The following is a 57,671-nucleotide window of genomic DNA, read 5'->3' as shown; positions in this document are numbered from 1 at the left end:
TGCCATTGGTAGCGGCGGCAAATATGTCCATAGCTGCCAGTTGGTTTACTCCGCTTCCCGAAGCTCCCAGGCTCCACTTCCATGATGCAACTTCAGCGCCCTCCACCATCAATGAGGCCTGGTCGGCGTTCAGGTCGACGATGTTGTCGATATGAATCCATGTGTTGTAGGGATAGCCAAAAGTGGCGTAACCTGCGGTGCCGTTGGCATTAATGCTGGCTGTCGCGTTAGGATTGAAATATACTTCCGATCCCCACACTGCTCCTGCGCCGCCTTCACCATAAACCTGCAGCAAATTGTAATAGCCAACAAATCCGGTGGGTACAAATACATCAAAACTTACGGCGTACTTACCGCTGGTTTTGTTGCCAAAGAGCATCACAAAGTCGTTGGTTCCTTCACATATTATTGAGTTTGCTCCGGAGGCCGCCTGATCAGTGGTTACCATTGGGTCTTCAGCGCCACCGGCGCCACCGTTGCCAGTCCAGCAGGTCCAGTGTTCGATTCCCTGAGCCAATGCTTGTTGAACAAGTTTTTCGTTAGCATTATAGGTTTCTAAATCATCAAAAATTTCAAAAGAGGTAGCTTGTGAAAATTTCATATTATCAAAATAGCATTTGGGTGAGCCATTGGTAGCTGCTGCAAAGATGTCCATAGCTGCCAGTTTGTTCACGCCGCTGCCCGAAGCTCCCAGGCTCCATTTCCATGTCGCTATTTCGGTACCTGCCACTATGAGTGAAGCCTGGTCGGCGTTCAGATCCACAATGTTTTCTACATGGAACCAGGTGTCGTAGGCGTAGCTGAAGGTTTTAAATCCTGCACTGCCGTTGGCATTCAAACTGCCGGTGCCATTGGGATTGAAATATACTTCGGAACCCCACACTGCACCTGCGCCGCCTTCGCCATAAACCTGCAGGAGGTTAAAATAGCCAACAAATCCTGTGGGCACATACACGTCGAAGGAGACGATGTGCTTGCCTTCTGTCTGGTCGCCAAAGAGCGCTACAAAATCGTTGGTTCCTGAGCATACCACTGCGTTGGGAGCTGAGAGCGCCTGGTCGGCAGTGATCATTGGATCTTCGGCACCGCCGGCGCCGCCATTGCCGGTCCAGCAGGTCCAGTGAGTAATTCCGCCAGCGAGTGCTTGCTGCACCAACTTTTGGCCGGAGTCATACGAATCGAAATTGTCGGCATACTGCGCGGTGGAAGCGAAAGAAAATGCCAACGTCAACATTAAAAAAGTAAATAGCTTTTTCATAGATGTAGATTTTGTGATGATTAAAAATGAATGATTTACTGATTATAAAGTCGAGCGAAATTAAAGTAATTTCAATGTTTTAGACTAAAAAACTGGGATTTTTTTATAAAATAAAATGTTGGTTTCAGCTTTTGGATATCCGTGATCGAACCTCATTTCCCCACTTTAAAAATTACGAAACCTGACAGTGGGCATCTCCGAAATAAATTTATTTAATTTTGGAGCGGCGTAACCGACTTATTGGTTCGGCGTCAAATAAATGTTTTATTGGTTTGAATGTATTTCAGCAGTGTCGAAAAGGCTGAAGTTTAACAACCGGTGAATAACATTTTTGAGTTTTTTAAAATATCATTTAAAAACTGAGTCCGATTTTTTTCGCTCATTTATTAATATCAAATAATTAATCAACAGATCTTATGAAAAATTCTCTTTTAACTTTTCTGGCTGCAGTACTGATGGGCATTACCACCTTTGCTGCTTCTCCACGCCCCGACGAAGGAATGTGGTTGCCAATGTTTGTCGATCGTCTCAACTGGACTGACATCCAGGAAATGGGTTTGCGGCTGACTGCTGAGGAGCTCTACAGCATCAACAACTCCAGTCTGAAAGATGCCATCGTTGGACTTGCCAGCGGCAGCGCTCCCAACGGATATTTCTGTTCCGGCGAGATGGTGTCGGATCAGGGGCTGCTTTTTACTAATCATCACTGTGGCTACGACATCATCCAAAATCACAGCACCATCGAGCACGATTATCTCACTGACGGCTTCTGGGCTATGAATTTCAATGAGGAGCTTTCCAATCCCAACCTTACTGCGTCGTTCCTTGTAAGGATGGAAGATCTCAACCCGCTGATATTGCCACAGCTCTCCGATACCATGACCGGTGCTCAGCGCGCTGCCAAAGTACGTGAGCTGACAAAGGATATCAAATCCGAGGCTTCAGAAGATGGTAAATACGACGTGGTGGTGAAAAGCTTCTTCGGCGGTAATGAATATTACATGTTTATCTACGAAACCTTCAAAGACGTTCGTTTGGTAGGCGCGCCTCCTTCGTCGATCGGGAAATTTGGCGGCGACACCGACAACTGGATGTGGCCCCGTCATACCGGCGACTTTAGCATCTTCCGTGTCTATTGCGCTCCCGATGGCTCACCCGCCGAATATGCCAAAGAAAATGTTCCTTTCCGTCCACGGCATCATCTGCCTATTTCTCTCAAAGGCTACAAAAATAATGACTACGCTATGATCTGGGGATACCCCGGTGGCACCGACCGTTACCTGACTTCTTACGGTATCGAATTTGCTCTGGAAGAAACCAATCCTGCCATCATCGAACTTTTTGGCGCCAGCCTCGCGGTGATGAAATCCTACATGGATTCCGATGATGCAATGCGTATTAAATATGCCAGCGACCATGCCGGTATAGCCAATAGCTGGAAATATACGATTGGTCAATCCCGCGGCCTCAAACGCCTCGACGTGAAATCGCAGAAACAGCTAATAGAAAAGGATTTCACCAAATGGGTGAACCAAAATCCGCAGCACAAAGAAAAATACGGACAGGTGCTCGAAAATATCGAGGGTGGTTACAAGCAGCTCAAAGGTGTGGTAAAACCTTTTTATTATGCCGCCATCGGTTCTGGTGATGTCGATTTGCTGAGCATGGCTGCTATGGCCGGACAAATGGAGCCTATGCTTAAGGATGCCAAAAAGAATAAGGCGGCCATCGCAGAAACAGCAAAAAGTTTGGAACCTGAAGTGCAGGAGATCTTTGAAGACTACAATCGCGACATGGACAAAGACATAATGAAGGCGCTGCTGAAATTGTATCAGAAAAATATCCCGGCCAGCCAGCAGCCGACTTTGTTTGCAACTATCAATAAAGATTTTGGTGGTAATATTGATGCCTACGTCGATGCGATGTTCGAAAAATCAGTGTTTGCCAACGAAGCATCTTTTATGAAATTCCTCGACAATCCCAAAAAGAAAACACTCGATAAAGATCTGGCCTATCAGGCATCTCAATCGTTGCAACAATCTATGATGGATAAGCGTGCCGCTTTTATAAGTGGCCAAAGTGCAGTGGATGAAGGCATGCGTCTTTTTATTGATGGCTTGCGCCAGATGAATCCGGACACCAAATATTATCCCGACGCCAACTCCAGCATGCGCTTCACGTACGGCACTATCAAGGATTACTATCCCGCCGATGCCATCCATTTCGATTACAAAACGCATCTGAGCGGCGTGATGGAAAAAGAAGACCCGTCGAATGACGAATTTGTTGTTCCCGCAAAACTGAAGCAGCTTTACGAAGCCAAAGACTTTGGACAGTATGCCGAAGATGGTAAATTGGTGGTTGGTTTCCTCTCTACCAACGACATCACCGGTGGCAACTCAGGCAGCCCTGTAATGAACGGCAACGGTGAGCTCATCGGTATTGCTTTCGATGGCAACTGGGAAGCCATGAGCGGCGACATCGCCTTCGAAACCGAGCTGCAGCGCACCATCAGCGTCGACATTCGCTACGTGCTTTTTGTAATTGATAAATATGCAGGCGCCAAAAATCTGATCGACGAGCTGACGATTGTGAGATAAGATTGCAAAGACGCCTTATTTCGATACAATGAAAAGAACAGCATTTTGCCCTTGAGCAGAATGCTGTTTTTTTGTTTTAAAAAAATATTTTTGCAACTCATTAAAAAATTAAAAAGATATGAAATCACGAATCGAACTTATCAAAGACGACATTACCACGCTGGATGTGGATGCCATCGTAAATGCTGCCAACGAATCGCTGCGTGGCGGCGGCGGAGTGGATGGCGCCATCCATCGGGCTGCCGGGCGGGAACTGCTTGAGGCATGTATCGAATTGGAAGGCTGCGATACCGGTTACGCCAAAATTACTCCCGGCTTTCGGCTTCCGGCCAAATATGTAATTCATACCGTTGGGCCTGTGTGGCGCGATGGAAATCGTGGCGAGCCAGAGCTGCTACGCTCCTGTTACGTCGAAAGCCTTGAACTGGCCAACGCCGAAAAATGTGCTTCGGTAGCTTTTCCAAATATCAGTACAGGCATTTATCGTTTTCCGAAAGAGCAAGCGGCGGCCATTGCCATCGAAACAGTACGCGCTTATCTCGAAAAAGAACAGTTTCCTGAAAAGGTGATCTTTTGCTGCTTCGACGACGAAAACTATGAGATTTATCAAGAGCTGCTTTCTGACTTTCAATAGCTTTTTGTTTTATCATAAAAGATAGAATTTTATTAGGCAAGCTCCAATTGACAAAATGCAAATGACAAATAAATTCCAAAATTTCAAATCCGATTCTGTGTTATCCTGATTCATCTCATCAACCAATCGATACATTTGAAAAAGCAAGCCTTTTCCGTTGTCATTATAATAATACTGCTGCTGGTGGCGGTCGGTTTGAATGGGCAGACACAGCGAAAGCAGGTGGCGGCCTGGCCTGTGCAAATTCACCTTCAGATCGACGGAGTGCTTGACGAAGCCGCCTGGCAGCAAGCACCTGTGGCCGGCGATTTCGTTCAGTTTGAACCCTACAACAGCGCCGTGGCCACCGAAAATACACAGGTAAAAATTCTTTACGACGATGCGGCCATTTACATCGGCGCCACCATGTACGACAGCGCTCCCGATAGTATCCTTACCGAGCTGGGTTTTAGAGATGCCGACAATCTTAACGCCGATTACATCATGTTTTATCTCAGCCCCTACAACGATGGATTGAATGCCAGTGCTTTTGGTGTAACAGCCTCTGGGGTGCAGTTGGATTCCCGAATCTATAACGACGACGACGACCAGGAGTGGGATGCTGTGTGGGTGAGCAGTGTAAATCTGACCGACAGCGGATGGACGGCAGAGCTGAAAATACCCTACTCGGCATTGCGCTTTCCTGAAAACGATGTGCAAACATGGGGATTTAATGCCGAACGAAGCATCCGCCGTAAGCGTGAAATTGATACCTGGAACTTTATCGATAAAAATATACAAGGCCGGTTGAAACAGGCTGGGGAGATAACGCAGCTATACAACATCAGGCCGCCGCTGCGGCTCTCGCTCACGCCCTATGTTTCGGCATATCTCGAAAAGTTGGCCAATGAGCCATCGTGGGGGTATTCTTTTAATTATGGGATGGATCTAAAATATGGAATCAACGAAAGTTTTACGCTCGACATGACGCTGATACCCGACTTCGGCCAGGTGCAGTCCGACGACCAGATTTTTAATCTGTCGCCTTTCGAGGTCTATTACGAAGAACGCCGGCCATTTTTTACCGAAGGCACCGAGTTGTTTGGGAAAGGCAACATCTTTTATTCACGGCGCATTGGCGATGTGCCCGATGGCTACGCAGCCATTTATGACAGCCTGCAGCCTGGCGAAACAGTGACAGAGAATCCTTCGAAAACCCGGCTGCTCAACGCAACCAAAATTTCAGGACGCACGGGCAAAGGGCTGGGAATTGGTGTTTTTAATGCTTTCTCGGCGCAATCCACCGCCATTCTCAACGATTCCCTGGGCAACCAGCGCGAAATTATCACACAGCCTTTTACCAATTATAATATGGTAGTGGTGGACCAAAGCATGAAGCACAACTCCTTTTTGAGCTTTTATAATACAAATGTGTACAAAGGCAAAGCGGGTACCACGGCCAACGTCACCGGAACACAGTTTCTGTTTTTTAATGGCCGGGGCAGTTATTCCGTCGATGGCCGCTTCAATCTCAGTCAGAAATATCACAGGTCAGAAGCCGCCAATCTTGGCTATGCCTACGATTTGACATTGAATAAAACCAGCGGACCATTTCGTTTTGAGCTTGCACGATGGGTCGAGACGGATACCTACGACCCCAACGATTTGGGATTTCTGGATGTGAACAACAAGATCACCCACGACATGCAACTGCATTACAATTTCTATAATCCTTTCTGGAAGTTGCTCGACTTGTACAATACTTTTTCGATGTGGTATCGAACGCGTTTTGAACCCGCCGACTTTGTGGAGTTTGGCATCTTCGGCAGCTCGCGCGCCACCTTTCGCAACCACCTCACCGTTAGCTTCGATTTTGAGCTGGAGCCTGTCGCCGGCTTCGATTATTACGAGGCGCGTACGCCGGGGCGGGTGTTTGAAAAGCCTCCCGATTATGAATTTAACATTTCCCTCTCGCCCGACTATCGCATGCCTTTCATCGTCGATCTGCGCGCTGGCTATGATCATTCGTCGCGCTATGCGCAAAACGAGTTTTCCGGTCGCGTTTCCCCGCGATGGCGCGTCAACGACCGCCTTTCGATAAATCTTAGCAGTCGCTATAAAATGCAGCTAAACGATATAGGTTTTGTGGATCGCATCGACGCCGAGCCGCTCGAAATAATTTTTGGAAGCCGCGACCTGCAGACGGTCGAGAATATTTTTAGTACCACCTACATCTTCACCAATATGCTGGCACTCGATTTCAGGATGCGCCACTATTGGCTTTCGGCCAAATACAATCGCTTTTATGATTTGGAGTTGGATGGCAGATTGCAATCCACCAATTATCAGCAAGAAAATGATTTTAGTTTTAATGCTTTCAATATCGACATGAATCTGCGGTGGCAGTTTGCGCCGGGCAGCGAGCTTGCGTTGAGCTGGAAAAATGCCATTCTCACCCACAACCAATCGGAGATTACCGACCGGTTTTTTGGAAACTTACACAACACCCTCCAGGCCCCTTCCGACAATAGTCTCTCGCTCAAAGTGCTTTATTATCTTGATTACAGCTATTTGAAAAAGAAGAAAGAGTTTCCTGAATAACAGGAATCCGCGAATTGCCGCTAATTATTTATTATAGTTATTTCGCCTTCTTCGTGTAATTCGCAGAGGCCTTCTATGGCTTTTGTTATTTTCATTGCGGTTTCCGGCTTGCTTTTTCTTTGGATGTTTGTAAATTTGCGCTTTCGCAAAAAGTTCATCTAAAAATATTTGAGTTATGAAAAAATTAAAAACGATGCTGGTGCTTTTGTTTGTGGCGCTTGCAGGCTTTGGCCAAATTGTGATGCCCGACGACACCATCAAAAACCAAACGAACGAGCAAGGCCTGAAGCAAGGCTATTGGGAGGAAATGGTTGGTCGTGCCAAAACCATCGGCACTTACGTGGATAGCCAGAAGCACGGCACATGGATTTTTTACCACCCAAACGATGTGATTCAGAGTGTCCAGACTTACAATATGGGCAAAAAGGAAGGCTTGTTTGTGGAGATAGATAACCGTGGCTATTATGTTTCGGAGACGTATTACAAAGACGATGCCTTGCATGGTCCCATCCGTAGCTTCGATCGTGGCTCGCGGCTGCTGCTCGAAGAGAGTTACCTCAACGGTCTGCAACAGGGATTGCGCAAAGCTTATTACAATACCGGGCTGGTTCAGGAAGAATCTTATTTTGATAACGGGCTCAAGGACGGCGCTTCTAAATGGTACAATCAGAGTGGTAAAGTAATTGCCGAATATAATTACCAAAAGGGAGAATTTGAAGGCGTCCAAAAAACTTTTCACGACGACGGAGCGCTGATGACCGAAGAAACCTACAGCCATAATTTGCGCCAGGGTCCCTTTCGGGAATATTATCAGGATGGTGCTTTGAAAACCGAAGGCGATTACGATAATAATCTGAAACACGGAATCTGGAAAGAATACAATCCTGATGGTACAATTGCCAGCCAGGCGAAGTTCCGCAAGGGAGTAGAGAAATAAAAACTATGGAACGCAAAATTATCAATCCTTTTGCCGGCAGATCCGGTTACAATTGTTTTGGCTGCTCGCCCGACAATAAGCTTGGTTTGCAGCTTTCGTTTCTTAACGAAGGCGAATACATAGTAGCACGATGGCTACCGCAGCCACAGTTTCAGGGTTATCACAACCTTTTGCATGGAGGAATACAGGCAACGCTGCTCGACGAAATCGCCAGTTGGTATGTTTACGCACGTCTGCACACTGCCGGTGTTACTTCGCGCCTGGAGGTTCGTTACCGCAAACCGGTTTATACCGACCGCGGTGCGCTGACCCTGCGCGCCCGTCTGAAAGAAAAACGCCATAATCTGGCCGACATCGAAACGGAGCTTCTCGACAGCGACGGAGTGTTTTGCGCCGGCGGGGTGATTCAATATTACACCTTCAATGAGCAGATTGCCCGCGAAAAATATATGTATCCAGGAGCGGAGGCTTTTTATGAAGAATGATTTTGCCCCCAGCAATCAAGCCAGCCGGGGTTATTGATCCCTGATTTTTTACGTCGGCCTATAATTCCTTCGCAACTTTTTCCATCAGGTCGGGCCACACGATGTCGGTGGCCTTGGTGCCAAAGCGGAGCATGAGCAGGTTGCGCTGCGGGTCGATATAAATATATTGCCCCAGCAGCCCTTTGGCAAAGATGGCGCCGTCGTCTTTCACGCGCCATTGGCGGGTGTAACTATAGCCCTGCCCGTCGCGCGAATCGTTCACAATTTGCATGGTTTCTTCCACCCATTCTTCCGGGATTATTTGTTGGCCATGCCACTGCCCGTTGTTGAGGTAGAGGCGGCCGAAGCGCGCAAAGTCGCGTGCCGGAGCGTCGAGGCAGCAAAATGCTTTGATGGTTCCGTGGCGCTCACTGTCGATGCTCCAGCCGACATCTACCGACATGCCGAGAGGCTTCCACAGTTTTTCGCTAAGATATTCGTTGAGCGACGTTTCGGTGGCACGCTCCAATGCCATACCCAGCAGCAGTGTGTTTACACTCTGGTAATTGTAAATTTCGTCAGGCGGGCGGTCGATTTTTAATTTTAAAACATAACGCTGCAGGTTGGTTCCGTAATAATATTTGGCCATATCGGCAAACGGACTTGCGTAGCCTTCGTTGAAACGCACTCCCGAGCGCATGTTGAGCAAATCGTCGATGGTGATCTGCCGGAAAGCGGTGTCGTTGTCGAGCAGCCCCGGGATAAAATCTGTGACCGGTTGATCCACCGATTGGATTTTTCCTTCACCGATGGCAATGCCCACCAGCGCCGAGACAAAGGATTTGCTTACCGAAAAGGAGGGCATGATGGAGGCCGAATCGGTGCCTTTGAAATATTGCTCGTACAAAAGTGTGTCGTTTCGGATGATGAGGAAAGCAAGCGTATGATTTTGATTAAGAAACGCAGTAAAATTAGTGTTGCCATTATCTTGTTGCCACAAGGAAGGAATTTGCGGGACGAAAGTTTCGTTGGCTTTGTAAAATTCAAAATTGACACTGTCGGTGGCCACAGGTGCGGCGGCAAATTTTTTATAATCGTCAGCATCTGCAAAGTTCCAGTAAAAGAAACGCCCCACATGGCAAGCATTGAGCATGGTTATCAAAAGGAGCAAAAGGACTGGCATGAGAGCCTTTTTTACCATCATTATCATTTGTTTATTAATGAATTTCAAAAATAGAAATAATCGTTGGTCTGATACGGAGCTATTTATTTTCATTAAAAATTACTACATAATTCTACCAAAAAAACTTCGTACTCAGCGGGATTGTCTATTTTTGTTTGTCGGATGCAATAAAGAAATGCAAAAGAAGACAAGAATAATTATCTAAAAACATACACATTATGGCTGATCTTAGCACCAACTACATGGGTTTTAAGCTGCGCAATCCGGTGATAGCCGCCAGCAGCGGACTTACCAAGTCGGTAGACAATCTGATAAAACTTGAAGAAAATGGTGCCGCCGCTGTGGTTTTAAAGTCACTCTTCGAGGAGCAGATACTCCACCAGGTGAGCAAAACCATGAAGCACACCGAAAATCAAGAAATCTACGCCTATCCCGAAGCCGAGGATTACATCGGCCACTACACCCGCGAACGCGACCTGGGCGAATACCTGAAGTTGATCACCGACGGCAAAAAGGCGGTTTCTATTCCCATCATCGCCAGCGTCAATTGCATTTCGCCTTCAGAGTGGATCACCTTTGCGCGAAGGATGGAAGATGCCGGCGCCGACGGACTGGAGCTAAATATTTTTATTCTGCCCTCCGACACCAAGCATGATTCGTTGCAAAATGAGCAGGTTTATTTCGACATCGTGAGCGAAGTGCTGCGGTTGGTGTCGATTCCGGTGGCTGTGAAGATTAGCTATTACTTTTCGAGCCTCGCCAAGACGGCTCTCAAGCTCTCGTGGACAGGCATTGCCGGAATGGTCTTGTTCAATCGCTTTTTCGCTCCCGACATCAATATCAATACCTTCGACGTCGTTTCTTCACATGTGTACAGCACCCCCGAAGAAATGCCTTTGACGTTGCGTTGGGTAGCCATGCTGTCGGACAGGATGCATTGCGACATCGCTGCATCCACTGGTATCCACGATGGTGAGGCCATGATAAAACAACTGCTGGCCGGTGCTAAAGCCGTGCAGGTTGCTTCAACACTTTACAAAAACGGTTTTGGACGCATTGGCGAAATGACGCGTTTTATGGACGACTGGATGACGCAGAACAAGTTTAAAACCACCGATGATTTCATTGGCCGCCTTAGCCTCAAATCTGCCGAGAATGCCGCTGCCTACGAGCGTATGCAATTTATGAAACACTTTGCAGGAATAGAATAACCTTCCTCCACAAGTTTACTTTTATCATAAACCGTGCGGATTATCGTGCGGTTTTTTGTTATGGGGTTGGTGGCGCAGGCAATATTTAAACCAATATCGGTCTTCGTTTGGGTGATTTGAAGAAGTCGCGGAACTCGGGCGGACCGGTCAGGTATTTGCCCGTAAAGTCGTCTATTTCGTCGATGGTCTTTTCGCTGAGCAAATCCGAGACGTCATCCATCGAGCCGCTACCCATCATAAAGGGGCGCATGTCGGTGTTGAGGTAGCCGCCGTTGAAGTGGCCGGCAATCTGATATTCGTCGAGTTCGTGTACCGGTTTGCCGGTGATAGAACAATGCGAGAGCAGCTCCAACACGTCGCGTTCCGATTCGGGGGGCGCTTCTGTCGGTGCCTTCATCAGGTCGGCAACCTGTTCGTTGAAGAAGCGTTGCAGGTTGGCGCGCGACTCTTCCGAGTAGCTTTCTGTGAGTTTTAGGGCGCAGTCGAAACAGATGGCAAATTCGTATTGCGATTCAATTCTGCCGCTGACAATATTTTTCCGAAACACTTTTTCGATCATGTAATCGGCGCCGGTTTCGACGAGTTGCTTTTCGCAAACCTGGCATTTGGCGAAAGGTTTATGGGTGAGGCTGTCGTAAAATAATTGGGGTATCTCTATGCCGCGGTGGCTGCTGAAACCAAAATAATTATCCATAATAAAGAATTATGATTTTTTTGTCAAAAGTAGTAAACAATCCATTAAAACATAAGTTCGGCGACGAGGGGCATGCCAGAGTAACAATCTGCAGAAATTCAAGGACAAAGGAAGCTTCCACGAATTTTCGCGAAATAGCTAATTTGTACGAAAGAAATCAGGGAACTGTCTGCGAATTTGCGCGAATTAAGCCAATTAACGCAAAGGAATCAGGCGAAATTTTCATGTTTTGGATGATGCTAATTTCGTCGGGTTTTGATTTATTGGCTTTTTTAATATTGGGATTTATTTGATTTTTGCTTTTTGTTTTTAGGAATATAGTTTTAAAAACCCCTCATTACCTCACGAAGCAGATGTCTCCTCCTCAAGCTCTCCAAAAATGGTTTATTTTGCAAAAGGATTAAAAGATTTCAAAAATCGATGGTAATAGAAATTGATAAAGACGCAGGGTTTTGTGGTGGGGTGTCGCGGGCTATCCGGCTGGCAGAGCAGGAGCTGAGCCAACACGGGCAACTCTATTGCCTTGGCGCCATCATCCACAACGAGGCCGAGACGCATCGGCTGGAGAAGTTGGGTTTGCGTGTGATCGACCATCAGGAATTTGCGGCTTTGCAGGATGCTACTGTTCTTATCCGTGCACATGGCGAGCCGCCCGCCACTTACGAAACAGCCCGTAAAAATAATTTGAGCCTCATCGACGCCACCTGCCCGGTGGTGTTGCGTTTGCAGCAAAAGGTGAAGCGGGCGCATCAGCAGCCGGAGGTGCAGGTGGTAATTTTTGGACGAAAAAACCATCCGGAGGTGATTGGCCTCAACGGCCAGACCGGCAACCAGGCAATCATCGTCGAAACGGAAGAGGATCTAAACCAGATAGATTTTGCGCGGCCTATCTATCTTTTTGCACAGACTACCCAAAACAGAAAGCTCTACCAGCAACTCACCGAAAGCATCGCTAAGGCCGGAAGTGAAATTACAGACGCCGACATGCTACATTTTACCGCTACCGACAGTATCTGCCGCCAGGTGAGCAACCGCGATAGCCGCCTGGTGCAATTTTCCAAAGCCCACGATGTGGTGGTTTTTGTGAGCGGCGCCAGCTCATCCAACGGGAAATACCTTTACGGAATTTGTCGCGGGCACAACCCGCAAACGTTTAAGGTGGCAGCCATCGACGAAATAAAAAGTGAGTGGTTTGCGCATGCAAAAAAAGTCGGCATCACCGGCGCTACCTCCACTCCGCTGTGGCTTCTAGGGCAGGTGGCCGAACAGATAAATGAAATAACTCAAAACCGGCAAGGCGATGTTTCTTAAAAATCTACAACTTCATAATTTTAAAAATATCGCTGAAGCGGATATGGATTTCTCGGCGCGGGTGAACTGTTTTATTGGCGACAACGCCGCCGGCAAGACCAATCTCCTCGACGCCATTTATTACCTCTCCTTTTGCAAAAGCTATTTCAACGCCATCGACTCACAAAATATCCGCCACGAGGAGCCTTATTTTTCTATCACCGGAAGGTACGACCTCAACAGCCGCGCCACCGAAACGATACAATGTGTTCAGAAAAGAAATCAGAAAAAAAGTTTTAAGCTTAATAAAAAGGAATACGACCGGCTTTCCGATCACATCGGCTTGTATCCGCTGGTGATGATTTCGCCCTACGACCGCGACCTGATTAACGAGGGCAGCGACGTGCGGCGGCGCTTCATCGACAGCATCATTTCACAATTCGACAAAGTCTATCTCGACGACCTGATCAGCTATAACAAGGTGCTGGCGCAGCGCAATGCGCTGCTGAAAAACTTTGCTGAAACCCATAGCTTCCATGCAGCTTCGTTGCAGATATGGGATGAGCAGCTCGCGCATCTGGGCATGAAAATTTATCCGGTGCGCCGGCAGTTTCTGGAGGCTTACATCCCTGTGTTTGAAAGATATTTCCAACTGATTTCGGGGGGCGTCGAAAGTGTGGAGATACAATACGAAACGCAGCTTGAGAAAGAAAGTCTGGCCGTGTTGCTCGAAGAATCCCTGCAGCGCGACCGGGCTTCGCGATACACCAACGTGGGCATTCACAAAGACGACCTCATTCTGAATATCCAGGGACACCCTGTTAAGAAGTTCGGTTCGCAAGGTCAGCAGAAGTCGTTTATCGTGGCGCTGCGTCTGGCGCAATACGAATACATCCGCGAACTCAAAAGCTACAAACCCATCATGTTGCTCGACGATATCTTTGATAAACTCGACAACAAGCGCGTGGAGCAGCTCATCCAACTCACCAGCGAAAATAATTTCGGTCAGGTTTTTATCACCGATACACAGCGTGAGCGAATCGAACACCTGCTCGACAAAGTAAATGCCGACCACCGAATTTATCACATCCGCCAGGGTGTGCCGGAGGAAGTTAAAAACCATTCTAAACCCATCGACAATGTATAAAGACCCCAATGTGCAGAGCCTGGGCGATGCTATTCGCGACATTTTAAATAAATTCCGGATTGACCAGAAGTTTAATGAAGCGGGTCTCATCAACTCGTGGGAGCAGGTGGTGGGCGCAATGATAGCGCGCCATACGGTAAAGTTGAGCATTTACCGGCGCACGCTCTTCGTAGAAGTCGATTCGGCTTCGCTGCGCAACGAGCTTACCTACGCCCGCGAAAAGATCAAAACTGCTCTCAACAAGGAAGCCGGCTTTGATGTAGTTGATGAAGTGGTGTTTAAGTAAAATTTTTGCTCAACGGATAAAGGCATCAGATTTCTCCCTTCGGTGGAAATGACACGGTTAGCGTGGTCAAGGGGGAGGGTCGGGTCAGAAGCTCTGAAATAAGTGATCTGCTTAAAGTTCTATTAAAAGTAAATTTGGATTTTGTTTTTTGTGGAACAGCAAAAGGATAAGCATCAGTAAGATAAGGTAATTATTGCGTCCGACATGGGGAACAGATTTTATGCTATCTTGCGAAACATGGGATTTGTACCCATAAAATTAGACCTGAAAAATATTTTGGTATCAATAAAACTAAATTTGGCTTAAATGATTTGGCGCATTTCCAACTTGGAAATGATAATGAAATCGATGATAAAAATTATGAAGTAGCCGGTTTTATTGATAGAATTAAAACATTCATGTCTGGAAACAACTAAAAGGACTACACACAAACTGATTCACATTTTAAAAAAAACTTATTTCTACACACATGAGCAATTTCACAGTAAATGAAAAATTTATAACGAAGCCGTCTTCAGTCGTCGTTGAATCGATAAAAGAAAAACTTGAAGAACTTGGATGTTTTGAAGGTATTGGTGCAGGAAAAAAATTCGAAATTCAAAGAATCACACCGCGACAAATAACTTACATTGGAAGTTCACGGAAGATTCCTAAGACTGAATCTTTTGAGTTAAAAGATATTGAAATGGTCATTGAAATAATGAAAAAGCTTCCGGTTTTCAATTCAGATAATGTATTGTTGAAAGAACAAATACCCAGCAGTTTGTATCAAAAAAGAACTCCGCTTTTTGGAATACTTGCACAAACGGAAGTAATCGTTGAAGTGACGCCTTAGGTTCAGCGTGCAAATGATGTGTATTATAGCCGGGCTGCCTGAGGCTGATTCGATTGGATAATGTTTGTTTTCATAACCGTCAACAATTAACCCAATTATTTCAAGCTTTTCACTCTTCGGAGTGCCAGGTTTGCATCAAAAATCCCTTCTAATCTTTTCAATGCTGATCTCTAATCCACTTCTGTTTTAATCGGTGTTAAATCCATAATTATGCGAGTCCCTCTCTCAATTCACTAATGGTAAGGATTCTCGTTTTTTGTACATTTTTTATTTCAAGTAAGTCATTGTCCCCGGTAACAAGGTAGTCGGCATTGCTGTCAGTTGCGAGGTTTAATAAAAAATCATCTTTATTGTCTCGGCAGAGTTTTAATTTAGAAGTTACTTCCACTAAAACTCCAAATTTGTCAAAAATAAGAAGCAAGTGTTCAATGTCTTTGTAGGTGAAGTGTTTTTGAAATTTTGGCCGGTGAGAGACTACCAAAAATTCCTGAATTAACTCTTTAGAGAAAACAAGTTTTACTTTTCCAGTTTCGATATACTCATCTAAAAAGCTAAAATCTTTGGCGATAAGAAAGCTAATCCAAAGATTCGTGTCAAGAATGATCTTTTTACTTTTCATATCGGGACTTTCTAACCGATTCAACTTCTTTAGTGATTTCTTCTAAAGAAGGGGCGTCTTCAGATTGACTTCTTAATTTTTTAAGTAATTCAGAAAAATCAGATTTGACTTGCACTTTTTTTATCCTGATTAGATCAAGATCAGCCAGGCTTTTAAGCAACCGTTTTGCTTTTGGATTGATTATTTCAATTCTTAAGGATTCCATAACAATATACTTTTATCTGATGTACAAAAAAGTGGAAATGGCTCTGGCATTCTTTTCTTTAAGAAAACCAGGAAATTTATCAATTGTATTATTTCGTAATGCTAAACTCATAAATATTCGTTTTTGAACAAAGATATTTAATTTCCGAAACCTGGTTCTTCTTCCCAGCCCCGTAAAACCGACATGGCCTATCGAGCATTCGTTTTTCTATTTAATCTCAATTTTCAGCTCTTCAATGTTTAATCCTTTGTGCGGATTGTCTTGATTTTCCAGCGAAAGTTCGATTTCATTAATTTTATCCAAATACAAATTCACACCATCAATCGTCTGATTGGAAAGCCCATTTTTTAACTTATTCTCTTCACCAGAGGATGGAATTACGTATTCTAGATTGTTAACGGATAATTTCAAAGATTCGGTGGCGTCGTTCGAATGAGCAAGATTTACCTGATAAGCTTCCTTTTTATTACCAGCTAAATACCATCTGTTTTTTACAACGGTAGCTTTGGTTGAGTAATAATCGTGCCCACTGAAACTATGGAGTTCTGTTGCGTTATCCCGGGTTAAAATAAACGCGCCCTCCTCGTTTGGAAAGATTACATTTTTGGGCGTGTATCCCAATTCCCCTTCGTATTCCAGAACAACAACGGTAGCATATTTGTCTCTGTTTGTAATGTTTGTTAAGTCGATCTCAAGCCCTGGATCATTAGTCATACTTTGTAGAGAAATACCTGAATCGGAAAGGAGGTAGGCTCTTTTGATATTGGAGTTTAAACCTTCGATTGTAAGTGTTTCGTTTTCGGGAAAGTGGATGATATGAAGATATAATTTCCCGTCTCTTGCAGTTATCAGACCCCAGTTTTGTGCGTCAATCGTGGCTGTCGTTGTTCCATACACCGCCTCGCCATTTTCTTTGTGCCATTGGCCGATACCTTCCAGGACTTGCTTTTCAAAAGGGACAATCGTTCCATCTCCCGCGGGGCCGATGTTTAGCAAATAGTTGCCGCCCAAACTTACTACACTTATTAAGTCGTGAATTTTTTCATTAATTTTTGCTTCTACACTTGGTCTTTCCTGCCAGGAACGGTAGCTCCAGGTTTCCGGAAACATAGAAGCGGGCGTTTGCCAGGGAACGCCCATTTTGAAATCAGGTTTAAGATTGTCGCCCATCACCACAAAATCGCCCTGATCATTCCAAAGCCTTCCGCTGATCATACAATTGGGCTGCAATTCTTTTACAAGCGCCGCTATCTCTTTGCTTTGATTATAGGTGGGAGCGCCCATGTCGAACCAAATCTCAGAAATTTCACCATAATTCGTCAGCAGTTCTTCAATCTGATTCAAATTGTACTGATGATGCTGCGGCGGTATCGAATCTGAATTACGTACAGAAACAAAAGGCATGGCGCCTTCGTAATCCCAGTCGATCAGCGAAAAATAGACGCCGAACTTAAGGTCATGGCGTTTACAGGCGTCGGCCAAATCTTTAAGCACATCCTTTTTGTAGGGAGTTGCATCAACCACATCAAAAGCGGTGTATTTAGAATCGAACATACAAAAGCCATCGTGGTGCTTGGAGGTTATGACGATAGATTTCATCCCCGCTTTCCGGGCCAGCAAAGCAACCGAATCGGCATTCCAGTTGGTTGGATTAAACTGAGTAGCTAATTTTCGGTATTCTTCGGTCGGAATCCGCGCATGTCCCTTTATTTGCTCACTGTAACCATTGATTTTTTCACCCTTCCAAACACCTGCCGGAAGGGAGTAAAGTCCCCAATGGATAAACATCGAAAACTTTTGATTCTCCCAGTTGGCCAAAGCTTCAGCGGCATCAGTCTGTTGCGTTTGTGATGTTTTCGGGTTGTCTAGGTCACAGGATGTTATTGATAAAAAGACACATCCTATTATTAATATTTTTGAAAGGGATTTTATTTTCATTGCTTCTTTTTTATGCTGGCTGTTAAAGGTTGTTTCTGTTAACTCGCGATTTTGTTTCATCTATTTTTTTCGTGTCCAAAAATAAAGAAACTTCCTGATAACGGTCATTTCATCAGCCTTTCAACTTTTAAAGATTCAAAACCACCTCATCTTGCGCATGTAGAGGTTCATGGCCACGCCAATGAGGAGCATCAGCCCGGGCGCTGTGGGATAAGCCCACGGGTAGGCAAGTTCTGGCATGGAATCGAAAACCTTATTGGATATTGCCTTTGCAGGCTGCTGCTGGTTATTATTTTACCTCAGAGAGTTCAATTTTTAATTCCTTTGCAACTCCTCTTCCGTATGCTTCGTCCGCTTGCATACAATTTTTAATATGTCGGGTTTTTACTTCCATAGGAGCATCTCCCATATTTCTTGCAGTATTTTCAAACAGGACTTGCTTTTGTTCTGCGCTCATCAAACGGAAAAGGTTGCCTGCCTGCGAATAGTAGTCATCGTCATCTTCCCGATGATTCCAATGGTCGGCAGCTCCGCTTAATTCCAAAGGCGGCTCTTTAAACTCGGGCTGCTCCTGCCATTCGCCGTAACTGTTTGGCTCATAGCCCAGAGTTGCACCGTAATTATCGTCAGTTCTCATTTGGCCGTCACGGTGATACATGTTTAAGAATGGGCATCTGGATTTATTTACAGGAATCAAATGGTGGTTTACACCTAACCGGTATCTCTGTGCGTCTCCGTAAGAGAACAATCGGCCTTGCAGCATTTTGTCGGGCGAAAAACCAATGCCGGTAACTATATTTGCAGGGTTAAAAGCCGCTTGCTCAACATCTACAAAATAATTTTCAGGATTTTTATTCAATTCAAAAACACCCACATCAATCAAAGGGAACTCTTTATGCGGCCAAACCTTTGTTAAGTCAAAAGGATTGTGATAATGATTTTTGGCTTGCTCGTCTGTCATTACCTGTATTTTCATATTCCATTTTGGGAAATCGCCTTTTTCGATGCTATCAAACAAGTCTCTTTGATTACTTTCTCTGCATTTCGCAACTACAGCTTCGGCTTGCTGGTCTGTCAGGTTTTTAATGCCTTGTTGTGTTTTAAAATGAAATTTCACCCAGATCCTTTCATTCCTGCTGTTGATCAGGCTGTAAGTATGGCTGCCATATCCATTCATGTGTCGGTAGGATAGAGGAATCCCCCTGTCGCTCATTGTAATGGTTACCTGATGCAATGCTTCGGGAAGGCTTGTCCAAAAATCCCAATTGTTTTTTGGACTTCTCAAATTTGTTTTTGGGTCGCGCTTTATAGCATGGTTTAGGTCAGGAAATTTCATAGGGTCTTTTAAGAAAAATACAGGCGTATTATTTCCTACCAAATCCCAGTTTCCTTCTTCGGTATAAAATTTCATGGCAAATCCGCGAAGATCTCTTTCAGCATCGGCAGCACCACGTTCACCTGCAACAGTTGAAAACCGTGCAAACATTTCTGTTTTTTTACCTACCTCCGAAAATATTTTTGCTTTTGTGTATTTCGTAATGTCATGAGTTACTGTGAATGTACCAAATGCGCCTGATCCTTTGGCGTGCATACGTCTTTCAGGAATTACTTCTCTATCGAAGTGAGCTAGTTTTTCCAGATACCAAATATCCTGCAGAAGCATTGGTCCTCTTGGGCCGGCTGTCATAGCGTTTTGGTTATCTACTACAGGTGCGCCAGAGCTACTTGTAAGTTTTTTCTTCATCCATTTCATAATATTTTATTTTTAAGTTGATGAGTCGTAAAATTACTTTTTTCTTTTTAATGTTTCAATAATAATTTCCGCTGTTTACACGGTTTCAGGCACTTGCAGTCAACGGTCGTTTCATCAGCCTTTAAGCTTTTAAACAATTAAAACCATCTCATCTTGCGCATGTAGAGGTACATGGCTACACCAATGAGGAGCATCAGTCCGAGCGCTGCGGGATAAGCCCATGGGTAGGCAAGTTCAGGCATGTAGTGGAAATTCATACCGTAAACGCCGGCAATAAAAGTGAGCGGGATAAAGATGGTGGCAATCATGGTAAGGGTTTTCATCACCTCGTTCATGCGGTTGGCGTTGTTGGCACTTTGCAGTTCCAGCAGGCCGGTAATGGTTTCGCGGTAGCCTTCGAGCAGTTGCACCAGGTGGTCGAGATGGTCCATCACATCGGAGAAGAAGCGGAAGATGGGTTTGGTGATGAGCGGATTTTCGGTTTTCATTACTTTGCGTACAGCTTCATTGGCCGGGAGGAGTTGCTTGCGCAGATAGTAAACGTTTTTCTTGAGCGCATTAATTTCGGCGGCAAGCGATACGGCCGGGTCGTTTGTCAAATCTTCTTCGGTGGTAAAAATCTGTTCTTCGAGTTGTTCGAAAATCCCAAAATACTCATCCACAATAATATCGGTAAGACGATAAAGCAGGTAATCTTCGTGGCGCTGGCGAACAGTGCCGATAGCCTTTTCGATGCGGCTGATGTATTCTTCGAGCGCCAGAGCCGGATATTGCGCAAAGCTGATGAATGTGCCAGGCAGCAGCACCATACTTATCTGATTGCGACCATACTCGCCCTGTTCGTTTTTGGGCGAAAGCAGTTTCAGGGTTAGGAAGAGGTAATCGCCGGCATCTTCAAATTTAGGCAGATGGCCGGGGTTGAGCACGTCTTCGATGGTGAGGTTGCTGATGTTGAATGCCACGCCAAGTTTCTCGAAAACGCTGAGGTCGGCGTACCCGGTGACGTGAATCCAATTGGTGGTGTCGGCGCTGATTAGTTGGGGTAGTTGCGCTACGTCCGTTATCTCCGTCTGCTGAAAATTCTGCTCACGGAAAGTGATAAGGCGCACCGTGGTGGGATGTTCCTGATCCGGCTCCTGCGCCACCAAAGTGCCCGGTGCCTGTCCGGCCTTGCGGTGCATAATCTTTATAAAACTACTGTGTGGATGTTTCATCATAAGAATTCTTATTGCATTTCTTTTCTTTCACCAACCTGAAAACCTCTTCTTGCCCGACAACAGGCCATTCCGGGAACGGAACAATAATCAGTGCAAAATAAGGAAGTTTCGGCTAAAGCATCTCAAATTTTTTTCACTATTCTGCCCGCTGCGTCACGGCTCTGGTATCTCTTTTTATAATAAGCATTTGCAAAACGCGTTAAAGGCCATACTACGAAAAACTGCACACTTTGAATATCTATGCCCAAAAGACGAAATGGAAACTGGTGTTGCTGGCAGCGGCGCTGGCAATTGTCGGCATTTCGCTGTGGTACACCAATTTGCTGGTGAACAAAGTGGCACATGAGGAAAAAAAGAACATCCGCATCTGGGCCGACGCCATCCAGAGCAAAACCAAGCTGGTGACGTATATCGAAGAGTTTTTTCAAAAAATCCGCGTCGAAGATCGCAAACGTGTGCAGCTGCTGGCCGAAGCTTACAAGCAGGTGATACGCACCGAAGACCCTGATGCCAACCTCAACTTTTACGTTTCTATCATCCGCGGCAACGAAACCATCCCGCTGATACTTACCGACGAGGAGGGGCGCATCCTGGAAGCTACCAACATCGACTTCGACAAAGACACGGTTATGTTTCTCGATGGCGCTTTACGCGAAGAATTTACGCGATACCCGCCCATCGAATTCCGTTATTATAAAGAACGCAAGCGCTATTTGTATTACAAAGATTCGCGCCTCTACACCGAGTTGCGCGATGTGCTCGATGACCTGGTGAAATCGTTTTTTGATGAAGTGGTTATCAATGCCGCCTCGGTGCCGGTAATTATCACCGACAGCACCAAGCGCAACGTGCGCGCCTGGGGCAACCTCCCCTCCGAAATAATCGACGACACGCTGATGCTACAACGCACCATCCATCAGATGGAGAGCGGCAATACGCCCTTCGAGATTACCCTGGCCGACCAAGGCAAGAGTTACATTTTTTACAAAGGCTCCTATCTGCTCACCCAGCTTACCCTTTATCCGGTGATACAACTTGGAATAATTGCACTGTTTCTTGTGGCTGCTTACCTCCTCTTTAGCACCGCGCGCCGTTCCGAGCAAAATCAGGTATGGGTGGGGCTGGCCAAAGAAACCGCCCACCAGCTCGGCACACCGCTATCGTCGATGATAGCCTGGCTGGAGATAATGAAAATGGATGGTAAAGACGACGACCTGGTTACCGAACTTACCAAAGACGTTGACAGGCTTGAGAAAATAGCCGAACGGTTTTCAAAAATTGGGTCGGTGCCAATAATAGATACCTATAATATTGTGGAGGTGGTGCACAACAGCATCGCCTATCTCAAAACCCGCACCTCACACCGCATCAATTACGAGATAAATCCCGGTCTCGAAACAGAAATATATGTACCTATCAACCTGCACCTTTTCGAATGGGTGATCGAAAACATTACCAAAAACGCCGTCGACGCCATGGGAGCGAGTGGAAAGTTCACCGCCAACATCATGGAGGAAAACGGTTACGTTCACATCGATCTTACCGACACCGGCAAAGGTATTCCTAAGTCGAAATACAAAAGTATTTTTCGTCCCGGATATACCAGCAAGAAACGTGGTTGGGGGTTGGGACTCTCGCTGGCCGAGCGGATCATCAAAAATTACCACCGTGGGAAAATCTATGTTAAAACCTCCGGCATCGACAAAGGCACTACCTTCCGCATAACGCTGCGCAAAAATATAGGCAAAACCTAAGTATGGCCGGGCTTTACATTCATATTCCCTATTGCCGGCAAAAATGTCGTTATTGCAATTTTTACTCCCTGGCGAGCCGCAAATATCGCGAGCTTTTGCCGGAGCTGCTCCAGCAAGAGATGAAGCTGCAAAAAGATTATCTGGCGGGCGAAAATTTGCAAACTATCTACATCGGTGGCGGCACTCCGACGGTATATCCTGCACCAATCATTGTGGGAATTATTGAAACTGCAACAAAGCAATTTCAAGCCGATGCCTTTGCAGAGATTACCATCGAAGCAAACCCCGACGACCTGTTGCCGGAATATTTACAGCAACTCCGGCAAACGCCTGTCAACCGTCTGAGCATCGGCATACAATCTTTCCACGACGATGATCTTCATTATCTCAACAGAAATCATTCTGCGGCCAACGCGCATCAGGCAATTCGCAACTCCCTGGCAGCAGGTTACGACAATATGAGTGTCGATCTGATTTATGGTATCCCCGGACTGACCGACAAAAAATGGATTGAAAACATTAAAACAGTTTTGGATTATCAAATCCCGCATATTTCGGCTTACGCGCTCACAGTGGAGCCGGGTACTGCCCTCGACAAGCTCATCAGCCGGCAAAAATTGCCACCGGTAGAAGAGCAGCAGGCTGCCGATCAGTTTGTGATATTGATGGAGATGATGGACACCGCCGGCTACAAGCATTACGAAATCTCTAACTTCAGCAAGCCCGGGCAATATGCGCGTCACAATACCAACTACTGGATGGGCGTGCCTTACCTGGGAGTTGGGCCGTCTGCACACTCTTTCGACGGATGCTCCCGCCAATGGAATGTTTCCAATCTCGAAGCCTGGCTGCAGGGCATCCGCAACCAGGAACCTGACTTTGAACGGGAGGTGCTTTCACCAACGCAGCAGCTTAACGAATATGTGATGACCTCGCTGCGCACGATGTGGGGCATCGATTTGCAAAATATAGAATCACGTTTTGGGGCAGGCTTTCGCCAAATGGTGCTACAGCAGGCCATTCCGTTTCAAAATAAGTGTATGGTTTCCATCCAAAATAACATCATCACCCTGACACAGCGCGGCAAGCTCTTCGCCGACGGCATCGCTTCGGATTTATTTGTTGAAGAAGGGGAATAAGAAATATTCTCCTTTTTTGATAACGGATTCCTGTCTTGAATCCAAAATTCAATATTTCTTCAGTGGCTGAGCTGGCTGAGCTTTTCGAAGCCACTAACCTCTCCTGGCTTCGACAATGCGTCACCCTAAATAAGTTTTACAGGAGATGAACCCGAAGGGTTCAAATGTCTATAGCACAATGAACGTCTGGAATGTGTTCGACCCCGTCGGGGTCGTATCATTCTTGCAACAATGTTTTCTATAAACGTGGAATCCCTTCGGGATTAAAAGCGCGAAACATTTGTTGATAACGGATTTCTGGCTTGAATTCAAAATCCAATATTTCTTCAGTGGCTGCGGTGGCTGAGCTGGCTTCGACAAGCTCAGCCACCGTGTCGAAGCCAGCTTGTCGAAGCCACTAACCTCTCCTGGCTTCGACAATCCGTCACCCTAAATAATTTTTACAGGAGATGAACCCAAAGGGTTCAAATGTCTATAGCACAATGAACGTCTGGAATGCGTTCGACCCCGTCGGGGTCGCATCATTCTTGCAACAATGTTTTCTATAAACGTGGAATCCCTTCGGGATTAAAAGCGCGAAACATTTGTTGATAACGGATTTCTGGCTTGAATTCAAAATCCAATATTTCTACAGTGGCTGCGGTGGCTGAGCTGGCTTCGACAAGCTCAGCCACCGTGTCGAAGCCAGCTTGTCGAAGCCACTAACTTCTAAAACAAAACTATAGGTCATCAATGATGCGACCAATTACCTCCACCAGGCTGTGGCCAAGTTTTTCGCTGCGTGCCGGCGACCAGCCATATACGGGGTCGGGCAACGTCTCGTGATCTTTGAATGGCATCTCGATGGTCATCGACAAGCACTTAAACCGCTCGCCGATGGCTTTGGAGCAGATGTTGAGATTGGCGGTGCCAGGCTCGTTAACCGGGTAGCCATGTTTGGTCTGGAAATCGGGGCTTATCTCCACCCAGCTATTTTTAAATTTTTCGAGCAAATTTTTCAACCGTTCGTCGAAAGAAGGAATTCCTTCGATGGAGGAGATGAAATTGTACGGCAAGGCTTCGTCGGCATGAATGTCGAGGTTGAGATCGACACCGGTTGCCTGCATTGCCTGCAAAATATGATATACTTCGGGGGCTTTCTGCGGATCAGGTTTTGCCCACTCGCGGTTGAGGTTGAGGCCGGCAGCATTGGCGCGCAGGTTACCGGCCACGGCGCCATCAGGATTCACAAATGGCACCACATAAAAAACCGCTTTGTTGAGCAATGTACGCGATACGGGATCGTCTATTTCTATCAGGCGGCTGATGAGCGCCTCCATAAAATACGACACCTGACTTTCGCCGGGATGCTGGCGGGCGATGATCCATATTTTTTTGGCGTCGTCGTGCTCGTCGCCGATGGTGAGCAGGTCGATGCTGCGACCTTCAACGGTGCTTCCCAAAGAAGAAAGGTTGACCAGCGGCGAATATTGAACATTGTGCACAAACTCCAGATGCCGTTCGTAGCTGTAGGGAGCAAAATAGGCATAAAACACCGAATTGAATGCAGGTGTATGATCGATGATCAGCTGCTTGCCATCGAAGCGCGTGGGTACCATGAACCAATCTTCGGTGTCGTAAGAAGCACGCACCATGTAATCTTCCCAGCCTTCGGGATAACTAGCCGCTCCGGCGTTGAGAATTTTCATACAAAGCGGTTTTCCGCTGCCGCCGGTTACACGGTAATAAAACCACTGGAAAGTGTCGGCCTGGGTATCCTTGCGAATGTTGAGGGTGATGTTTTGAACATCGCTGGCATCCACAACTTCTATGTTGCCGGCGTCGAATTGAGATGAGATTTGTATTTTCATTATCAAAATATTTTCACAAAGTTGCAAATTTATGTCCAGCTCGCTGGCAATACAATCTATAAAAAGTCTTAAAGGCAACGATTGGTCATTGTCTGTTTTTTTAATCAACTGCGTCATTTTACCAGTAAATCCCAAAAAACAATAACACAAATCGCGGGATTTCTGCTAATTTTGCAGACATAAAGGATTAGAATAAAATAAATAATAAGAAAAATGAAAGATTGGACAAAGTTAAAAGAGCAATTTGAAGTAAAAGATGTGCGTCAATTGAAAGGCAATTTTTTACCAGCGATATTAAAAAAGGCGCAGAACATGGATGTTGGTGAAGGTTTGTGTGTGGTGCAAAGTTTTGAGCCCATTCCGTTGTATTCGGCTTTGGCCGAAATGGGCTACGAACACGATGTTGATAAAGTTTCGGATGCCGAATACCGTGCGTATTTTTATCGTACTTCAAAACTCCAACCCGATTTTCCGGGCGGCATGGATATGCCATTAAAGCCCACTGCCATGGTAAATTTTAATACCATCGATCCTAAGTTTGCCGACCTTGTGGTGAATTTTTGGAGCTATATCTGGGGCCAGGAAAATCCGGCTATCGACATGAAAACCCGTCTTTTGCTTTCGCTGGCTAATGCTGTTGGCGGCGGACGAATGCGGCAGGCAACCCGCGAATTTTTAAAAGCCTATTCCATTGGGGTAACCACCGCCGAGTTTGATGAACTATTTGCCATGTTTGCCTGGAACCAGGGAGTAGGACATTTTGCTTCCGAAATTGGCCCGTCGGCTCTATTTGCTGCCTACAAATATGTGAAATCACAAGAAGAAAAAGGCACAGAACATAGTGAAATTGTAAAAGGGATGATGGAAAGATTCGGTGAAAAAAACCCGGAGGTCGGCACCTTTTTCAAAAACAAAACTGATGATTAAAAAACAATAAAATCGTAGATGTGCTTACCACCTATGCTTTTGCCGGCTGGGTTAAAAATTACCTTTTTGTTGCGGAATGATTTGGATTAAACTGGGAATATTGCTTATCGGCTTTGCCAATGCCGGACTGTTGCCTTACTCCATCGGCAAGGCTTTGCATCATGTAAACTTTGATCTTAAAAACCAAACGCTTAGTTTTCTGAGCAACAAAACCCTCTATGGCGAGAGATTAGTTAAAGGTTACAAAGTGATGCTTTTTACCACCGGCATCCTCACCTATACTTTTTTCTGGCTGCTTACACGGTTTTATGACCTGGGCGAATTTGAGAAGTTAATGCAATACATCGATCTTGGTTTTGCTTCGCTGGTGCTGCTGGCATTTGTGCCTCACAACTTAAAACCCTACAGTCTGAAAAGTCTGACGCCAACGCTGCAAAGATTAATTCACAACTTGCTGGCTGTGGTGGTGTTTTTTTCGCTGCCGCTGCTCATTATTACTTTTCAGGTATCTATTCTTCCTGAATTAAAATTTCTCGGAATTACGGGGATGGTGATCATCGGGATCATTGTGGTAGGTGTTGTTTTTTCTATTTTAAAAAATGGTATCAATGGCGCCACAGAATTGTTGTTTATAAATGGAATAAGTTTGTGGACTATTTTTGTGACCATCATTACTTTTCTGAGTTAAATCCGATATTATGGATTATCAATATTCGCAGTTACCTAATGGCTTACGCGTTATCCACAAGCAAGTGCCCGCCAACGTGGCGCACTTGGGTGTGATTATCGACGCAGGCACCCGCGATGAATTGCCCCATCAAAACGGGCTTGCACATCTGATAGAGCACATGATTTTTAAAGGCACGCAAAAACGCAAAGCTTTTCATATCCTGAGCCGCCTCGAGAACGTGGGCGGCGAGCTCAACGCATACACCAGCAAGGAAGAAACCTGCGTGTATGCTTCGTTTCTGCACGCTCACTACCCGCGTGCTATGGAGCTTTTTGCCGACATCATCACCCAATCCACTTATCCCGACAAGGAGCTGGAAAAAGAAAAAGATGTGGTGATTGATGAGATCAACTCTTACAAAGACAATCCTTCTGAGCTGATTTTTGATGAATTTGAAACGCTGTTCTTTGGCAATCACCCCATTGGCCGCAACATATTGGGTACTCCCGAATCGGTTAAGCAGTTGCAGCGCCCCGACATTATGGAGTTTCTCCATCGCAATTATCAGCCACAGCATATGGTGATTTCTTCGGTGGGAAATATTTCGTTGGATCGTCTGATACTTTTGATAAATAAATATTTTGGCTCCCTTTCGGGAAATGAAAACCGGGCGCCACGCTCACCCTTCGATGCATATCAGCCAGCCAGCCGCACCGAAGCGCTCTCCAACTTCCAGGCGCATTGCATCATTGGAGCGCCTGCATATAGTGTTTTTGATGAGAGAAAAACAGCGCTGGCATTATTGATCAACATTCTGGGCGGCCCGGGCATGAATTCGCGGCTCAACCTGAATGTGCGCGAGAAGTACGGCTACTGCTACAACATCGAAGCGCATTATCATCCCTATAGCGATGGCGGATATTTCAGCATCTACATGGGCACCGACGTGGAGTACCTCGAAAAAACCATGAAGCTGGTGCTAAAGGAACTAAACCTGATGCGCACCACCCGGCTGGGCACCTTGCAGTTGCATCGCGCAAAGCAGCAAATTGCTGGTCAGCTTGCCATAGCGCTCGAATCGAATGCCGGCGAAATGCTCACGATGGGAAAGAGTCATCTTTTTTTCGAACATGTAGATAGTTATAATCAGGTAATGGAAAGAGTAAAAACACTCACCGACGTTCGCCTGCTGGAAGTGGCAAACGAAATATTTGATACGTCGCAGCTAAGCAAGCTTACTTTTGTGCCACAAAATGGGGATGGTGAAAAATAAGATTACCCTTTCAGCCATTTTTCGATGCGTTCATTTGCCTGATCATCCGTAAAAAAATCACCATTGTTGATTTGGTTCGAGGATTCCTCTATCCGCATTTTTTGATTTTCTGAGAGTATGGGAGTCTGCGTTTCCGAATATTTCCTGTCGATCAACTCTTTGAGTGTAAGTAAAAAATCACTTTCATCAATGTTATTGATCCCTTCCAAAAGTTTTTGCTTTATCGTTAAAGTTGTCGTAATTTAATTTTTAACAAAGCCAATACAAATCATGAAAATCTCTTTCCTTTCCAAAATTCCAAAACCACACAATTTAAATATGTGTCATAATCTGATGCCCGCAATGGTTGCATTGCCCTGTTTTGGATAGTCCGGTAAACCAGGCGTCGTAGCGGCTCCGGTCTATCACTTTCTGATGACACTTGGGGCAGTAGGTGTTGGCGCTATCGCCGGCGGAAGCATTGCCTACATACACATATTCCAGATGTGCGCTGGCCAGAGCGTGCAGTTCCTGCAGTGTTTCGATGGGTGTGGGAGGCTCCGACATTTTATAGGTAGGAAAATAACGTGAGAGATGCAGCACCGTGTCGCTGCCCAGATTTTCGCGTATCCACAGTATCATCTCTTCAAAAGTGGTTTTGTCGTCGTTGCGGCTGGGGATGACAAGATTGGTGATTTCCAGATGACGTCCGCTGCGCTTTATCTGTATCAATGTCTCCTTAACAGGCTCCAGCTTCGACATGGTTTGGGTGAGATAAAAGTCTTCGGTAAAAGCTTTCAGATCCACGTTGAAAGCATCCGTTACTTCGATGAGTTCGGCCAGTGGCTCCGGTGAAATAAAACCATTGGTGATAACCACATTTTTCATCTTTTCTTTCCGTGAAAGGTTGGCGATGTCCATCATATATTCAAACCAAACCGTAGGCTCGTTGTAGGTAAAAGCAATGCCCACATTGGATTTTTTTTCGCCAGCCAGCGCCACAATCTCTTCCGGCGGATACTGCCGTCCGGGAGTAAATTGCCGGGGCACATCCTGCGAAATTTCAGAGTTTTGGCAAAATTTACAACGCAAATTACACCCATAGTTGCCAACCGAAAAAATGATGCTGCCGGGATAAAAATGATACAGCGGCTTTTTTTCGATAGGATCAAAACCCATCGACGATACCTCGCCGTAAGTTTGCAGAAACAACTCGCCCTGCACGTTTTTACGTACGCGGCAGATACCAGTCTTACCATCGCCGATAGTACAATGGTGCGGACACAGGTGGCAGCGTAACTGGTATCGGAAAATCTCTTCGTAGTAGCGAGCTGGATGGTTCATTTCGTAGTGATTTTATTGATTCCTCAAAGGTAATGAAACTTTAGAAAATAACCGAAACGATGTGCTAAGTTGGAGGGTTGAAAAGTTGAAAGAAATTTATTTGGGACTTATTTTTTTTGAGGACAAAATGATTTAATCCTTGTTCGGATCTATAAATTCCTTGTTTTACAACAAATCAACAAAGTCTTTTACACTCAAATCAGCCTGACGAATAATTGCCCTGAGAGTCCCACGATCCAATTGTTTATGATTGGGAACAATGAGTTGCGCAAAAGGATTATCACGACGAAGGACAAGATGGCTGCCGGTTTGACGCTTGAAATAAAAACCAGCCTTTTGGAGTGCTTTTATACACTCCTGCCCGGAAATATTTGGCAGGCTTGTCATACCGCCAGCACTATAGTGTTGAAGTTTTCTTCAGGTACAGGTAGGTTGTCTTCTTCAAGTGCTTCGATGTAAATCTTTATGGCCTCTTTAATATTAGTAATGGCAATTTTTTTGGTCTCGCCCTGGCTGATGCAACCAGGAAGGCTTGGGCATTCTGCAACCCAGAATTTGTCCAATCCGGGGTAAAGAATTACTTCTCTCATGATGATTAGTTTTAATTTATCACAAAAATATGTTTTTTATTCACTCGATGAATAACGGATAAGGGCACCTAAAATTTATCATTTTATGAGGCAAGAATTACCATGTAAGTTTTAAAAAAGAATCCTTGCGATCTTCTTCGCGCCATGCTCTATGCACCCCGCGCTTAGCGCTTCACCCATTCAGCCCTGAGCATAGCATAAACTTCCAGGTCGAAGTAGCCATCTTTGTGTCGCTCGCCTTGTCGCTCTATTCCTTCCAGTTTAAAGCCAAGTCGTTTTGGGATATTGCTGCTGCGGATATTGCCGACTGCACATTTTATCTGGACACGGTTAAAGTTCATTTGGTAAAAAACCCGTTCAATCAAAGCGTTGGTCGATTCTGTTACGATGCCTTTGCCCTGAACATGGCGTGTTATCCAATAACCGATTTCGACTTTTCGGTTTTGCATGTCGATATCATTGAGGCCGATGAGTCCGCAAATTTCGTCGCCAAAACAGATCGTAAAAACTACCTCACGCGAATATTCTTTTTGCACCTGATCGATAAAAGCATGGGTGCTTTCCACGCTTGTGGTCATATCGATAAAGGGAAGCCATTCGCTCAGATGCAGGCGGTTATTGTCGATGAGATCGAAAACCTCGTACGCATCGTGGTGGCTGATACGGCGCAGATAGAGGTTCTTTTTTACTTTAATGGTGTCAATCATCAAAATCCAGGATTTACACAGAAATAAAATACTACACCGAGTATTTTTTGGGTGGCAAAGATATTTAAAACTTTTTTCGCCAGCCCTATCAGCTTTATGCACAAGCTAACCAATAAGCTGTTCAGGAAGTATTGTGCTGCCCGTAACATCCTCTTTCAGGAAATAATCTCCTGGTCACGATTTTGATTTGTGATAATAAAAAGCTTTAAAAAGAAAAGAATCCTCTTAAACGGAGCCGCCTCTTCCATGGCAATTTTTGAATTTCTTGCCGCTGCCACAGGGGCAGGGTTCGTTGCGGCCTACCTTTTTCTCCACTTTTACAGGCTGTGGTTTTTGCTTTTGCTGTGTGTTGCTGTGCGATTGCGAGAGCAGGTCGTCGCGACCTTCCTGTAGGCGCCGGCGGTCGGCACGGCGTGGCATTTGAGCCTCGCGCACGTTGGACGGTTCCTGTATGGGCAGGTGGGCTTTTATCAAAAAGGAAATGATTGCACGGTTGGTTCGTTGTACCATTCCTTTAAACAGCTCGAAGGATTCCAGCTTGTAGATCAGCAGCGGGTCTTTTTGCTCGTAAGTAACGTTTTGCACGCTTTGCTTCAGGTCGTCCATCTCGCGAAGGTGTTCTTTCCAGGCGTCGTCGATAAACGACAGCACAATACTTTTCTCGATAGCTAGTGTTATCTCGCGGCCGCCATTCTCATAGGCTTTCTTTAGATTGGCCACAGCCTGACGCTGGCGGATACCGTCGGTGATGGGAATGGCAATGTTTTCGTAACGCGATTCGTTTTCATATACCTGTCTGATAACCGGATTAGCCTTCTCGGCGATGAGCTTCATCTTGTTGCGGTAAGCAGCGAACACATGGTCGAAGAGCTGGTTGGTAAGGTTCTCTTTTGATGATTCCAGGAAATCTTTCTCGCTGATGGGCACGTTGAGCGCCATATCTTTGAGCACTTCCAGGCGGAATCCCTCGAAGTCGCCGATTTCGGTGTAGTCGGCCACGATCTGGTCGCTCAGGTCGTACATCATGTTGGAAATGTCTACAGCCAGTCTTTCCCCGTAAAGGGCATGGCGTCGTTGTTTGTAGATCACCTCGCGCTGTACGTTCATTACGTCGTCGTATTCGAGCAATCGTTTACGGATGCCGAAGTTGTTTTCTTCTACTTTTTTCTGTGCCCGCTCTATGCTTTTGCTGATCATCGAGTGCTGGATCATCTCACCTTTGTCGATGCCCAGACGGTCCATAATTTTTGAGATCCGTTCGCTTCCAAACATACGCATCAGGTCGTCTTCGAGCGACACGAAAAACTGGGAACTGCCAGGGTCGCCCTGACGTCCGGCACGACCACGCAACTGGCGGTCGACGCGGCGCGACTCATGGCGTTCGGTGCCGATGATGGCCAGTCCGCCGGAGTCTTTTACACTTTTGCCCAGTTTGATGTCGGTACCACGACCTGCCATGTTGGTAGCAATGGTCACTTTACCGGCTTGTCCGGCTTCGGCCACAATGTCGGCCTCTTTTTGGTGCAGCTTAGCGTTGAGGATATTGTGCGGAATCTTGCGGCGTTGCAACATGCGGCTCAGCAGTTCAGATGTTTCTACCGAGGTAGTTCCTACCAGCGAAGGCCTTCCTTGTTCTACCAGCCGCGCTATCTCTTCGATCACCGCATTGTATTTTTCACCTTTGGTTTTGTACACCTCGTCTTCGCGGTCGTCGCGGGTGATGGGACGGTTGGTAGGAATCACCACCACGTCGAGTTTATAGATATCCCATAGCTCGCCGGCTTCCGTTTCGGCGGTACCGGTCATCCCGGCAAGTTTCCTGTACATGCGGAAGTAGTTCTGCAGGGTAATGGTAGCGTAGGTTTGCGTAGCCGCTTCTATTTTTACATCTTCCTTGGCTTCGAGCGCCTGATGCAATCCGTCGGAGTAGCGGCGCCCCTCCATGATACGGCCCGTTTGCTCATCCACAATCTTCACCTTATTATCTACGATGATGTACTCCACATCTTTCTCGAAAAGTGAATAGGCGCGCAGCAGTTGGTTTACTGAGTGCACGCGTTCCGACTTGATCGAAAACTCGTTGGTGAGCTCGCTTTTGCGTTTTGATTTTTCTTCTTCAGGAAGGTTTTCCTTGTCCATCTCAGCAAGCTCCGATCCCAGGTCGGGCAGAACAAAGAAATTGTTATCGTTGTAGGAGCTGCTCAGCAAATCGATGCCCTTTTCGGTAAGCTCGATGCTGTTGTTTTGTTCTTCTATTATAAAATAAAGCGGATCGTTGATGATGTGCATGTGCTTACTTTGCTCCTGCATGTAAAAGTTCTCGGTCTTGATCATCAGCGATTTCATGCCGGATTCGCTCAGGAACTTGATGAGCGCCTTATTTTTGGGAAGTCCATGATGGGCTCTAAGAAGCAGCTCTCCTCCTTTTTTCTTATTATCTTCACTTACGTCGTCGCCATCGAGGAGTTGTTTGGCTTCCGCCAATATTTTGGTAACCAGCGAGCGTTGAGCGTTGTGTAATTTCTCCACGTTGGGACGCAATTCTTCGAACAACTGGTTTTCGCCTCTGGGTGTTGGGCCGGAGATGATAAGCGGCGTGCGCGCGTCGTCGATTAATACCGAGTCTACCTCGTCCACGATGGTGTAATTGTGGGGGCGCTGCACCATCTCTTCGGGATTACTGGTCATATTGTCGCGGAGGTAGTCGAAGCCAAACTCATTGTTGGTGCCATAGGTGATGTCGCAGTTGTAGGCATGCCGGCGAGCCTCGCTGTTTGGTTCGTGGCGGTCGATACAGTCTACCGTGAGGCCGTGAAACATAAAGAGCATACCCATCCATTCGCTGTCGCGCTTGGCCAGATAGTCGTTTACGGTTACAATGTGAACGCCTTTGCCAGGCAGCGCGTTGAGGTAAACGGGCAATGTTGCCACCAATGTTTTACCTTCGCCGGTAGCCATCTCGGCAATTTTTCCATCGTGTAGCACAACGCCGCCGATAAGTTGCACGTCGTAGTGCACCATGTCCCACTTTATCATATTACCACCGGCCATCCACTTGTTGTCGAAATAGGCTTTGTTGTCGACGATGTTTACATGATCGTATCGGGCTGCCAGGTCACGGTCCATCTGCGTTGCCGTTACTTCTACAGTTTCATTTTCTTTGAAACGGCGTGCAGTTTCTTTCATCACCGAAAAGGCTTCGGGCAAAATCTGATTGAGGACTTCCTGCGTCTTCTCGTAGCTGGCGGTTTCCAGTTTATCGATCTCTTCGTAAATCTTTTCTTTGTGGTCCACGTCCATGTCGGGGTCGTTTTCGATCTGCAACTTCAGTTCAACGATTTGGTCAGTTTCCGGCTGGATATATTCAGTGATGCGTGCTTTAAACTCATCGGTCTTGGCGCGCAGTTCGTCGGTAGATAATTCCTTGATGGTTTCGTAAGCCTTCAGCGTTTGGGCAAGAACAGGATTGAGGGTTTTAAGATCGCGATCGGCCTTACTGCCAACAAGTTTTTTCAGAACAGTTTTAAACATAAAAACAATTTTTTTTAGAATAGGAATCTAATTCAACAACTATGCCTTTCGAATATTATGGTTCAGGATCATAAATTATTGCCATAGTGGCATAAAAACTAACGGCAAAAGTAATGGAATTCGTAAAATACCGGCAACCATACAAAGCTCCATAAAGCATATTCTAGAATGACAGAAATCAAAATACCAATAATTTTTCAAATCAGAAACTTCAAAGCTACGATATGCTTAGGCAATTGGAGTTTGTTGGTAAGAATTATCAAAGGTTTGAACGAACTTAGTTTCGTCCTGTTTATTTTTACAGGCTGTGCCTGTTTTTTTTATAAAAAAATTAATGTTGATTTTTTCCTTGCAGCCAACCAGCGATTATCTGGAGATTGATAATCCATCCGGAATAAAAAGAGACGGATCGCCGCCATGGATCAGGATGTCGCGCACCACCGAGCTGTTGATGGCCGTATATTCGGGCAGGGTGAGCAAGAAAACGGTTTCGATGGCCGGATACATTTTTTTGTTGACTTGTGCTATGGAGCGTTCAAACTCGAAGTCGGCTGAAGTGCGCAGCCCGCGCAGGATGTATTGTGCTCCCACCTCGCGGCAGTAATTTACCGTTAGCCCCTTGTAGGTGTCGATGGATACCTGCGGGTAGTCGGCAAAAACTTTCCGGATAAAGCCTGTCCGCTCTTCCACCGAGAAGTAATTTTTCTTGTCCTGGTTGCTGCCAATGGCAATGATAATCTTGTCGAACAGTGGCAGGGAGCGTATTATAATATTTTCGTGCCCGCGCGTGATTGGATCAAACGACCCCGGAAAAATGGCAATTCGTGACATAATGTTTTTTTGCAAAAGTAAAACTAATCGCGGTAATGTTCGCAAGGCGCAAAGTGCATAGAGCAAGGCGCAAAGTGCATGGCGCGAAGAGCTGATTCTACTTACTAACTACTCTTTTACCATCTACTCAATTCTGAGCCAAGCGTCTTTACTTTTTCCTCACCATCATCAGTCCGTCGCGCATCGGGATGATTATGTTTTCCACCCGTTCGTCCTGCTGCACATATTTATTGAAACGGAGGATGCCCTCGGTTTCTTTGTCGGCGTGGACGGGATCCAGCACTTTGCCATACCAAAGCACATTATCGGCTAAGATTATTGCACCCGATGGCAGCTCGTCGATGAGCATCTGATAGTAGATGAGGTAGTTTTCTTTGTCGGCATCGATAAATATCAGATCAAAAGATTTGTCAAGTATTTTTAAAACTTCGGTTGCGTTGCCGATATGTGTCACGATTTTGTTGTGCAGGCCGGCAGCTTCAAAATAGGGGCGACCTACTTCCACAGATTCTTCGTTGCTGTCGATGGTGTGAATTTTTCCCTCATCGGCCAGCCCCATTGCCAGGTTGATGGTTGCGTAGCCCGTAAAAGTTCCAATTTCGAGAATTCTTTTTGGGCGCAGCATCTGGCTGATCATTCTCAGAAACTGACCCTGCAAGTGTCCTGAGAGCATGTTTGGGTAATTGGTTTTCAGCGCTGATTCGCGGTAAAGCCTTTGCAGGAGTGTGCTCTCCGCGGTGGTGTGCGCGGTGGCATATTCTTCGTATGCCGGATCGGTTGCCTTGTAGGTTTGTTGCGACATAATTTGTTTTTGGTATTAATAAAAGGGGTTGGTGAATGGGAAAAGCGATTTTTGTTTTAAATTCAAAAAATCAAAAAACAAACCTTTCCAAAGGAGGAAGTTTTGATAATTGAAAAATGGAATTTATTTGGTGATTGTTTACTCCGACTACTGGCGGATGGCTTTTGTCATTTGGAACTTTTTTCTCACAACTAATTATTTCTTCGGATTTCCAAGTCCTTGTTCAGGTGGGTCAAATTTGGGCAGATGGCGTGTGTCAGAGCGGGCGTCGATATCCTGATGGAACACCCACTTGCCCGCCAAATACACAAATGCATCAAAAATATCATAACGCGGAACAGCACCGCGAAACATTTGACCAAGCTGCGAACTGTTGCCCCCCAAGCGGTTGAAGACGATCATTTGGTCGCGCTTTCGTTTTTCGCCCGGCAGCAGTTGAAGCTCATAAGCCAGATGGAAAGGCACCTGATTAGTAAAGCTGAAAAAAGCGCGTTGTTGCTGCGATCCGTCCTTCATCACAAATACCGGAAGGCCAAACCTGGGCGCTCCGGCGCTGTCGAACCACAGCGCTTCTATCACCCGGCCGCCCAGCCCTTCGGCTTCGCCGTGCCAGCCCGTCAGGGTGTAAAAAGGATTTCCTTTGGGGCTGCGGCTGATAATATTGCGGTAAACCGCCCCCGGCCACTGCGTGTAGCTGTAACTGCTGTCGGCAGAAGGCTGCCAGAGTATAGGCTGTAGCCGAAAAAGGGTATCCTTTTCCTTAGCAACCTTTTTCCGTATCATTCCGCCGTATTGCCAGAGATGATTGCTTAGCGGCACCACCCAGGTGATCAGAGCAAAGCTGCCGTCGTCGGGCGCAAGATGTTTTATAAAAGCAAGACTGTCGAAGGAAAAAGAAGGGAAAAAGGGAGTGGATAAAAAATCGACTACCAACTGCTCAAGTTCCTGGTTGTGTTGCAGCTTCACGCTGTCAGCGGTGTCGGAATACATCACCTCTGACAACTCGCGAGCGCTTGCAATGAAAAGACTGTCGGCGGGTTGTGCCGGCAAAAGCAACGGAAGAAAAAGCAAAAGGAAGGCAGCAGCGTGGAACCTCATAATCTATCCGTTATTTACGATGGTTCCGATGCCCGGATCGTTGAGTACCCTGAGCAGGTTGCCGGGAGTATTCATATCAAAAACCAAAATGGGCATATTGTTTTCGCGGCAAAGCGTGAATGCGGTGAGGTCCATAATTTTCAGTTGTTTTTCGTAAGCCTCGTCAAATGTCAGCGTCTGGTATTTTACTGCGTCGGGGTGTTTTTCAGGATCAGCAGTATAAATGCCGTCTACACGGGTTCCTTTCAAAATCACATCTGCTTTCATCTCGATGGCGCGTAACGCTGAAGCCGAGTCAGTGGTGAAAAAAGGATTTCCGGTGCCGCCGCTTATCAATACTACGTAGCCGGCATCGAGATATTCGGCTACGCGCTGGCCGCTGGTTTCTTCCACGATGGGCTCGATGGCCAGCCCGCCCGTAATCCGGCATTTGATACCAACATTTTGCAATGCTCCTTGCAGCGCCAGGCTGTTGATCACCGTGGCCAGCATACCCATGTAGTCGCCCTGCACTCTGTCCATTCCTTCGCTGGCGCCCTGCACGCCCCGATGGATGTTGCCCCCGCCTATGACGATGGCAATTTGTACTCCGGTGCTCACAGCCGCTTTGATATCTTCGGCGTAAGTCGCCAGCCGTGCCGCGTCGATGCCGTATTGCCGGTCGCCCATCAGCGCTTCGCCGCTCAGTTTCAAAAGTATCCGTTTGTATTTCATACTTCAGTTTTGATTTCCTTATTAATTGACATTAACACAAAAACCGATTTTATTTTTAAAAATTATAACCCAGGTTAAAAAAGCCCAGCAGACGATGGTGATGATCGGAACTCATCACGGTAAATTCTATGGGGCCGATGGGAGTCTTTACACCCAGCGTAAGTCCGTACCCATTGATGGCTCTGTGCTCCGCAAAAACATCCTTCATGTTGGTAGCATAAAAACCAATGTTCCATTTGGGAATGAGAAAAAAGTTGCGATAAAATTCATATTGCAAATCAATGCGCGCCACGAGTGTGTTTTCGGTGGCCACTTGCATAAATTCCAGTCCTACAAAAGGAAATATCCCGTTGAATTGACGCTCGCGCAAACCGCCGAGGTACATGTCATACTGCGACAATTTGCTTCTGCCGCCCGTGAGCTGGCTTCCGGCATAGGCGCTTGTGCGTAACGACAGCCGTGGGAGCAGGGTGTAGGCCTGGTTGTAGCGCGCCGCAAGAAAAGTGGTCGGCGGCACACGGTTGTCGAGGCTGTCTTTCGACTCGGGAATCAGCTTGACGTCGGCAGTAAGTCTGAATCCTTTGGTAGGATAGGTGCCACGGTTGAGATTGTCTATCTGCAAAAAAGCAAACAGGTTGGTGTTGAATTCATAGGACGACTCCAGATCGATTAAAAAAACATTGGGTTTGATGCCCGAAAACTCCAATTGTACGCCGGCGCCAACAAGTGTGTAATCGGCCACGGTAGCCTGAGAGTAAATATCGAAAAGTGCATTGGAGAAATTGAAGGTGCCACTGCGCCTTTTGTCGACGTACAAATAGGTTTTAAAATTTTCTGCGCTGAGGCGTACTCCCAATCCGGGCTTGCTGCCCCGGTTGTAAAGATAGTTGGCCGAAAAGCGATTGTTGTCGCCCAACGCCAGGTCAAACATAAGTTTGCCGCCGCTGGTTAGAACGTTGCGAAAGGTCATGTTCATCAGAAAAGCAGCTTTAAAGTCGGTATCATAATGCAGTCCGAGCTGAAACTCACCACCCTCTTTTTCCTGCAGCTCAACCATCAGTCTTTGCCCGTGATCTTCTGTCGGCTCAAAGCGGTAGTGGATCAGATTAAAATTTTGTGTTCCATACAATCTGTCGAGGCTGTGGATGACATCTCTGGTTAAATATTTCTTATCTCCCTCTACCTTCATTATTTTGTTTACGGTAGCCGACGACATGTGGTGGGTACCTTTTATTACCACCTCGTTGATGAGGACACTGTCGACAGGAGCTGCATCGAGGACATAGTGTGGAGTCATATCGTAAAATTGCCTGAGCGAGTCGAGCAGCGAGAGGATTTCCGGCAATGCTGCGCGTGTAGCTCGCTCGCCACGAAGGATGATGCTGTCGGCATTGGTAAAACTCGACGTACTATATTCTTCAAGATGAGGCTGGATGTAGATGTCTGTTTTTTCGATGTTTTTGCGTTGTAACGGCATGCGCAAAAAGCGTGAGGACTGCCCCAGAATTTCGATGATCGAAGTAAGCTCGTCTTTGCTTTGTGTTTCCATGGTAACATCTATACCTATTATAATATCGGCACCTTTTTCTAAAACTTCCTCTACCGGAAAATTGTTAAAAAGGCCACCGTCAACAAGCAGATGCCCATCCAAAAGTACCGGCGGAAATATGGACGGAATTGCCATAGTGGCGCGTAAGGCGTCGGGAAGATAGCCACGGTCGAGTGTTACACTCTCACCTGTTTCGATATCGGCAGCAATGCACAAAAACGGGATGTACAGGCTGTCGAAGTTCTGGATGTCACGACCCGGACTGGCATAGTACGAAAGAAGGTTGTAGATGGATTGCCCGGCAACAAGCCCACTCGGAAGGATTATTTTTTTGTTGCGAAAGGGTAACGAAAAAAAGTACTGGTCATCTTCCTCCTTTTCAGTCATCGAGAGATTGCGGCGCAGGATTTTATCGCTAAGCACTGCTTCCCAATTTTGCATTTTCACTAATTTTTCGAGCGAGTCGGGGTGGTATCCCAATGCGAAAAGGCCACCCATGATGCCGCCCATGCTGGTTCCACCGATATAATCGATGGGTACGCCAGCTTCTACCAGCACCTTGATGGCGCCGATATGTGCAAATCCTTTGGCCCCGCCGCCGCTCAGCACCAAGCCTATTTTAGGACGCCCTTCTGTTACAGTTTGTGCATGCAGAGATGGCCAGCCTAAAGCCAGTGTTAAAAAAAATATTATTGGAAAAACACGTTGCATGTGCGGAACGGAAAATTTTGATAGGGTTAAATAGCCTCTGTCTATTACCTTAACTACGGTACTTTTCAAATAAATTCCAAATGACAATAAAAAATCCGCCAGTAGTCGGAGTAAACAATCACAAATAAATTCTAATTTTTAAAAACTCAATGACCAGGTTTCGACTGATTTCGACAAGCTGGCTTCGACTACGCTCAGCCACCATAACCAGCTCAACCAGCGACTATACTAGAGAAATGATCAGCTAAGTTTGGAATTTGTTTTTTGAAATTTATTTGTCATTTAGAATTTGCTTTTTGGGTTTTGTTTTTAAAAAGATCGACTTTATGGAGAAGCACTAATTAATCTCTGTCTTTAGCCAAAAAAACAACAGCAGGATGTAAAGTCTTGCTGCTGTTGCATTACTATTTTCGGGTGAACCGAAATCTCTTAATGATCGCAAAGGTTAACGCCGGCTACAAGGGTGTCGTTTAGCAGTTCATTCACCAGCTCACGCGAATCTTTTTGGGCAACGCCCACGTACACATTTATCTTGTTGTCGTTCAGTATTTGGATGGCACGCTGGCCAATGCCGCCGGCAATTACATCGGTTACTCCCTGCTGGTGCAGCCATTGTGGAATGATGCCCGGCTCATGCGGCGGAGGTACCAGTTCTTCTTCTTTTACAATTTTTTGACCTTCAGTAGTAAAAACTGTGAAAACATCGCTGTGCCCAAAATGGCTGCACAGAATCTTGTTCTTTAATGGAATAGCAACTTTCTTCATTATTATAATTGTGTTAATGATGATTAGAAATGGATTGGTTATTAATTTAAATATTTATTCTTTCGTCAAAGTATCAAGTGCCTGCGCTGTCCTTCATTACCGTCATTTGGCGGAGCAGAGTATGGCGATGGTGCCGATGGCTGCAAAAATAGCGATCATTTTCCCATTATCTCTCTTTCACTCACCCAAAATTACTGCGGCAGGAACATTACCATTTTTTACATCTTGCCGTATTTATCAACCACTTGTGTTCTTTGATGGCGAAAAATGTCAATCTTTGTAATTAATTATCTAATAGATCTTAACTTTTAAAAGTATGAAAAAAAACATGTTTTTGACTTTGCTGATGTTGATCGTAACATCAACAGTGGCCATGGCGCAGGTTGACGATGCGCGGCTCATGCGTTTTCCAACTATTCACGGTAATCAGGTTGTTTTTAGCTATGCCGGCGATTTGTATACCGTCGCTTCACAAGGTGGCATCGCCCGAAGGCTTACCAACGATGAGGGACTGGAACTTTTCCCGCGCTTCTCGCCCGACGGCAAAACCATTGCCTTCACCGGCCAATACGACGGAAATACCGAAGTGTACACCATTCCTGCCGAAGGCGGCGAGCCCAAACGCATCACTTACACTGCTACGCTGGGGCGTGATGACGTTTCTGATCGCATGGGGCCCAACAACATTGTGATGGCCTGGCGCGACAACAACACCGTTGTTTATCGTTCGCGTAAGAAATCTTTCAACGATTTCGTCGGACAGCTTTTCGAAGTGAACATCAATGGAGGTCTCTCCACACAATTGCCATTGCCGGCAGGAGGTTTTTGCAGCTTTTCGCCCGATGGTAAAAAACTGGCCTACAACCAGGTGTTTCGTGAATTCAGAACCTGGAAATATTACCGCGGCGGTATGGCCGACGAGGTGTGGGTGTATGATTTTAATACCAAAACTACCACCAACGTCACGAAAAACCCTGCTCAGGATATTTTCCCGATGTGGCACGGCGACATCATTTATTTCCTCTCCGACCGCGACCGCACCATGAACCTTTTTTCATACAACAATGCTACCGGTGAAACCACCAAAGTTACCAACTACGACAAGTACGATATAAAATTCCCATCAGTAGGCAACAATGCCATCGTTTACGAAAACGGCGGTTACCTCTATCGTTATGATTTTAATACCCAAACAACCAGTAAGATAGAGGTGCAACTGATGAACGACTTTGGCGCCAGCCGTCCGCAGTGGAAAGATGCCGGCAAAGGCGTCTATTCTGGCTCTCCGTCTCCCGACGGGAAGCGCGTGGCGCTGGGCAGCCGCGGCGACATCTTCTCGGTGCCCGTCAAAAACGGTATCACCTACAATCTTACCAACAGCAACGGCGCACACGATCGCAATGTGGAATGGTCGCCTGATGGCAAATGGATTTCCTACATCAGCGACATGAGTGGCGGCGACGAAATTTACATCCAAAAACACGATGGCTCCGAGCCGCCGGTGCAGCTTACCAAAGATGCTGACACCTACAAGTTTGGCTTCTCCTGGTCGCCCGACAGCAAGAAAATCGCCTGGAGTGATCAGGAAAAACGCCTGCAAATCATCGACATCGACACCAAAAAAGTAACGCTGGTCGAAAAAATCAACGACGGCGAGTTCCACTTAGCAGCCTGGTCGCCCGACAGCAAATGGCTGGCCTATGTGCGCCCGAGTTTTGAGCAGGTTACCCGCATCTATGCTTACAATCTCTCTGATGCTACCTCTACACCGCTCACCGACGAGTGGTTCGACTCCGGCGATCCTTCCTTCAGCCCCGACGGCAAATATTTCTACTTCTCCTCGGCACGTACATTTGATCCAACCTATAGCTGGACGGAATGGAACAACGCCTACCAGGATATGTCGAAAGTTTATTTGATAACCCTGGCCAAAGATACGCCATCGCCTTTTGAACCCGAAAATGATGTGGTGGAACTTAAGGACGACAAACCTGCCGCAACCGACAAAAAAGACAAGGAAAACGGGAAAGACAAAAAAGAAGAAGGCAAAGAGGGTGTTGATGTAAAGATCGATTTTGACGGCATTTCCGACCGGGTGGCCGAGATAACCTCCGATGGCGGCTCCTACTGGAACATTACTGCCGTAGAGGGTGGCGTTTATTATACGCAATACAAATCCGGCGGCGGAGGCGCCACACTGTTTTATTATGATTTGAAAGATAAAAAAGAAAACGAGCTGGGCAAAAATATTAGCTATGGCCTTACGGCGAATGGCAAAAAGATGCTCATTTTCGAAAGTGGGAAACTTGCTGTGATTGATACGCCGAAATCCAAAATAAAAGTGGACGACTATATCGATGTTTCGAACATGAAGATATGGGTGGATCCGAAGGTGGAGTGGCAGCAGATTTTCGATGAGTCGTGGCGGCAGATGCGCGACTTCTTCTACGATCCCGGCATGCATGGTCTCGATTGGGATCAGGTGTACCAAAAGTATAATCCGCTGGTTTCGTACGTCAACAACCGCTACGACCTGAATTATGTAATCGGTGAAATGATTGGCGAACTTAACGTGGGTCATGCCTATGTGAATGGTGGCGACCGCATCCAAGCCAAACGAATCAAAACCGGATTGCTTGGCGCCGAACTGAGCCGCGACAAATCAGGATACTACCGCATCGATAAAATTTTGCCAGGCGAAAACTGGAACAAATCTGTGCGTTCGCCTCTGACTGAAATAGGTGTCAACATCAGCGAAGGCGACTACATCATCGCTGTAAATGGTAAAAGCACCAACCAAATGATCGACATTTATCAGGCACTCGTTGGCACCGCTGATCAGACTGTGGAACTTACCGTCAGCAAATCTGCGTCGGATGCAGACACACATCGCGAGCTTGTAAAACCTATCGCTGACGAAAGCCAGCTTTATTATTACCAATGGGTACGCGACAACATCCGCAAAGTGAACGAAGCTACCGATGGCCAGGTGGGTTATCTGCACATCCCCGACATGGGACCTGAAGGCCTCAATGAGTTTGTGAAATATTTCTACCCGCAAGTGCGCAAAAAGGCGCTCATCATCGACGACCGTGGCAACGGCGGTGGCAACGTATCTCCGATGATCATCGAGCGTTTGCGTCGCGAGCTTTCTATGATGGCTATGGGTCGTAATACCATTGGTGAACCAAAACCCGATGCGATGATGCACGGCCCCATGGTGCTGCTCATCAACCAATATTCAGCTTCCGACGGTGACCTGTTCCCGTACCAGTTCCGCAAACATAATCTGGGCAAACTCATCGGCACCCGCACCTGGGGTGGTGTGGTAGGCATCCGCGGAAGTTTGCCATTTATCGATGGCGCCGACATGCGCAAGCCCGAATATGCCCATTACGATGCGGAAGGCAAAAACTTTATCATCGAAGGACACGGAGTAGAGCCAGATATTGAAGTGCACAACGACCCGGCAAAAGAATTTGAGGGTATCGACGAGCAGCTCAACAAAGCCATCGAGGTGATCCTCGAAGAGTTGCGTAATAACCCGCAGCAATATCCTGCCGTTCCTCCGTTCCCGAATAAGACCAGATAAGCGGGCTAAACTCGCCAGCGCAAACCCTTGCAGGGTTTAGAGACTTCCCTTATCTTTGGGAGTGTTCCTAAACCCTGCAAGGGTTTTTGGGTTTAGAGACTTCCCTTACTTTGGGAGTGTTCCTAAACCCTGCAAGGGTTTTAGGGTCTGCCTTGCAGTTAGGGGCGATTCCTAAACCCCAGCAGCGTTTTCTGGCGTATTGATGTTCTCCAGCACCGAACTAAATTCCGTCTCCAGCGTATTTTCCCGATAATTATCAAGAAACACGTTGAATCGAAGCTGTGTGTCTTCAATCCCCAATATTTCTTTTTTCATATAGGATTGCAGCAACACCGGATGGCCGCCTTTGCCATGAAAGACGGGTTTTACAAAGTCATAATTCTTCAGCGCATCCAGGAGTTGTCTCGGCAGCTCAGCGTTGATGGTGGGATTGTCGATGTTGTGAATAAAAAAAGGAAGGTCGTTTTCTAAAGCCTGGCAACCGCATTGTATCGATCCAAATCTGCCGTTTTCGGGATGTGGATTTATCACCAGCTTAATTTTTTCGGGCAATGGCACCGGATAATCTTGCAGCCACATTTCACCTGCCGAATTTATTACGGTAATAATTTCCACGCAGCCTGCTGCGGCATAAAAATTAGCCAGATGCTGCAGAAACGTTTCTCCATTTCGCAGTGGCAGACCCAGTTTGGGTTGTCCGGCACGCACCGAGAATCCTGCAGCGAGTATGATTATAGAGCTTTCCACCAGCACGAAAATTTAGAATCAATTTGTTTAACAGCCAAAAATAGCAAAATCGGTCATCGTTGCTACTTTTCCACTAAATTTGACGTTTCAATTTTTACGCAACAATTTCTGCATGACTGACAAATTCACTTTATGGCCGCTCACTGATCTGCTGCAGCTTATTCTGCATCAGCACGCTACCGCAGGGCATATCCTCGGGATTCCCGGGGAGTTATTTTTTAAACCTAAAAAAAATGATCCAATTCGGATGGCTCGCTTTGGGCATATGCTCGAAACGCCTGTCGGAGTAGCCGCCGGCCCTCATACGCAGCTTTCGCAAAATATCGTGGCTGCCTGGCTCACCGGTGCACGTTTTGTCGAACTAAAAACCATTCAGACGCTCGATGAGCTGGAAGTGTCGAAGCCTTGCATCGACATGCCGGACGAAGGCTACAATTGCGAGTGGTCGCAGGAGTTGAAGATTCACGAGTCGTTTGGCCAGTATCTCGATGCCTGGATTTTGCTCCACATCCTTAATCATAAGCTGCACGGCGCAAAAGGGGAGGAGCCAGGTTTTATTTTTAATATGAGTGTGGGATATGATTTTGCAGGCATCATGAAGCCCAACGTTCAGTGGTTTCTCGACAAAATGAAGGATGCCGGCGAAATGCTTCAGCAAAAGATTGAGACAGTCCGGCCATTTTATCCAGAAATTGATCAGATAAAAATCAATCCGATGTTGTCGGATAATATTACGCTTTCGACCATGCACGGCTGCCCGCCCGATGAAATAGAAAAGATAGCGCAATATCTTATCATCGGACGCCATCTCCACACCGCCATCAAGCTCAATCCGACGTTGCTGGGCAGGGAGCAGGTGCAGGAGATTATGCGGGGTTCGGGTTTTGGGACGCAGGTTCCCGACAGCGCTTTTGCCCACGATCTGAAATATCCCGATGCTGTGCCCATGATTCATCGGTTACAAAAGCTGGCCAACGATCGTCACCTTTGCTTTTCGCTGAAGCTCACCAACACGCTCGAAAGTGTCAACAACCGGAATATTTTTGACGCAAGTCAAAATATGATGTACATGAGTGGCCGGCCGTTGCATGTGATTGCCGTGCAGCTTGCGCGCAGACTGCAAATGGATTTTGATGACAAACTCGACATCTCCTTTTGTGGCGGCGCCGACGCTTTTAATATAGTTGATCTCGTGAAATCCGGATTAGCGCCGGTGACAGTTTGCACCGATCTTCTGAAACCAGGTGGCTATGGGCGCTTAGCGCAATACATCCACAACCTGCGACAGCCCGATGCCTTCAATTCTGATCGATCGGAATTTTCACAATTGAATCTTTATGCTGAAAAAGTTAGTAATGATTCGGCTTATCGCAATGAACACCTGCTTCCGCCCGACATAAAAACGCGTCGGTCGCTTGGCTTTTTCGATTGCATCCATGCACCTTGTCAGTCGGCCTGCCCGACAAGTCAGGACATTCCGGGCTACATGTATTTCACCGCAAACCAGGATTTGACCAATGCCGCGCGTGTTATTCACAACACAAATCCTTTTCCTGATACCACCGGTGCCGTTTGCGATCATCTTTGCCAGACCAAATGTACGCGCATGAACTACGACAGTTCGGTGCTCATCCGTGAGGTGAAACGTGTGGTGGCAGAGCATGCACCGGCAGAGGCTTGGCAACCCGCGAAGGCGGAGCGTACGGATGTTCCTCCACGAGCAGCCATTATCGGCGCGGGACCTTCGGGACTTTCGTGCGCCTGGTTTCTTCGGCTTGCGGGTTTCGAGGTAGAAGTTTACGAAGCGCGCAACCTGCCTGGTGGGATGGTTGCCGGCGCCATTCCCAAATTTCGCCTTACGCCGCCTATGTTTGATACAGATGTCAAGCGCATCATGGATGCCGGTGTGAAAGTTCATTTCAATACATCAGTCGATCACGCTCTGTTTGAAACCTTACGCGCCCAAAATGATTACGTTTATATCGCCGCAGGCGCACAGAAGTTGCGTATGCTTGAGCTTCCGGGCGATCCCGGCGATAGTTTGCTGGATCCGTTGGAATTTTTATTCGATGTAAAATCAAAACATCCTAAAAAGTTCATCGGTGATGTCTTGATCATCGGCGGCGGCAACACTGCTATGGATGCCGCCCGCACAGCCTGGCGTCTCACGCAGCCCCCGGCCATGGTGCGCATTGCTTATCGCCGCACCATTGCCGACATGCCTGCCGATCAGGGCGAGATAAAAGCAGTGCTGGAAGAGGGCATTCAGATTATCGAACAAGTGGCACCGCTGGAATTTATCAGCGAAAACTGTAAGCTGCAATATGTGCGCTTTCGCAAAATGAAAGCCGGAAAACCCGATGCCAGCGGTAGAGCTACTCCTGTAGAAGTTCCCGGCAGCGATTTCATGATTCCTGCATCAACGGTTATTCCTGCCATCGGACAGGAAACCGATATTCCATTTATCGAAGTTTCACAACTTCCCGCGCCCGGCAGCGGAAGCTACCAAACCGATGTTCCAGGAGTTTTTGCCGGTGGCGACGCCATGCGCGGGGCATCCACAGCTATTAATGCTATCAGCGACGGACGCAAAGCTGCCGCGGAAATTATAAATCTGGCAGCCGTCAAAACAGAATCTTTGGATGTCGGTCCCCGCCAGCCATTGCCTTTTTTGCAACACATGGTCAATCGCGCACAACGCATTCACAGCGCCGTGGTTGAAGAGCTGCCTGTGGCAGAGCGGCGCAATTTTGCTGTGGTCCAAAAGCCACTCACGCTGCAGCAGGGCATTGCGGAAGCTGCGCGCTGCCTCCGCTGCGACGAGGTTTGCAGTATCTGCACAACAGTGTGTCCCAACCTGGCACTGTTTACCTATCACATCCAACCAATTTTCCAACGAAGCTCTATTTATCATTTTCGAAAAGGGAAAATAATTGCGGATACCGGGAATAAATTCAGTGTAAGTCAGCCGCACCAGATTTTGCACATCGCTGATTGGTGCAACCAATGCGGGAACTGCACTACTTTTTGCCCTATGGCAGGATCTCCTTATCAGCAAAAGCCGCATCTTTATCTCGACGAAAAAAACTGGCTTGCACAGGCTGATGGCTTCTTTTTTAATAAAGAAATTTTGAAATTTAAAAATGGAGATACCGAAGCCGTTTTGCAAAAAAACGAGAAAGGCTATACCTTTGTGCTTCCGGAAATGATTCTAAAACTGGATAATGATTTTGAATTAAGCGAGGTCATTACCGACAAAAATGAAGATTTTGATGTTGATATGGAATTGGCTAACCAGATGAGCGTCATTTATCAGGGAGCAGCGGGTTTTTTTGCTTTTCGCAAAATGGATTTAGCGTAAGCGGTTTTAAAATTTGATTCAACCACATGATCACATTTACATTAAACAATGAAAAGGTAGCGTACACCGGCGATGCCGATGCCATGTTGCTCCCGTTTCTGCGTGAGCAGCGGCAGCTTACCGCGCTCAAAGACGGTTGTTCGGGCGAAGGCGTTTGCGGAGCATGTACCGTCGAGATCAACGGCCGCGCACGCCTGGCTTGTACCACTCGCATGCGCAGTTTGCAGGATGCCGTTGTGCTTACCCCGGAAGGATTTCCGCCCGAAATACTCAAAGTAATAGCAACGGCTTTTGTGAATAAAGGCGCCGTACAATGCGGATTTTGTACGCCTGGTTTCATCACGCGCATCAAAGTTTTGTTGCAGGATAATCCTGCTCCTTCCGTTACCGAAATACAAAAGGCCATTCGTCCGCACCTTTGCCGTTGTACCGGTTATAAAAAAATAGAAGTGGCCGCTTTGCATGCTGCCGAAGTTTTACGCAATCATCAGCAAATCGAAATCACCACCACTTCCGGAAAAGTTGGGCAGCCGCATCCCAAATATCAGGCGTATGAAGCTGCCGTCGGCACCAAAAAGTTTGTAGACGATTTGCGTGTGGATGGAATGTTGCACGCAGCTTTGCGTCTAAGCGACCATCCGCGGGCAAAGGTGTTAAAAATCGATACTTCGGAAGCTGAAAAGTTGCCCGGCGTCGTGCGTATTTTTATCGCTGCCGATGTCCCTGGTCAGCGCAACATCGGACTCATCTTCAACGACTGGCCGCTGATGATAGCGCCAGGCGAAACAACCCATTACATTGGCGATGTGCTGGCAGGTGTGGTGGCACAATCTGTAGAAATTGCACGGGAAGCTGCCGCGCTGATAAAAATAGAATATGAAGTACTCAAACCGATAACAGACATGTTGCTGGCCGCCAGTGCCGAACGGGTACACGAGGAGCGTCCCAATTGTTTTGAGATTACAAAAATTAATACTGGTGATACGGATGAAGTTTTAAAGCAGTCGACGTTTCGGTCGTTCGGAACCTACCGCACGCAGCGCATCGAGCATGCTTTTATGGAAAAGGAGTCGGCGCTGGCTATGCCCGATGGTGAGCAGGGTGTGATGATTTACAGCCAAAGCCAGGGAATTTACGAAGACCAACGACAGATTGCTTTGCTGCTGGGGCTTCCACGCGAAAAGGTGCGTGTGGTTTTGGTTCCCAATGGCGGCGGCTTTGGTGGCAAAGAAGATCTTACCGTGCAGGGGCATGCTGCGTTGTTTGCGTTTCTGCTTCAGCGTCCGGTAAAGCTTACTTTGTCGCGGCAGGAGAGCATCCGGCTGCATCCCAAGCGCCATCCGGTGGTGATGGATATCGATGTGGGTGCCGACGCCAACGGGAAACTTACTGCTGTGCGTCTGCTGGCCACCGGCGACACAGGCGCTTATGCATCGGTGGGCATGAAGGTGATGGAACGCGTGGCCGGTCACGCTACTGGCGGATATTTTGTACCGGCTGTAAGTATCGAAGCGCGCACCGTTTACACCAACAATATTCCTTCGGGGGCCATGCGTGGCTTTGGCGCCACACAGGTTTGTTTTGCCATCGAAAGCTGTATCGACGACATTTGCCGCCAGGCCGGATTTGATCGGTGGCAGTTTCGGTGGGATAATGCTTTGGTGGATGGCCTCACCACCGCCACGGGACAAAAAGTTTTTGGTGTAGGAATTCGCCAGTCGCTGCTTGCTGTAAAACCGGATTATGATGCAGCAGAGCACAAAGGTCTGGCTTGTGCAATAAAAAATTCGGGCGTAGGCAATGGCATGATCGACGAATCCAAAGTGATTATCGAAATCGTTTCTGAAAAAAAGGTGATCCTGAAACATGGCTGGACGGAGATGGGGCAGGGGGTGCATAACATGGCGCTGCAGACGCTTTGCGAGGAAACAGGAATCGATCCCGACATCATCGAGGTTCAGGTGGACACGGAAGCACAGATTGCTACTGGGATGACCACTTCGTCACGCGCCACGGCTTTGGTAGGCCGTGCGGTGATAGATGCTGCCTCAGCGTTGAAAGCGGATTTGATGACGCAGCCGTTACAGATGCTGGCCGGGAAAAAATACCGCGGCGCCTTTGTCTGTGACTGGACCACAGCGCCGGGTAGTGGCATCGAAAATCCCGTGATACATTATTCTTATGGGTACGCTGCACAACTTTGTGTGCTCGACGCCGAAGGAAATATTATCAAAATGGTGGCTGCGCATGATGGTGGCAAAGTGATGAATCCTATGCTGTTTGAAGGACAGATAGAAGGCGGCGTGCACATGGGCTTAGGCTACGCGCTCACCGAAAGCCTACCCATGGAAAATGGTTTTTTGGTAAGTGATAAGATGCGTGATTTGAAAATCTTGCGGGCACACGAAACTCCCGAAATCGTTGTAAAGCCGGTGGAGGTGCCTGATGCTGTGGGGCCTTATGGTGCCAAAGGGATTGGTGAGATTGGGCTGGTGCCTACTGCCGCTGCCATTGCCAATGCTTTTACAGCTTTCGATGGCATCCGAAGATGGGAGCTGCCGCTGAAGCCCATTCAAAAGACAGAAAAAAATTGAGGGAATATCACTAACCCCGGCCTTCAGACCGGGGACGAAACGACATAGAACTATATGTGGGCTTTACCCCAAAATATTTTGAAATAAAAAACTACAAAATGGACTTGTTATTAAAAAACACAACTTACGTCGATTGGCAGGACTTGTCGTTTCATCAAACGAACCTGTTGGTAAAAGGTGACAACATCAGCCCGGCATTAACCATAATCGACGAGCTGAAAGATACGCCTGCTAATGTAGAAACCATCGATTGCCAGGGAATGTTGGTGATGCGGTCGTTTGCCATTGGGCATCACCATGTTTATTCGGCACTTTCGCGTGGTATGAACCCTCCGCCAAAGGCACCCCAAAATTTTCATGAAAATCTACAATATGTCTGGTGGCGGTTGGATAAGGCCCTGGATCGTGATCTTATCCGCGCCAGCGCATTGGCAACGGCGATGGCCTGCGCCAAATCAGGCGTCACTTTCGTGATCGATCATCATGCTTCGCCCAACGCTATCGCGGGTTCGCTGTCGGTCATCGCCGAAGCTTTTGATGAGGTGGGCGTCGGACATCTGTTGTGTTACGAAATTACCGACCGCGACGGGCTGGATAAAGCAGCAGCCGGCTTACAGGAAACGACAGATTATCTTGCAAAGCATCAGGGTCTGGTTGGTTTGCATGCTTCTTTCACGGTTGGCGACGATACCATGCGCCGCGCTGCCGAACTTATGCGTCAAAGCCATTCGGGAGTTCATATTCACGTGGCCGAAGATCCGATAGATCAGAAGTTGTGTGAGGAGCGTCACCAGAAAAGAGTAGTGCAGCGTCTGGCGGATTTCGGATTGCTGGAATCTTCCAAAACCATTCTTGGCCATTGCCTGCATCTGGATGATAGCGAAAAACAACTGGTGCGCGAGTCGCCTGCTTGGGTTGTCGAAAATATCGAAAGCAACCTTAATAATAATGTGGGGTTTTTTGATGGCGAAAAGTTGGGAAGCAATATTTTTTTGGGTACTGACGGTATGCACAGCGAAATTCTGCGTAGCGCTCAGACGGCCTTTTTTGCTGGAAAGCACAACGATCATCTCACCATGGCCGGTGCTTGGCAGCGACTGAGAAATGTACACCGGTATCTCAATGAAAATAACTTTTACGGCGATGGCGACAACAATCTGGTGGTGCTCGATTATGACGCGGCTTCGCCCATCACGCCGGAAAACTTCCTTGCTCATTTTCTTTTTGGTTTCCGCGAGCGCCATGTGCGCCACGTCATTGCCAATGGCAAACTCATTGTCCGCGACAGGCAGTTGCAAACGGTCGATGAACAGGAGGTGCTAAAGTTTACACGCCAACAATCCCTGCGGCTTTGGGAGCGAATGGGAAAATACTAAGTTTCAAATCTCAAATTTTAAGCAAATCCCAAATAAATTCTAAATTATAAAACTCAAACCTGTTACGATTTGAATATTGCTTTTTAAATATTGGAATTTCATTGAAAGAAAAATCACAAATAAATTTTTTATGAATGCTGATGTTTTACAATACATAGGATTTGTTGCCTCGGTCATCATTGCACTGTCGATGACCATGAACTCGATCCTGAAGTTCAGATGGATCAATCTGGTGGGAGCAATCACCTTTTCGACATACGGATTTTTGATCGGTGCCTATCCGGTGGGGCTGCTCAACGCTTTCATCGTTTCGGTGGATGTCTATTATCTGGTGCGTATTTACACCCGAAAAGATTTTTTCGACATTCTTGAAATAAGAAACGACAACCGTTATCTGATGAAGTTTTTGGATTTTCATCGACAGGACATACAGAAGTTTTTTCCGGGGTTCGTTTACAAGCCTGAGATGAATAGCATCAGCTTTTTTGTGCTGCGCGATACACAAGTGGCGGGCATTTTTCTGGCGCATCGCACCGGTGGCGACACCATGAAAGTAGTGCTCGATTATGTGGTTCCGGAATACCGCGATTACCGCAACGGAAGATTCCTTTATTACGGATTGCAGGGGAGTTTTATCAATGCCGGTTTCCGCCGTGCCATTGCCGACGGCATCAGTCCGAAGCATGAGAAATACCTGCGCCGGGTAGGATTTGTAAAAGCTGAAGATGGCACTTATGTGAAAGATTTCCCACAGGGTAAAATTTAATTTTTAAATCATTGTCGCGGCTTCCCTTGTGGGCAGATGCATTTTGGGCTTATTTTTATTAATAAAACAATGGATCTTTTAATAAAAAACGGAACCGTCGTTAATGCCGATAGCAGCTTTAAAGCTGATGTGGCGGTGAATCAAGGCAAGATTGTAGCTGTTGATGAATTTGTGGAAGGGGCTGAGGCTGCTTCAAAAGTCATCGATGCCAGTGGCTGCCTGATTTTTCCGGGAGGCATCGACCCACACGTTCACATGCAACTTCCTACGCCTGCCGGACCATCAAGCGACGATTTTCTTTCGGGAAGCAATGCCGCGCTGATGGGTGGCACCACCACGCTCATCGACTTTGTGACGCCGGCTCCCGGTGAATTGCTGCCGGCAGCTTTGGCCTCGCGTCAGGCTGAAGCGCGAGCCGCGTTGACAAATGTTTTTCTCCACGTTAGCCCGACTACCTGGCGCAGCACCATGCCCGATGAAATGGCGGAATGCGTCGAAAAATTCCAAACACGCTCTTTCAAATGCTATTTGGCCTATCTGGACACCATCGGGTTGCTCCCCGATGCGCTGGAAAAGGTTATGCAGGAAGCTGCTTGTCTGGGAGCTATCGTTTTGGTGCATTGCGAAGAGGGAAAAGAAGTAGCACGCTTACGCGAAAAATATGCGATAACTGATCTGCCGGTGGCAATGGCGCATTATTTTTCGCGGCCGCCGGAGCTGGAAGCGCAGGCGGTTGGCACTGCCATCGAGCTGGCGCGGAAGACAGGATGTACATTATACATCGTGCACGTTTCGGCGGCAGAGTCGCTGGAATTGATCGCAAAGGCGCAGGCTGCCGGACAAAAAGTTTATGCCGAAACCTGCCCGCATTACCTGCTCCTCAACGAGCAAAAATATCACCAGCATTTCGAGCAGGCCGCACCTTATATAATTAGTCCGCCATTGCGTAAAGCAGAGCACCAGCATGCTTTGTGGAAAGCGGTGACCGATGGAACCATCCAAACTCTCGGCTCCGACCACTGTCCGTTTACTTTAAAACAAAAAATGGAAGGCAAAGACGATTTGCGAAAAATCCCCAATGGCGCCGGAGGGGTCGAACATCGTTTGGCGTTGCTTTATACTTATGGCGTTCTCACCGGCAAAATCAGTCTCAACCGTTTCGTGGAGTTGACTTCGACCAACGCTGCCCACATTTTTGGACTTTATCCTGCCAAAGGAATTCTGGCTCCCGGAGCCGATGCGGATATCGTGGTCTGGAATCCTGAGAAAACCAATATCATCAGCCGCCGCACACATCACCAACATTGCGACACCAACATCTACGAAGGAATGCCCACGAAAGGAGAAGCGAAATATGTATTGATTAGCGGAAAGGTAGTTGTCGGGGAAAGAAATGAGCGATGAGAAACGAGAAAGAAATTTTATTGACTCAATAAAATACGGTTATCCATTCTCAATGGGGCGAAATCATTAGCCGTGAGTGCAATGCCCGAAATCATTACGATTTATTTTTCGAGCTCCTTTTCTCAACTCTCATTGCCCATTTTAATATTTCACTCGCGACCGCTGCGATTCTAAAATCTTTTTCAGTATCTGCGCCGGATTCTCAAAACGATTGGCAAGCATCATGGCAGCGATGATGTAGGGTTTGTAACCCGCCTGCTGATAGGTGGTGATGCGCCACTGCTCGAAAGTGTCGGCGGAAACTTCGCCTTGCGGGCATGAAACTCCCGAAATGTCGGCCGGCAGACAGTGCATGTAAAGCCCCTGGCCGTTGCGTGTTTGCCGTGCCATCTCGTTATCATATTCCCAATTTTTAAATTCCGCATTGTGCCGAAGGCAATCTTTTTCGAGTTGTGCCAGGCCGGCAGTATCTTTCTGACGAAGCAGAGGGGTGCGTTGTTGCATCACGCTAATGGGCGCCCAGCTTTTGGGATAAACAATGTCAGCACCCTGCATGGCCTTTTCCATCGAATTGCCAACGGAGAAAGTGCCGCTGCTTGCTGCTGCGTTCTTTTTTGCAACGGTGATCACCTCGGGTAACAGCTCGTAACCTTTGGGATGTGCTAGTTCCACATTCATGCCAAAGCGCGTCATCAGAGCGATGATTCCCTGCGGAACCGAAAGTGGTTTTCCGTAGCTCGGCGAGTATGCCCAGCTCATCACTATTTTTTTTCCGCGCAACTCTTCCAATGAGCCAAAATGATTTTTTAGATGCAGCAGGTCGGCCATGGTTTGGGTGGGATGGTCGAGATCGCACTGCAAATTGATGACTCCCGGTCGCACGGGTAGAACGCCACGGGCGGCGCCGTCGTCGAGTGCTTCGCCCACCTGGCGCATGTATTTGTTGCCTTCGCCCAGGTACATGTCGTCGCGGATTCCGATAAAATCAGTCAGAAACGAAATCATGTTGGCCGTTTCGCGCACGGTTTCGCCATGAGCAATCTGCGATTTGGTCTCGTCCATATCCTGCACGGCCAGCCCCAGCAGGTTGGCAGCCGAGGCGAACGAAAAGCGCGTGCGGGTGGAGTTGTCGCGGAAAATAGAGACGGCCAGCCCGGTATCGAAAAGGCGGGGCGAAATATTTTCGGTACGCATATTTTTCAAGATGTCGGCAATTAATAGCGTTGCCTGCAGGTCGTCGTGTGATTTTTCCCAGGTGAGCAGAAAATCCTTTTGGTAAAGATGGCTTTTCAGATTGGCCAGTTGATCGATTTGTTGCTGAAGATTCATAAAAAAGCTGATTTTAGAATTAAAAAAAGCACCAAGATGCAAATCTCAATTTCCAAATAAATTTCCAAATAAATTTCAAAAGACAAAATTCAATAACTAAAATGCTTTGATCATTGAGATTTATTTATGTTTTGATTTTTTGTTTATGGAATTTTACCGTGAGAAATCAAAAGTTTTATTAAAAAAGAAATACTTATTCTTCGCTCATTTCGGCAGCAAAGCCAGCGTAAAATGCGGAGGCTTTCACGAGGTCGTCGACACGTACTTTTTCGTTGGGCGCATGTGCCAGTACCTCGTTGCCGGGGCCGAAGCCAATTACCGGTATGCCGTAAATCCCTCTGATGGTAACACCGTTGGTGGAGAAAGTCCATTTATCCACTTTTGGCTTTTTGTCGAAAAGCCCCTCGTAGGCGCGCACGCCGGTTTTTATCACCGGATGCTTCTCATCGATTATCCAGGTGGGATAATATTTCCGCATCCCATATTCCAGTCCTGTCCAGGCCTTTTCGGAATATTCCAGCACTTCCACGCGGGCATCCAAACCTTTTATCAACTCCTCCACTTCCTTTACTGCCGATTCCATCGTTTCGCCGGCGGTAAGCCTCCGGTCGAGATGGATGCGGGCGTAGTCGGCCACCGCGCAGAGGGATGGGCTTTGGCTGGTAATTTCGGAGATGGTAATGCTGCCCTTGCCCAGAAAGTCGTCTTTGGGAAGGCGCTCGTTTAGCTTTTCTATCTCCAGCGCTACGCGCGCTGCCATGTAGATGGCGTTTTTGCCGCGTTCGGGTGCCGAGCCGTGGGCGGAGAGTCCGTTAAAATGAACGTGCATCTCCATGCGTCCGCGATGTCCGCGGTAGATGTTCAGGTTGGTGGGTTCGGTTACAATCACACAATCGGGTTTCAAGCCTTCTTCCTCTATCAGATATTTCCAGCACAGTCCGTCGCAGTCTTCTTCCATTACGCTGCCCACGAGATAAATGGTGAGGTTATCGGCCAGACCGAGGTTTTTGATGATGCGTCCGGCGGTGATAAAAGCTGCCGGGCCGCCTTCCTGATCTACACTGCCGCGGCCGTGTACATAGCCGTCGCGTATTTCGCCGCCCAGCGGGTCAAACTGCCAGTTGCTGAGCTGGCCGATATCCACGGTGTCCATGTGGCCGTCGATGGCGAGGATTTTTTTACCATTGCCAATGCGTCCGATCACGTTGCCCAGCCCGTCGATGCGCACTTCGTCGAATCCGGCTTCTTCCATTTGTTTTTTCAGCTCCAGCTGCACCTCACGCTCCTCGCCACTCAGCGATTTTATTTTGATGAGCTTCGACAGGTTGCCGGCGGTGTAGTCGCGGTACCGTTCGGCCTGATCGTTTATCTCCTGGCTTAATACCTTTTTCATAGTTTTATTTTAAATAATTAATAC

Annotated in this window: 46 protein-coding genes (1 of these 46 running past the window's edge); 22 read left to right on the top strand and 24 right to left on the bottom strand. The window is 47.0% G+C overall.

Annotated features, from left to right (window positions below; all coding sequences use genetic code 11):
* Window positions 1–1,258, bottom strand: partial view of a T9SS type A sorting domain-containing protein gene (locus VFC92_06205; protein HZK07776.1) — the 5' portion only. It extends 1,214 nt beyond the left edge of the window; only the first 1,258 of its 2,472 coding nucleotides appear in the window; it begins with the start codon at window positions 1,256–1,258; its stop codon lies beyond the left edge, outside the window.
* 416 nt (window positions 1,259–1,674) lie between these two features.
* Here VFC92_06205 and VFC92_06200 point away from each other — a divergent pair, with 416 nt between their 5' ends.
* The 5 genes from VFC92_06200 (at window position 1,675) to VFC92_06180 (ending at window position 8,494) form a co-directional block, all read left to right on the top strand.
* Window positions 1,675–3,858: a S46 family peptidase gene (locus VFC92_06200; protein HZK07775.1), complete on the top strand. Its 2,184-nt coding sequence runs from the start codon at window positions 1,675–1,677 to the stop codon at window positions 3,856–3,858.
* 118 nt (window positions 3,859–3,976) lie between these two features.
* Window positions 3,977–4,492: an O-acetyl-ADP-ribose deacetylase gene (locus tag VFC92_06195; GenBank protein ID HZK07774.1), complete on the top strand. Its 516-nt coding sequence runs from the start codon at window positions 3,977–3,979 to the stop codon at window positions 4,490–4,492.
* A gap of 135 nt (window positions 4,493–4,627) precedes the next feature.
* Window positions 4,628–7,072, top strand: a complete 2,445-nt coding sequence (locus VFC92_06190; GenBank protein HZK07773.1) for a DUF5916 domain-containing protein — start codon at window positions 4,628–4,630, stop codon at window positions 7,070–7,072.
* Window positions 7,073–7,247: 175 nt separating this feature from the next.
* Complete coding sequence (locus tag VFC92_06185; protein HZK07772.1) at window positions 7,248–8,009, top strand: toxin-antitoxin system YwqK family antitoxin; 762 nt, start codon at window positions 7,248–7,250, stop codon at window positions 8,007–8,009.
* Between the two features lie 5 nt (window positions 8,010–8,014).
* Entirely contained in the window at window positions 8,015–8,494 is a 480-nt protein-coding gene (locus VFC92_06180) for a PaaI family thioesterase (GenBank protein ID HZK07771.1), read from the top strand.
* A gap of 58 nt (window positions 8,495–8,552) precedes the next feature.
* On the opposite strand, the gene VFC92_06175 is transcribed toward VFC92_06180, so the two are convergent.
* Window positions 8,553–9,656: a serine hydrolase gene (locus tag VFC92_06175; protein HZK07770.1), complete on the bottom strand. Its 1,104-nt coding sequence runs from the start codon at window positions 9,654–9,656 to the stop codon at window positions 8,553–8,555.
* A gap of 218 nt (window positions 9,657–9,874) precedes the next feature.
* Between VFC92_06175 and VFC92_06170 the strand changes: the two genes are divergently transcribed.
* A complete protein-coding gene (locus VFC92_06170; protein ID HZK07769.1) occupies window positions 9,875–10,867 on the top strand; it encodes a dihydroorotate dehydrogenase-like protein in 993 nt (330 codons plus the stop codon).
* 85 nt (window positions 10,868–10,952) lie between these two features.
* Here VFC92_06170 and VFC92_06165 read toward each other — a convergent pair whose 3' ends face one another.
* A complete protein-coding gene (locus tag VFC92_06165; protein HZK07768.1) occupies window positions 10,953–11,561 on the bottom strand; it encodes a hypothetical protein in 609 nt (202 codons plus the stop codon).
* A gap of 420 nt (window positions 11,562–11,981) precedes the next feature.
* Between VFC92_06165 and VFC92_06160 the strand changes: the two genes are divergently transcribed.
* From VFC92_06160 to VFC92_06145, 4 genes are all read left to right on the top strand, one after another.
* Window positions 11,982–12,872, top strand: a complete 891-nt coding sequence (locus VFC92_06160; GenBank protein ID HZK07767.1) for a 4-hydroxy-3-methylbut-2-enyl diphosphate reductase — start codon at window positions 11,982–11,984, stop codon at window positions 12,870–12,872.
* Window positions 12,862–13,998 (top strand): DNA replication/repair protein RecF, encoded by a 1,137-nt coding sequence (locus VFC92_06155; protein ID HZK07766.1) that lies wholly within the window; start codon window positions 12,862–12,864, stop codon window positions 13,996–13,998. Before VFC92_06160 ends, VFC92_06155 begins: the two co-directional genes overlap by 11 nt.
* Entirely contained in the window at window positions 13,991–14,284 is a 294-nt protein-coding gene (locus VFC92_06150; GenBank protein HZK07765.1) for a DUF721 domain-containing protein, read from the top strand. The genes VFC92_06155 and VFC92_06150 overlap by 8 nt, the downstream gene beginning before the upstream one ends.
* Before the next feature lie 469 nt (window positions 14,285–14,753).
* Window positions 14,754–15,119, top strand: coding sequence for a hypothetical protein (locus VFC92_06145; GenBank protein ID HZK07764.1), 366 nt, complete (start codon window positions 14,754–14,756; stop codon window positions 15,117–15,119).
* 208 nt (window positions 15,120–15,327) lie between these two features.
* On the opposite strand, the gene VFC92_06140 is transcribed toward VFC92_06145, so the two are convergent.
* The 5 genes from VFC92_06140 to corA form a co-directional block, all read right to left on the bottom strand.
* The gene (locus VFC92_06140) at window positions 15,328–15,738 is read right to left on the bottom strand and encodes a putative toxin-antitoxin system toxin component, PIN family (GenBank protein ID HZK07763.1); all 411 of its coding nucleotides are present in this window, start codon (window positions 15,736–15,738) and stop codon (window positions 15,328–15,330) included.
* A complete protein-coding gene (locus VFC92_06135; GenBank protein ID HZK07762.1) occupies window positions 15,728–15,943 on the bottom strand; it encodes a hypothetical protein in 216 nt (71 codons plus the stop codon). The genes VFC92_06140 and VFC92_06135 overlap by 11 nt, the downstream gene beginning before the upstream one ends.
* 207 nt (window positions 15,944–16,150) lie before the next feature.
* Window positions 16,151–17,881 (bottom strand): alpha-L-fucosidase, encoded by a 1,731-nt coding sequence (locus VFC92_06130; protein ID HZK07761.1) that lies wholly within the window; start codon window positions 17,879–17,881, stop codon window positions 16,151–16,153.
* 289 nt (window positions 17,882–18,170) lie between these two features.
* Complete coding sequence (locus VFC92_06125; GenBank protein ID HZK07760.1) at window positions 18,171–19,625, bottom strand: catalase; 1,455 nt, start codon at window positions 19,623–19,625, stop codon at window positions 18,171–18,173.
* Window positions 19,626–19,771: 146 nt separating this feature from the next.
* Window positions 19,772–20,851: a magnesium/cobalt transporter CorA gene (gene corA, locus VFC92_06120; GenBank protein HZK07759.1), complete on the bottom strand. Its 1,080-nt coding sequence runs from the start codon at window positions 20,849–20,851 to the stop codon at window positions 19,772–19,774.
* Window positions 20,852–21,081: 230 nt separating this feature from the next.
* Here corA and VFC92_06115 point away from each other — a divergent pair, with 230 nt between their 5' ends.
* The gene (locus tag VFC92_06115; protein ID HZK07758.1) at window positions 21,082–22,605 is read left to right on the top strand and encodes a HAMP domain-containing sensor histidine kinase; all 1,524 of its coding nucleotides are present in this window, start codon (window positions 21,082–21,084) and stop codon (window positions 22,603–22,605) included.
* 2 nt (window positions 22,606–22,607) lie between these two features.
* The gene (gene hemW / locus VFC92_06110) at window positions 22,608–23,744 is read left to right on the top strand and encodes a radical SAM family heme chaperone HemW (protein ID HZK07757.1); all 1,137 of its coding nucleotides are present in this window, start codon (window positions 22,608–22,610) and stop codon (window positions 23,742–23,744) included.
* A 719-nt stretch (window positions 23,745–24,463) separates the two neighbouring features.
* On the opposite strand, the gene VFC92_06105 is transcribed toward hemW, so the two are convergent.
* The gene (locus VFC92_06105) at window positions 24,464–25,594 is read right to left on the bottom strand and encodes a M14-type cytosolic carboxypeptidase (protein HZK07756.1); all 1,131 of its coding nucleotides are present in this window, start codon (window positions 25,592–25,594) and stop codon (window positions 24,464–24,466) included.
* 213 nt (window positions 25,595–25,807) lie between these two features.
* Between VFC92_06105 and VFC92_06100 the strand changes: the two genes are divergently transcribed.
* The 3 genes from VFC92_06100 (at window position 25,808) to VFC92_06090 (ending at window position 28,464) form a co-directional block, all read left to right on the top strand.
* A complete protein-coding gene (locus VFC92_06100) occupies window positions 25,808–26,521 on the top strand; it encodes a DUF2249 domain-containing protein (GenBank protein ID HZK07755.1) in 714 nt (237 codons plus the stop codon).
* Between the two features lie 76 nt (window positions 26,522–26,597).
* Window positions 26,598–27,209, top strand: coding sequence for a DUF998 domain-containing protein (locus VFC92_06095; GenBank protein HZK07754.1), 612 nt, complete (start codon window positions 26,598–26,600; stop codon window positions 27,207–27,209).
* 10 nt (window positions 27,210–27,219) lie between these two features.
* Window positions 27,220–28,464, top strand: a complete 1,245-nt coding sequence (locus VFC92_06090) for a pitrilysin family protein (protein ID HZK07753.1) — start codon at window positions 27,220–27,222, stop codon at window positions 28,462–28,464.
* A 2-nt stretch (window positions 28,465–28,466) separates the two neighbouring features.
* Here VFC92_06090 and VFC92_06085 read toward each other — a convergent pair whose 3' ends face one another.
* From VFC92_06085 to VFC92_06030, 12 genes are all read right to left on the bottom strand, one after another.
* Window positions 28,467–28,673, bottom strand: coding sequence for a hypothetical protein (locus VFC92_06085; GenBank protein HZK07752.1), 207 nt, complete (start codon window positions 28,671–28,673; stop codon window positions 28,467–28,469).
* A gap of 103 nt (window positions 28,674–28,776) precedes the next feature.
* On the bottom strand, window positions 28,777–29,787 hold the full coding sequence (amrS, locus tag VFC92_06080; protein ID HZK07751.1) for an AmmeMemoRadiSam system radical SAM enzyme: 1,011 nt from the start codon (window positions 29,785–29,787) through the stop codon (window positions 28,777–28,779).
* 165 nt (window positions 29,788–29,952) lie between these two features.
* Window positions 29,953–30,174: a type II toxin-antitoxin system HicA family toxin gene (locus VFC92_06075; GenBank protein HZK07750.1), complete on the bottom strand. Its 222-nt coding sequence runs from the start codon at window positions 30,172–30,174 to the stop codon at window positions 29,953–29,955.
* Window positions 30,171–30,377, bottom strand: a complete 207-nt coding sequence (locus VFC92_06070; GenBank protein ID HZK07749.1) for a type II toxin-antitoxin system HicB family antitoxin — start codon at window positions 30,375–30,377, stop codon at window positions 30,171–30,173. The genes VFC92_06075 and VFC92_06070 overlap by 4 nt, the downstream gene beginning before the upstream one ends.
* Before the next feature lie 164 nt (window positions 30,378–30,541).
* Window positions 30,542–31,084, bottom strand: coding sequence for a GNAT family protein (locus VFC92_06065; GenBank protein ID HZK07748.1), 543 nt, complete (start codon window positions 31,082–31,084; stop codon window positions 30,542–30,544).
* 225 nt (window positions 31,085–31,309) lie between these two features.
* Window positions 31,310–34,615: a preprotein translocase subunit SecA gene (secA, locus tag VFC92_06060; GenBank protein HZK07747.1), complete on the bottom strand. Its 3,306-nt coding sequence runs from the start codon at window positions 34,613–34,615 to the stop codon at window positions 31,310–31,312.
* Window positions 34,616–34,981: 366 nt separating this feature from the next.
* A complete protein-coding gene (coaD, locus tag VFC92_06055) occupies window positions 34,982–35,446 on the bottom strand; it encodes a pantetheine-phosphate adenylyltransferase (GenBank protein HZK07746.1) in 465 nt (154 codons plus the stop codon).
* A 148-nt stretch (window positions 35,447–35,594) separates the two neighbouring features.
* Window positions 35,595–36,248, bottom strand: coding sequence for an O-methyltransferase (locus VFC92_06050; GenBank protein HZK07745.1), 654 nt, complete (start codon window positions 36,246–36,248; stop codon window positions 35,595–35,597).
* Between the two features lie 195 nt (window positions 36,249–36,443).
* Window positions 36,444–37,346: a hypothetical protein gene (locus tag VFC92_06045; protein HZK07744.1), complete on the bottom strand. Its 903-nt coding sequence runs from the start codon at window positions 37,344–37,346 to the stop codon at window positions 36,444–36,446.
* Window positions 37,347–37,349: 3 nt separating this feature from the next.
* Entirely contained in the window at window positions 37,350–38,060 is a 711-nt protein-coding gene (gene pyrH, locus VFC92_06040; GenBank protein ID HZK07743.1) for a UMP kinase, read from the bottom strand.
* A gap of 55 nt (window positions 38,061–38,115) precedes the next feature.
* Complete coding sequence (locus VFC92_06035; GenBank protein HZK07742.1) at window positions 38,116–40,320, bottom strand: patatin-like phospholipase family protein; 2,205 nt, start codon at window positions 40,318–40,320, stop codon at window positions 38,116–38,118.
* Window positions 40,321–40,749: 429 nt separating this feature from the next.
* Window positions 40,750–41,085, bottom strand: a complete 336-nt coding sequence (locus VFC92_06030) for a NifB/NifX family molybdenum-iron cluster-binding protein (protein HZK07741.1) — start codon at window positions 41,083–41,085, stop codon at window positions 40,750–40,752.
* Window positions 41,086–41,101: 16 nt separating this feature from the next.
* Between VFC92_06030 and VFC92_06025 the strand changes: the two genes are divergently transcribed.
* The gene (locus tag VFC92_06025) at window positions 41,102–41,368 is read left to right on the top strand and encodes a hypothetical protein (GenBank protein ID HZK07740.1); all 267 of its coding nucleotides are present in this window, start codon (window positions 41,102–41,104) and stop codon (window positions 41,366–41,368) included.
* 33 nt (window positions 41,369–41,401) lie between these two features.
* Window positions 41,402–44,677 carry a PDZ domain-containing protein gene (locus VFC92_06020; GenBank protein HZK07739.1) on the top strand — a complete coding sequence of 1,092 codons (3,276 nt, stop codon included), beginning with the start codon at window positions 41,402–41,404 and terminating at the stop codon, window positions 44,675–44,677.
* Between the two features lie 171 nt (window positions 44,678–44,848).
* On the opposite strand, the gene VFC92_06015 is transcribed toward VFC92_06020, so the two are convergent.
* The gene (locus VFC92_06015) at window positions 44,849–45,424 is read right to left on the bottom strand and encodes an NTP transferase domain-containing protein (protein ID HZK07738.1); all 576 of its coding nucleotides are present in this window, start codon (window positions 45,422–45,424) and stop codon (window positions 44,849–44,851) included.
* A gap of 112 nt (window positions 45,425–45,536) precedes the next feature.
* Between VFC92_06015 and ygfK the strand changes: the two genes are divergently transcribed.
* The 5 genes from ygfK (at window position 45,537) to hydA (ending at window position 54,925) form a co-directional block, all read left to right on the top strand.
* The gene (gene ygfK, locus VFC92_06010; GenBank protein ID HZK07737.1) at window positions 45,537–48,785 is read left to right on the top strand and encodes a putative selenate reductase subunit YgfK; all 3,249 of its coding nucleotides are present in this window, start codon (window positions 45,537–45,539) and stop codon (window positions 48,783–48,785) included.
* A 26-nt stretch (window positions 48,786–48,811) separates the two neighbouring features.
* On the top strand, window positions 48,812–51,379 hold the full coding sequence (gene xdh / locus VFC92_06005) for a selenium-dependent xanthine dehydrogenase (protein HZK07736.1): 2,568 nt from the start codon (window positions 48,812–48,814) through the stop codon (window positions 51,377–51,379).
* 98 nt (window positions 51,380–51,477) lie between these two features.
* A complete protein-coding gene (locus tag VFC92_06000) occupies window positions 51,478–52,755 on the top strand; it encodes an amidohydrolase family protein (GenBank protein ID HZK07735.1) in 1,278 nt (425 codons plus the stop codon).
* A gap of 130 nt (window positions 52,756–52,885) precedes the next feature.
* Window positions 52,886–53,521: a hypothetical protein gene (locus VFC92_05995; GenBank protein ID HZK07734.1), complete on the top strand. Its 636-nt coding sequence runs from the start codon at window positions 52,886–52,888 to the stop codon at window positions 53,519–53,521.
* Between the two features lie 69 nt (window positions 53,522–53,590).
* Window positions 53,591–54,925 carry a dihydropyrimidinase gene (gene hydA, locus VFC92_05990; GenBank protein HZK07733.1) on the top strand — a complete coding sequence of 445 codons (1,335 nt, stop codon included), beginning with the start codon at window positions 53,591–53,593 and terminating at the stop codon, window positions 54,923–54,925.
* Between the two features lie 141 nt (window positions 54,926–55,066).
* Here the strand turns inward: hydA and ygeW are convergent, their stop codons facing one another.
* Window positions 55,067–56,254, bottom strand: coding sequence for a knotted carbamoyltransferase YgeW (gene ygeW / locus VFC92_05985; GenBank protein ID HZK07732.1), 1,188 nt, complete (start codon window positions 56,252–56,254; stop codon window positions 55,067–55,069).
* A gap of 193 nt (window positions 56,255–56,447) precedes the next feature.
* A complete protein-coding gene (locus VFC92_05980) occupies window positions 56,448–57,647 on the bottom strand; it encodes a YgeY family selenium metabolism-linked hydrolase (protein HZK07731.1) in 1,200 nt (399 codons plus the stop codon).
* Window positions 57,648–57,671: the final 24 nt, after the last annotated feature.

This window comes from Bacteroidales bacterium (assembly GCA_035647615.1).
Taxonomy (GTDB): domain Bacteria; phylum Bacteroidota; class Bacteroidia; order Bacteroidales; family 4484-276; genus SABY01.
This window is presented reverse-complemented; position numbering and strand designations above follow the sequence as displayed.

Coding starts and splice junctions, on each gene's coding strand:
- VFC92_06200 (HZK07775.1), top strand. CDS start 1,675: ATGAAAAATTCTCTTTTAACTTTTCTGGCTGCAGTACTGATGGGCATT.
- VFC92_06195 (HZK07774.1), top strand. CDS start 3,977: ATGAAATCACGAATCGAACTTATCAAAGACGACATTACCACGCTGGAT.
- VFC92_06185 (HZK07772.1), top strand. CDS start 7,248: ATGAAAAAATTAAAAACGATGCTGGTGCTTTTGTTTGTGGCGCTTGCA.
- VFC92_06180 (HZK07771.1), top strand. CDS start 8,015: ATGGAACGCAAAATTATCAATCCTTTTGCCGGCAGATCCGGTTACAAT.
- VFC92_06175 (HZK07770.1), bottom strand. CDS start 9,656: ATGCCAGTCCTTTTGCTCCTTTTGATAACCATGCTCAATGCTTGCCAT.
- VFC92_06170 (HZK07769.1), top strand. CDS start 9,875: ATGGCTGATCTTAGCACCAACTACATGGGTTTTAAGCTGCGCAATCCG.
- VFC92_06165 (HZK07768.1), bottom strand. CDS start 11,561: ATGGATAATTATTTTGGTTTCAGCAGCCACCGCGGCATAGAGATACCC.
- VFC92_06160 (HZK07767.1), top strand. CDS start 11,982: ATGGTAATAGAAATTGATAAAGACGCAGGGTTTTGTGGTGGGGTGTCG.
- VFC92_06155 (HZK07766.1), top strand. CDS start 12,862: ATGTTTCTTAAAAATCTACAACTTCATAATTTTAAAAATATCGCTGAA.
- VFC92_06150 (HZK07765.1), top strand. CDS start 13,991: ATGTATAAAGACCCCAATGTGCAGAGCCTGGGCGATGCTATTCGCGAC.
- VFC92_06145 (HZK07764.1), top strand. CDS start 14,754: ATGAGCAATTTCACAGTAAATGAAAAATTTATAACGAAGCCGTCTTCA.
- VFC92_06140 (HZK07763.1), bottom strand. CDS start 15,738: ATGAAAAGTAAAAAGATCATTCTTGACACGAATCTTTGGATTAGCTTT.
- VFC92_06135 (HZK07762.1), bottom strand. CDS start 15,943: ATGGAATCCTTAAGAATTGAAATAATCAATCCAAAAGCAAAACGGTTG.
- VFC92_06130 (HZK07761.1), bottom strand. CDS start 17,881: ATGAAAATAAAATCCCTTTCAAAAATATTAATAATAGGATGTGTCTTT.
- VFC92_06125 (HZK07760.1), bottom strand. CDS start 19,625: ATGAAGAAAAAACTTACAAGTAGCTCTGGCGCACCTGTAGTAGATAAC.
- corA (HZK07759.1), bottom strand. CDS start 20,851: ATGATGAAACATCCACACAGTAGTTTTATAAAGATTATGCACCGCAAG.
- hemW (HZK07757.1), top strand. CDS start 22,608: ATGGCCGGGCTTTACATTCATATTCCCTATTGCCGGCAAAAATGTCGT.
- VFC92_06105 (HZK07756.1), bottom strand. CDS start 25,594: ATGAAAATACAAATCTCATCTCAATTCGACGCCGGCAACATAGAAGTT.
- VFC92_06100 (HZK07755.1), top strand. CDS start 25,808: ATGAAAGATTGGACAAAGTTAAAAGAGCAATTTGAAGTAAAAGATGTG.
- VFC92_06095 (HZK07754.1), top strand. CDS start 26,598: ATGATTTGGATTAAACTGGGAATATTGCTTATCGGCTTTGCCAATGCC.
- VFC92_06090 (HZK07753.1), top strand. CDS start 27,220: ATGGATTATCAATATTCGCAGTTACCTAATGGCTTACGCGTTATCCAC.
- amrS (HZK07751.1), bottom strand. CDS start 29,787: ATGAACCATCCAGCTCGCTACTACGAAGAGATTTTCCGATACCAGTTA.
- VFC92_06075 (HZK07750.1), bottom strand. CDS start 30,174: ATGACAAGCCTGCCAAATATTTCCGGGCAGGAGTGTATAAAAGCACTC.
- VFC92_06070 (HZK07749.1), bottom strand. CDS start 30,377: ATGAGAGAAGTAATTCTTTACCCCGGATTGGACAAATTCTGGGTTGCA.
- VFC92_06065 (HZK07748.1), bottom strand. CDS start 31,084: ATGATTGACACCATTAAAGTAAAAAAGAACCTCTATCTGCGCCGTATC.
- secA (HZK07747.1), bottom strand. CDS start 34,615: ATGTTTAAAACTGTTCTGAAAAAACTTGTTGGCAGTAAGGCCGATCGC.
- coaD (HZK07746.1), bottom strand. CDS start 35,446: ATGTCACGAATTGCCATTTTTCCGGGGTCGTTTGATCCAATCACGCGC.
- VFC92_06050 (HZK07745.1), bottom strand. CDS start 36,248: ATGTCGCAACAAACCTACAAGGCAACCGATCCGGCATACGAAGAATAT.
- VFC92_06045 (HZK07744.1), bottom strand. CDS start 37,346: ATGAGGTTCCACGCTGCTGCCTTCCTTTTGCTTTTTCTTCCGTTGCTT.
- pyrH (HZK07743.1), bottom strand. CDS start 38,060: ATGAAATACAAACGGATACTTTTGAAACTGAGCGGCGAAGCGCTGATG.
- VFC92_06035 (HZK07742.1), bottom strand. CDS start 40,320: ATGCAACGTGTTTTTCCAATAATATTTTTTTTAACACTGGCTTTAGGC.
- VFC92_06030 (HZK07741.1), bottom strand. CDS start 41,085: ATGAAGAAAGTTGCTATTCCATTAAAGAACAAGATTCTGTGCAGCCAT.
- VFC92_06025 (HZK07740.1), top strand. CDS start 41,102: ATGATGATTAGAAATGGATTGGTTATTAATTTAAATATTTATTCTTTC.
- VFC92_06020 (HZK07739.1), top strand. CDS start 41,402: ATGAAAAAAAACATGTTTTTGACTTTGCTGATGTTGATCGTAACATCA.
- ygfK (HZK07737.1), top strand. CDS start 45,537: ATGACTGACAAATTCACTTTATGGCCGCTCACTGATCTGCTGCAGCTT.
- xdh (HZK07736.1), top strand. CDS start 48,812: ATGATCACATTTACATTAAACAATGAAAAGGTAGCGTACACCGGCGAT.
- VFC92_06000 (HZK07735.1), top strand. CDS start 51,478: ATGGACTTGTTATTAAAAAACACAACTTACGTCGATTGGCAGGACTTG.
- VFC92_05995 (HZK07734.1), top strand. CDS start 52,886: ATGAATGCTGATGTTTTACAATACATAGGATTTGTTGCCTCGGTCATC.
- hydA (HZK07733.1), top strand. CDS start 53,591: ATGGATCTTTTAATAAAAAACGGAACCGTCGTTAATGCCGATAGCAGC.
- ygeW (HZK07732.1), bottom strand. CDS start 56,254: ATGAATCTTCAGCAACAAATCGATCAACTGGCCAATCTGAAAAGCCAT.
- VFC92_05980 (HZK07731.1), bottom strand. CDS start 57,647: ATGAAAAAGGTATTAAGCCAGGAGATAAACGATCAGGCCGAACGGTAC.